Source organism: Rhodococcus sp. NPDC006774 (genome assembly GCF_040636045.1).
Lineage (GTDB): Bacteria > Actinomycetota > Actinomycetes > Mycobacteriales > Mycobacteriaceae > Rhodococcoides.
In genome coordinates, this window is record NZ_JBEYIW010000024.1 from 1 (window position 1) to 54263 (window position 54263).

Sequence of the window (54263 nt, forward strand, 5' to 3'; positions counted from 1 at the left end):
ATCCTCACGGAACTCCTGGGGGTACGGCTTAGGCACAGCTACATCCTTCCCGACCGCCCGAAGGCAAGCCAGATCAGATGTCACCTATCCGTGCAGCAGTCCCGCTCGGCTCAAGAAGTTGGTCGCCAACCAGGCCCTCGATATCGACATGCTCAAGGAGATTTCGTCGGGAAACTTCTGACCCCGAACCGCAAGCGCAGCGCCGTGACGATGCTGCGTGAGCGGTTCGGGGTATCTGAGCGGCGAGCATGTGCTGTGGTGGGCATCCACCGCTCCACGATGCGACTGCACCCAGCGCCGATCACCGCGGAGGAAGCCGAGCTGCGGTCCTGGCTACGTGGGTTTTCCACCGACCGGCCCCGCTGGGGCTGGCGACGCGCCGCGATCGCCGCGCGCAAAGCGGGCTTCACGGTCAACAACAAACGCATCCGCCGCCTGTGGCGCGAGGAGGGGCTGCGAGTTCCCCAGCGCCGCAGGAAGAAACGGCTCACCGGAATCGGGACCGCGGTTGGGGCGATGTGCCCAATCCGGCCGAACGTGATCTGGGCGATGGACTTCCAATTCGACACCACCGCCGACGGCCGAACCATCAAAATGCTCAACGTGATCGACGAGTTCACCCGCGAAGCCCTGGCGATCCACGTCGACCGCGTCATCAACGCCGATGGCGTGGTTGACGTTCTCGACCGCCTGGCCCTGATACATGGTCCACCGTGCTACGTGCGGTTCGACAACGGACCGGAATTCGTCGCTCACGCCGTCAACGACTGGTGCCGATTCAACGGCACCGGATCACTATTCATCGACCCCGGCTCCCCGTGGCAGAACGCCTGGATCGAATCGTTCAACGGCCGCCTGCGCGACGAGCTGCTCAACTCCTGGCGCTTTGACTCCCTGCGCGAAGCCCGGGTCATCATCGAAGACTGGAGGATCGACTACAACGCCAACCGACCCCATTCGGCCCACCACGGACTCACCCCCGCCGAGTTCGCCCTACAGTGGACCACGACCCACCAACCCCAAGCCGCATAGCGACTGGACCATCGAATGGGTCCCCCTCAGTGCCATTATGTCAGGAGCGGATCAGATCCGAAGGCGGCACCTGTCTACTCGGCAGCACGAAGCCGAGAATGCCGCGTGCAGGCAATGGCTGGAAATAACTTCGACCGCGTGACGCACTCTTCGTCGCACCCGATGAGTCCGGTCCACGCGTCATCAAGCGCGCCGATCGCGGCCTGTGGTGTGCGAGCGTCGAGAAGTGGTGCGCAGTGCGCCACGGTGAGTAGCACGTGGTGGGTGTCGGTAAGCGCTGTCGTCCAGGTTGCGGGGTGCTCGTCGGGAAACATCCCACGCGCGAGCGGCGTTTCGACGTCGCCGGGATGCACCTGGTACATGATTGACACCGCGCGCCGGTTGCTGAGGTCCAGGGCCAGATGGCTCAACACGGGCACAGGGGCCTTCCGGCCGCGCCGCCGCACACGCGCCAAACCCAGCCCCGCCAGGCTAAACGGCGTGATGGCTGAGAAGTCGACAATGAGTCCGGGCGAAGGCAGCACACCGACGTCGCGAATCCACACCCCGCCCGCGCCAACGACCCCGGGGCGCTGCGTCACCCCATGAAGACCCGGCCATAGGAGGTCAACGCCGGACCGGCTGTTGCGATCCCAGTCCGTCACCAGCACCATAATGCCCGACTTCGATGACACGTGGAACCCCCACTAACGACCGACCACACTGGACACGAGTAGCAGCCACCTAACGCTTGACCCCCCCTCGCCCACATCCCCGACGTACGACAAACCACCTAGAGCTACCGCGGCACCAAGCCCTACCGCGACCTAGCGCAGCTCCCGCACAGCTGGCTCCCAGCGTCGACGAGGGGGAGTCACACGCCAACCCGAAGGCCGGCCACTCTCGCCAGGTGGCCGGCCTTTCTCGTGTCCGCTGCCGCGTCCATGACTGCCCGCTACGCGGTCACCTACTCCGATACGCCTACGGCGCAACTGTATTCCTCCTACGGAGGTCTCATTCCCTCATAGGCCGATTCTTTCCACAGCCGGACCTGCGGACCAAGAGACTCCACCAACAAAGTCCCACGCGCTGCGCTTATTTCGCGGGCCTTTCTTGTCTCCGCTTCTTGGTCCTCCGGCCCGTCTGCGAATGCGGCCAGTTATGAGGAAATGAGGAACTTCTGGTCACCAGGGCCAGAGCCTCATCCCTCACGAAGGGAGCTCTACCGCAATGACTATCAACGACCTCTACACCGAACTCGACGCCCTGACGATCGCCACCCCGAACATGGCCGCTGTCCAATTGTCGGCCACCCTGCGCGGCATCACGTTCGAAGCTGCGATGGTCGAGCAGACCTGTTCCTGGTGCACCGCCCTGGATGACGCGATCGAGCGCAGCGCCCGCGAAGCAGCTATCTACATCGGCAACGCCGAAGACATCGCGACCACCGGCACCCAGCGCGCCGCCTGGTACCACGAAGCCCACGACCACCTCACCGAGGTCAACCGGCTGGCCCAGATCCGCACGATCGCCGCCCAGCTCCTGGCCGACACCGGCACCGACAGAATCGGAAAGTCCGCCACGACAGTGGTTGCGGCCCAGCAGATCACAGCCGGAGCGGTATTCACCGACGGATCAGGCGAAGCCTGGACAGTGACCGGCACCGAGTGGGGCGAGAGCGCCACCGAATACCCCGTCATCACCTTGATCGCCCGCAGCACCGCAGGACGCACCCGCACGTTCGTGGTCTACCCCACCGACCAGATCCGCATCAACCGCTAGGCACTACCCCAGAACCCCGGTAGCCACTCGGTCTATCGGTCACACGAGAAAAAGCAGTCGGGCCGATCGGTAGTCGGCCCGCCTGCTTTCTCAACCCACAGTAGGAGAAAGAGAACACTCATGGCAAACACCACCACCGCAACAACCACTGGCGTAGGCGAATTGCGTCACCTGGACCCGGCCACCCTGGTCATCGACACCAATATTCGCACCACCACGGCGTTGACGAAAGAGTTCATCGCTTCAGTTGGTGACGGTATCCGCCTGCCGGTGCTGGCCGTAGAGACCGGCACTGACATTCTCGTGCGAGATGGGCAGCGCCGAACACTTGCCGCGATTGAAGCAGGTTTGGCGACGATCCCGGTGTACATCGTCCCCGCCGACGACACCAACGATGATAAGGCGGCGACAGCGGCGCGGATCATCGATCAGATGGTCGCCAACACCCACCGCACCAACCTGACACGGCGTGATGAGGTCACCGCCATCGAGCAGCTCGCGTTGGCGGGGTTGTCGGCCACGAAGATCTCGAAAAGCGTGCGCACGAGTAAAAAGCAGGTCGACCACGCGCTGGCGACGGCCAGCTCCGCGTCGGCGTTGGAGGCGTTCGAGACCCATGGTGAGTTGACGTTGGAGCAGGCGGCGACCCTGGCTCAGTATGACGACGACCCCGATGCCACCGCCCGGTTGTTGGCCGGGGCAGCGCAGGGACGGTTCGAGCACGTCGCTCAGCATTTGGCCGACACCGCCGCCGAACGTGCCCTGGTCCGTACCGCCATCGCGGAGTACGCCGAGCAGGGTATTGCCGCGACCGGCAACCGGCCCGCTTACAACGGGCAGGCTCAGCCGCTGACGCGCCTCGCTGACGCCGAGGGCAACGCGGTCGAGGACATCGAGCAGGTCAAGGCCCCTTACCGGTTGGCGTACGTCAGTGTCGAGTTCGAGGACTACTACACCGACGCGCAGGGCAACCGGGTCGATGAAGACCTCATCGACTGGTCCCTGGACGAAGACGACCCCGACGCCACCCCGCAGGACGGGTTGCTCGATATGCGGTCGCTCACTCGCACCGAAGACACCGCCGTGGCCACGCAGTGGTACGTCACCGATCCCGACGCGGCCGGACTACAGGCCCGGACCTACGGCCACGGGTCCGCCGGAGCCGATCCGATGCCCACCGACGCCGAGATCGACGCGAAGAAGGAAGCCGACCGCGCCGCGCGGCGGCAGACCATCGCGCTCAACAAAAAAGCCGAGGCAGCCCTACAGGTCCGGCGGGAGAAGATCGCCGAATACCTGTCCCGTAAGACGCTGCCGAAGGGTGCGATCGGGCAGGTGGCCGAGTTCCTCGCGGCCACGATGTGGAACAACCACGATCTGTTCGGCTACAGCCGCCAAGACGGCAACGCCCAAGCGCTCACCCGGCAGTTCCTGGGCGGCGGCGAGCCGGGGGAGGCGATGGCCGGGGCCAGCGCCGAACGCCGCCACATCGTGAACCTGGCCATCGCGATCGGCGCGCACGAGGCCGACATGCCCAAAAGCGCGTGGCGCGAGACCGATCGCAGCTACACCGCCCACCGAGCCACCTACCTCAAGATGTTGGTCGCGGTGTTCGGGTACACCCTCTCCGACGTCGAAGAGGTGATCTGCGGCGACAGCACCGCCGATGAGGTACCGCTGGACTAACCACCCTCAGCGAAGCCGGGGCAGGAACTACACCGGTTCCTGCCCCGGCAGCGTGCGTGCCGCAGAGGCCGCACGCTGCTAACGTCGCGAACGAGCCTGGTCAGCCGGGACAATCCCGTCCCAAGCGTGTTCTCAGAGTGCGGCTGGCCAGGCTCCCTACTTCTCTCACCCGCCCCCAGTGTTTGTGTCGTGCCTTCGGCCCGAGCTTCGCTCCGGTGGTCACCACCGGGGGCGCGCGCCTTCTCAGTGTCGCTGACCGGGGACCCCGACCTGTCAACCCACGCCCCTGCGCTCTCGCCCGTTCTCCGCTGCGCTGCGCCCTTGCGCTCCAACGATTTTCATCCCACACTCGCTGCGCTCGCATGAAATTCATTTCCGGCCGCCGGGACTCTTCGGGGTTGACTGCCCACCCCGCCCAGCGCGAACGCAAGGCGTCAATCGCCACCCACAACGAAAGGGCCAACCATCATGTCCACCTCCAGCATCTCCCGGCTTCTCGAAGACACTCGGCAAGCCATCCACGAGGCCGTCGCCGCCGAGAACGGCACCGACCGGCAACGATCAGCTGCCCACCATGCCCAGAGCCTGGCGAACACGGTTCTGACCGACCCGACCGCCGGGCACCGGGATATGGAGAGGGCCGGCTACTACCTCGATGAAGCCCTCGGCATCGCGGCCATCGAGAGCGCCTAACAGTAAGGGACCCACCTTCACAGATGGAGGTGGGTCCCTTCTGGCGTGTCAGAGACGATCGGTGTGAGGACACTGATCCCCGGTCAGTGGTGCGGTTACCAGGCTTGTGCGACCCAGAGCGGCATGTCCGGGTTGTCGGGGAACACCCCAAGCACTACGTATCCGCCCCGGTGGGCGGCGGCTTCGGAAATGACTTGCTGGCCGGTGACGTTGCTCCACATGCGGGCTTTGTCGGGGCGGTAGTAGCTGCCGCCCTTGTACCTGGAATCCTCATCCAGGGTGACGCGCCAGTGATCGTTGCCCAGCACGGCATTGATGACATGGCCCGCCCCGACCTGCGAGGCGGCCACTGTCTCCTCATGGGTCAGGGTGATGACCCACACCCCCTGTGTTTCTCGAACGTCGGCAGCGGTCGCGGGTGCAGTACCGACCGCCAGCCCGCCACCCACGGCGATCGCTGACGCGGCGGCAACACCGGCAACCAGACGCTTGAATCGATTCCTCATAACATTCCCTCCCTAAAGTTGACCGTCACGATAACAAACCTCGTAACGCTTGGATGTCCTACCTTTCTGTTAGTGTCAGGAACGAGCCTGACCCGTGCGGGTCGTTGTTCCCTCCCCCGGGGAACCGTCCGACCACTCCAAGGCGCGCGGGTCAGGCTCTTCCACACCGCTCGTGCTATACCCACGGGCATCGCACATGTGCCCGCTGCGCGGTCATCTGATCGGATACGCCTGCGGCGCAACAGAACTGTCCTCCCAACAGCGGGGAGGTTCTCATTCCCTGATAGGCCGATTCTTTCCACAGCCGGACCTGCGGACCAAGAGACTCCCCCAAACAAACCGGCACGCGCTGCGCTTATTTCGCGCCGGTTTCTTTGTGCTCCCTTCTTGGTCCTGCGGCCCGTCTGCGAATGCGGCCAGGTATCAGGAAATGAGGGGCCTCCGGTCACGGAGGTTCCGGCCGAATGGGTAAGGGAGAGAACCAGAGATGACCAGCTACAGCACGAAAGAGACCGCCGCCGAACTGCGTAAGCACCTGCGTGCGGTGTGGCCGGACGTGAAGTTTTCGGTGCGCTGCAACCGGGGCACCGCCAGCGCGTGGATTGGGGTCGCCTGGACTGACGGACCGACCTACACCCAGGCCCAAGCTCAGTGGTCGCAGTTTCAGGGTGCGCAGTTCAACGGCATGACTGACAGCTACGACCTGATCGACGCCAAGCTGGTCTGCACCGACCCGGCCGAGCTGCCCGAGGTCCGCGACTATCACTGCGACGGCATCAACGGCGCACGCGGATTCTCCGACGAAGCCGTGCAAGCCGCCGCCCGCCAGATGCTTAGCGAGAACCGTGAGATGGCCGCAGCGTTCGCCGTCGAGAACATCGACCCGGACACGTTGACCTACAACACGTTGCATCGGTCGGTGGCCATGCTGACCATCGATCCGGACCGGTGGCTGTCCTATCTCGGCGAACCCCTGCCCGGTCAGCCCTACGACATGGGCGCCGCTATTGGGTCGGCGCTGAACATCACCGACCTCGCCGCCCCCACCCCCGCACGCACGCGCTACTGAAATCCCCCAGCGGGGGTCGGCCCCAGCAATGCGGCCAGGCTCACGCCGGGACTGGTGGAGCCGGGCATCGAGCCCGGCCCCACCACGCTTCGCGCAGATGGCCAGGCGCACGCCGAAACTTTCACCTGATTCGGTGGCATTGCCTGACCCGCTGGAGTATCTCGAACAGCCCCACCGCCGGAGTCAAGTGGCTCTGGGCACCAAAGCCCCACGCGCTGCGCTTATTTCGCGGGACTTTCCTCCCCGTCACCACTGGACTCTGACACCGGGGCCACGAGAGCGGCGGATATCAGGAAATGACACCCTTCCCACTGCCGCACGCTGTTCAACAAGTGACCCACTGGTTACCCAAAACGGTTGCAGCACAACGCATAAACCGATACAATGGACCTATTGATACCGACACCAGTCGCACGAAACCAGCGGAGGCTCTCTACCATGACTGACACCACGATCACCGTCTACACCAAGCCAGCGTGCGTGCAGTGCAACGCCACCTACAAAGCCCTGGACAAGGCTGGACTGCCCTATGTCGTCGTCGACATCACCGAAGACGATCAGGCGCGGGATTACGTGATGAGCCTGGGATATTTGCAAGCCCCCGTTGTTGTTGCCGGAGAGGCACATTGGAGCGGTTTCCGGCCCGATGCAATCAAGGCGATTGCCGCGCAGGCCGCGTGAAAAGACAGGAGCACATCATGACTGCGAGCACCACCCGGACACCGAGTAGCTACGCCGACCGTGCCGTCCACTACCGGCGTGAAGCTGCTGCCTCGAGGCGTGCGGGCGACCTGGAGGTGGCAGCGCGCCTGGAGGAACTGGCCCAGCGAGCCGAGCACACCCACACCACCCGGTCATGGCAGGCCGCCGATGACCTTCGCTACGGGCCTGATGACTGCTGCACCGAATGCGAACAGCACCTGTCAGACCCGCACGATCCGGGATGTGTGTACGCGGACCTGGCTTATGCCCACGTCGCCGAGTGACCGAGACGAGGGGGACGAGACGATGACCATCACCACCAGCGACCTACACGAACCCGCCGTCGTTGAGACGGGAGCAGTCGACGAATCCGCGTTGTCTGCCAGCGAGTTCCCCGGTGGGATGGGAGCCGACCTCGATACCGAAACCGCTGTCACCTCTGGTGTCGAGGCTGCTTTTCTCACCGCGCTGATGTGGGCGCCGGCCGACATGGCCCGCCAGGTCCGGCAGATCATGGCGGTCACCGAGCGGTGGGATCCGTTCTGGAGCCCCGCGCACCGGGAGATTTTCGAGGCGATCTGTGTGGTCCTTGATAGTGGAGCACCGCCGAATCCGGCGCTGGTGCAGGCGCAGTTGTTCGAGACTGGCCGTCTGCCGGCGGTGGCGGGGCAGTTGTTGGCGATCACCTCCCCCACCCGGGGGCCGGTGGTCGGCGGGGTGGATTTGCCGCACCTGGCCGCCAAGGTCATCGACCAGTGGTACCGGCGCGGGTACGCCGGGCTGCTGGCCCGGATGGCTCAGGTCCGCGAGACGGTGAGTGTTGAGGAGCTGGCCGGGCATTGGGCGAACCTGACTGGTCATCAGCAGCGGGCCGAAGAGTTGTGGCTGACCAAACGCGACCAGTTGGCCAAGCTGTGAGCGTCCCGCAGCGGCCGTTGACGACGACCAGTGGCCCGGTGGGTGGTCCGGTGTTGCGGGCGCAAGACGTGCACGCGATGGCCTGGCACATGCACTACGACGAACACCTGAGTTGGGAACAGATCGCCGTCGAGCTGGAAGAACCCTTGGCGGCAGTGGCACGGATGGCCGCCGCTTATGAGCGGTTCACTGACGAGAAGGCGGCGCAGGTTCAGGGGACCTTGTTTTGACCGCGCGAAGGGACGCAGCGATGGAGCCGGTGCCACCTGCTGATCGGCCGGTGACCGCCAGGGAGCACCGCATCCTGGCGGGAGTGAACGCCGGTGAAGTGATGGAAGGCTCCGGGCTGACTGACGGTGACATTGCTGCGGCGTTGCGGGTTCTGCGTGGGCAGAGCACTGCGGAGGAGGAAGTTGCTCGGATGCTCGCTGAGCTCGTGGCGGCCCGATCTGGCCGCGAACCCGGTGCCCCGAGCTCGCAGCCGTTGGGCTTGGAAACACCCGGACCGATGGAGAGGGATCTACCATGACTGTTATGACGACGTCTCAGGAACCGGGGTGGGCGCTGCGGTACCCGGAGCTGTTCGCTGGCTTGAGCATCGAGCAGCGGTGGTCGGTGCACAACACCATTGCCAACGGTGTGCTGGAGGGCTGGACGCCGGAGCCGGCGGATATTGCGGATCTGACCGCCCTGGTCCGCGGCGACATCGACGGCGACGAAGCTGTCCGCCGCAGTGACGCGCGGATGGCGGCCCGGTTCGGCGCACGCGCGCAGTAACGCCCGCCGGGTGATGCGGGGTTGCCGGTGAGGGGATGGAACGACTACTTCTGGCCCGGTACCACCGTGTTGATCAACAAGCGGGGCTTGGCCGATCAAACTCAGCTCGATCAGTTTGAGTACTTCCGGGCGGCGGTGCGCGAACAAGAAATCCGTAGCGGCACAGTGCCGATCGACCGGACGTTCGACGCACGGCATCTGCAAGCGTTGCACGCGCATCTATTTGTCGATGTGTATGAGTGGGCGGGTCAGTACCGCGAGGTGGAGATGTCCAAGGGGCGGCTTGCGTTCGCCACACCCGATCGGATCGGGTCCTACCTTGCCGACACCGCCCACATCATCGCCACCACGGCGTGGCCGGAGCTGGACCGGGCAGCGTTCGTGGAACAGTCCGCGAAGGTCTATGCCTACATCAATACGGCCCATTGTTTTCGCGAAGGCAACGGTCGTGCGGGCAAGCTGTTTATCTCTCAGATGGCCGAGATGACGCGGTACGACATCGATTACGCCAAGATCGATCGGGCGTTGTGGAATCAGCAATCGGAGTTCAGCCGCCCCGATCTGGGGCAGTACACACCGCATCACCACGAGCTGGTCCCGGTGTTCGACCGGATCACGATCGCCCGCCCCGGCCTGCCGCCGGCGGACCCGCGGTTCGAGTCCGCACGCCAAGCCGCGAAGTTCGCGCGGCGTGATCACCCCACCCATCCCCGCGACGCGACGAGATCACGGGGCACCACCTCGCCGGGTGCGAGCGATCCCCCCGCCGCGGGCCGGCCGCCGGGTTCGCGGCCGGGCCGCGACACCGACGACTACGGCCGCTAACACCGGAGTGCGCGACTACAGTCGGTGCTCTATCCCCAGCCCGCGATGAGCTGGGTGAGCAGTCCCGCCAGGCCGACGACGACGGCGACCGCGCCGCACACGACCGTCGGCCACGGGTTCGTACCGCTGTCCCTGGACGCCTGCGTGCGCGACGGATCGGGCTCAGGCGCCATCGCCAACGCAAGGCCACCGATGAACGCACCCACAATCACACCGGCCGCACACAGGACGGTGAACAGCATCGCCCTCAGCCGCCCACCGGCGCAGCATCGGCGGCCGTCGACGTGGTGGGTGTGGTGCCCGCTGAACTGTCTGTGTCGTCGGCTGGTGCCGGGGTGGTGCGTGCACGCGGCGCGGCGGTTCGCTTGCGGGTGGCGGGGCGTTTGGCACCCAGTGGTTCGGCGTGGAACGGTGCCAAAGTTTTGCGGTCGAACCCGGCCGCGCTGGCTTCGGCCAGCAGCGCGGTCAGTCGCCGTACACGGTCGGCGTCGGCGGACAAAAGCTCCTCGCGTTCGCGGGTGAGTTCGGTGTGGGTGTCGACGATCTCGCGCAGGACGGTGACTTTGCGTTCGGCGTCGGCGCGGACCTGAGCTTCGATGGTGTCGAAATCGATCGCAGCAGTAGATGACATGCGGTGTTCTCTTCTCTCGTTGACGGCAAAACGGAGACGAAAGGGAAACCCTCTCGCTTACAGCAGCGCGTGAACACAGACGGCAAATATGCATCCACACACCTGACGAACCAGGTGGTCCCTCATTCTCATCGTAACGCCGGATCGAACCTGTTTGTTGCCTCGCTGCCTGGCGAGGGGGCGGCGTGTCCATTGCGTTGCGACGTACGGCAATACAATGAGACTGGTGCTGCTGACGGCGAAGTCACCATCGCCAACGCGGCGCACACCTGAGGGCCGACCGCGCAAGCCGCGGCAGAGGCATGGCCGCTGGGTTCTCATTTATCGTCTGGTTTCTCGATTCGGCCAGCGGCCAGTATTCGTCGGCCTGTCCAGTTGTTGGCGTCGACGGTGAACGGGTGCTCGGGCTGCGCGTACCACTTGTAGTCTTCGCGGGGAGCGATGATGTCGAAGTCATTTTGGTTTCGAGAAAATTGGTTGGCGAGATCTGTGGTGATGAAACGAGACGCGAGGTGCTCAATGCCGAACTCTCCGGCTGCGATCGCGCTTGCGATGCCGTCGCGTAGCGGGTCGAGGTCAACGCCGACGGCGTAGGCAAGGCGGAAAAACTCGATCAGATCGTCACGAATTTCGGGTGCGTGGTCCTGTTCCCGTAAGTGGTTCAGAAACTCTTCCTGTGCGTCGGGTAGCGCTGCGTCGAGCGTTGATGCCCACCACTGCGGCGTGCCCTGCATTTGCGGGGACGATTTTGCGTGATGCAGGACTGCGATACGTGTTCGAGGTACGTGTATCAGTGTCAAAGCGGCCGCGACCTTCGCCGGGTCGCTGTCGTTGGAGATGGCTGCCAGCACTTCTCGGGCCACCCATCGGCTGACCAAGTCTTGAAGCGTGAACAGAAACGCTCCAGGCTCGCCGAGGTCGTCGAGCGCGGGTGCCAGCAGAGTTAGCAGCGCAAGGCACTTTTGGTCTCTGCCGGCGGTCGTTGTCTCTTTTTGAAGTTCCGCCGAGAACGCTTCTTGCGCTTTGTCGAGGGCGAGGAATGCGAGAGTTTGTTTATCGGTGTGTAGCAGTTTGAGGAGTTCGGTGCCGTCGCCGCCGCCGACGGCTGCCTGTATGGCTTCGCCGACCACACTGTCTGGGAGGTCGAAGTCAGCGAGGATCGCCATCGTGAAGTAGCGGCCGAAGTAACTTTGCGTCGCGACTCCCCGCCGAGGGTTGAAGTTGTGATCGCTTTTTAACTTGGGGAACAGCATGTGCAGCATCGTGCGTGCGTGTTCTTTGACGGCGGGAGTGAGCTCGGTGAGCAGATCGTCGGGGTTGAACGGCTCGTACTCACCGGTCCCTATACTGCCTGTCGCAGCTTCGTAAGTGGGGCTTGTCACGAGCTGGTGTTGGTATTGCGGGAGTTTGGTATGAAGCTCCGGGAAGACTACGCGTAGGAGGGTAAGGCCCATGACGTCCTCGATGTCGGTCTCGCCGGGCGGATGCATGCTGAGGTCGTAGTCCAACTGCGAGATGTAGCGACCGATTGACCGAGGTGTGATCAATGTGGCGCGCATGGTCGGTACGAGATCTCGAAGTCTGTGCATATCCGTCAAGTCACTATCGGGACGTCGACGCTGCATCACATCGGCTATGCCGGCGTTGAGCAAACTGACGATCTGCGCGCCGATGAGAGCTGGGACCGGGACTGGGTACTGCACCATTTTCTCGATGTAGCGCCGGGCCTCGCTGGCCGACCCCGCTGTGCGCGCGGTTTCGAGTGTGCGCATCAGCGAGTTGTGGTCGTATGCGAGGAGGTACTGCACACCGGGGAACCGGCCGAGGAGTCGGACCACCTTGAGCACGGTCAACAACTCGTCGCCCTGAAGCCGGTCTATGTCGTCGACCACAACCAATATTTTTTTGGAACCGGTGGCTATTTGATCCGCAGCGGTCTGAAATGCTTTGTTCCACGCCGGATGCTCTGTAAGAGAGTCCGCAGCGGCTGTCGCTGCGGCGCTCGCTGACGGGCCGGCGATCGGAATGGCGATCGCCATAGGTGCCGCGATACGCAGGAGACTGCCGAACGCCCGTCGGGCTGTGTCGAGCTTGCTTTCCGGCAGTGCGCTCAATAGTGCTGCATAGAACTCGCCGAGAAGACTACTGACGTCCTGCGCGGCCCACGGCGTGAACCGGACCACTGAATACTCGCCACCCTTGAGAGCAAGCGCGTTCTCGATAAGATTGATTAGAGACGTTTTGCCGCTGCCCCACGGCCCAGTGAGTCCGAACACTACGCTCGCCTTGTTTGAGTGCGTGGCGGCGATCTGTTCGGCGACGCGCGTGGCATAGCCGTCTCGGCCGAAGAGATCTTCTTCCTTCGTGGTGATCGGTTCGTCATCATTCCGGATCTGGGAATTCACGGTGCAACCGTAGCGACATCGGACCCGTCGGAGCTGCCTTTTCCCGGTCGCCTTCTTTCGCGCCCCAGCGCATGTCGTCCCTGTTGACGCTTACTCGCGGTCCCGTTCTCTTATAACGGCCAGCCGGGAGGCACGTCGTTCCCGTCCGCGAATCCCCCGCTGTCCTAAGCCGACGTTTCTGAGCGCTTTGCTCGGCGTCGGCCGCGCCGTGATGCGCACCCGGCAGGCCGTGCTGTGCGTGGCCCGAAGGGCGAACGGAATCGCCCGGAGGGCGATGCAGTTTTGTTGTCGCGCCGAAGGCGCGCGGGATTCCGCTCGGAACCCGCTGACGCGGCTACTCGCGGAGCAAGCTGTCATTTAGGTGCCCTAAATGCTTGAAAACCGTACCTGGTCGCGGTACGGTTGGCCATCAACGGTGTTGGTGGCAGTCCCCACGGGGTGGGTTCGCTGCGCTGGGCCGGACGAGAGTTCCCGCGCTGGGCAGCGGGGTTCGCGCAACGGTGGGCGGCGATGACGGAAGGGGCGTGGTGATGACCGAGGCGGGTGGGGATGGGCGGCCGTCGCGGTCGATTATGCGTCGTCGTCGGGCGAATGTGCCTGGTGGGCGGGATGGCCGTTTTGTGGTGAAGGTCAGCGCTGATGAGGCGGCGTTATTGCGGGCGCGGGCGCAGGTGGCGAATGTGTCGGTGCAGCGGTTGATGGTGTCGCGGGCGTTGTCGGAGCAGCAGGGTCCGTCGGTGGATTATGAGACGCGGCGTGCAGCGTTCACGCAGGCGTGTGAGATGCAGAATCTGATTGCGGCGTTGGGTACCAACATGAATCAGATCGCCCGCCAGGCGAACTCCGAGCAGCGCATTCCGGCTGACTTTGAACCCACCATGGAGGCGGTGCGGCGTGCGCTGAGCCGGGTGATGGGGGCGTTCGAAGCAGCGTTTGGGTTTGAGGGTAAACGCGAGTGATTCCGAACATCAGCAACGGCGGGAAGATGACGGGTCTGGTCATGTATTTGGCCGGTCCGGGGCGGGCTAATGAGCACGCCCACCCGCATGTGGTTGCGGCCAGTAGCGGCCCGGTGAGCATCGCTGGTGGCGCGGGAATGGTGATGACACGCGAGCAGGCGGCGGCGGTGGCCGAGCATCTGGATATGCCGCGGTTGGTGTTCGGTACCGAAGTGGCCCGCCGCGATAAGGGCGCGTTGGCAGCGGCGATGGAGCGCGGTGTGAAGGGTGAGGCGGCGATCGCGCTGGCGACTCGTGATGAGAATGTGTGGCACTGCTCGCTGTCGTTGTCGCCGGAGGAAACCGACGCCTTGACTCCGGATGGTGCGACCGCACAGGGGCTATCGGATGAGCGGTGGCAGCGCATCGCTGAGGAGTTCATGGTGGGCATGGGGTTTGACTCCGAGGGTGATGCTCCGGCGCGGTGGGTGGCGATCCGTCACGGTCTGTCCAAGGCGGGCGGCGATCACATCCACATCGCTGCCTCACGCGTGCGTGATGACGGCAGTGTCGTCAAGTTGTGGTTCCCCGAACCCGGTGAGCAACGCCCCAAGGGCGACAAGTGGCGGGCCCAGAACGTGTGCGCGCGTCTGGAAGAGTCGCACGGGCTGAAAGTCACGACCGGGCGAGCACAGAACTTTCCGGCCAAGGGCACCTCCCCCGCCCAGGAGAACATCGCCGCCCGCACCGGACGGGCCGAGCCGGCGAAGACGACGCTCGCGCGCCGGGTCCGCGGCGTCGCCGCTGCGGCCGAGTCCGAAGCAGAGTTCGTACGGATGGCCCGCGCCCACGGCTTGCTGGTGCGACCGCGTTACGCGCCAGGCAGCACCGAGACCGTCGTTGGGTATTCAGTGGCGCTGCCCACCGAGGCGTACGCCACCACCGATGGGCGGCCGGTGTGGCACGGCGGCGGCAAGCTCGGCAACGATCTGTCCTTGCCGCGCCTGCGGGAGCATTGGGCCGCACCCGATGAGGGGGCACGCGCTGATGCGGTGAGCGCGTGGGCACACAGCCGCGAGAGCCTGCCCGCCGGCGGGCATTCGCCTGCGACCTCTGAGGGGCAGAGCCGGGCGTGGGCGGGTGTGACGGCCGATCAAGCCAAAGACCGGCTCCGCGCGATCGTCGCCGCTGCGGCGAAGGGAGTGACGACCGAGGATGGCTTTGTCAGCAATCTGTACACCCATCGGGAGGTGTTGATCCGGCCGCGTTTCGCCGCGGGCAGCACCGAGCAGGTGGTCGGGTATTCGGTGGCGTTGCGGCCATCAATCTATGCCGACGGCTACGGGAAGCCGGTGTGGCACGGCGGCGGGAAACTCGACAATGCTCTGTCTCTCCCGGCGCTGCGGTCGCGGTGGCTACGCACCCCTGGCACCGAGAAGGCCACGGCCTATGCGTGGGGTCGGGCGGCAGGGCTTGCGGACAAAGGCAGCGCCCCGAAAGCCGGACCGCAGTACTTCTCTGCGTACGAGGACGCGAAGAAATGGCGAGGCGCGCTCACCGGTGCTGACGCGCCGTGGACACGTGCGGCGGGCGAAGCTGCGGGGGTTGTGTCGGCGTGGGCGAGCACCGCTGAGCGCCAGCAGCCCGCGGAGTTGTCTCGAATAGCTGATGCGCTGGCGGCGACCACCGGCGAGCGCCGTCCGCCGCGCCCGCAGGGGGCGCACGCGGGAAGCATCATGCGCCGCGCGGCGGCGATGATCATCGCCGCCGGCACCGACGATCCCCGCTTCGCGTGGGTAGCGATGTTCGGGCAGGTCGCCGCGACGTGCCGGGCCATCAGTGACGCCGCCGAGGCACGCGGCGAACTCGACCGCGCCAGGGAGCTGCGGGCCGCTATCGATGCGGCCACAGGCCGCTACAGCGAGATCACAGACAGTGCCCGCGCCGACGGGCTGCGTCTGGCCCGTCCCGCCGCCACAGCCGCGGCGACACCAGCGGCCCGCACCACGTCGGCGCCTGCCGCGGTGCGCTCACCGTCACCGACCCAGACGCGCCGCGACCGAGACGACTACGGCCGGTGACGGCCACCAGCGGCGCGGCGCTCGCGCTGCCGACAGGCCGCCTGGTGCTCGATGCCGAGCGGTGTTCGATCACGGCGTGCGCAGCGGCACACGCGATTGTGGGTGCGGCATTTCTCGAAGCGGTGACCAGATTTTTGAACCAGCCGAGGCGCGGCGCACGGGATCTGACGATCCCGACTCGCGACGCGCTGCGGTCGAATCTGCCGACCCATACCGTGCTGGGGCCTGAGGACGCGATCAGCGCCGCTCGCGCGGTGCTGGTGGTCGATCCGCTGTCGCTGCCGGGGCAGCAGGTGGAATGTTTCGTCGTCGACTACTCCCCCGGGCCGGGGCGCGTCGATCGGCTCAGTGATCATCTGGTGTCGGTCCTGCTGTTTGAGCCGAACAGCCCCACTGCCCGCGCCATCGAACATGTCGCGGACCTGTACCTCATCGATGACTTGTCGGCGTTCTCCATCCACCAGTACCAGCAGAACCACTGACCCTGATAGGTGTGGGAGTGCAATGAGTGCGGTGGAGATTTTTGTTGATGAGTCGCGGCGCCGGGACTATCTGCTGTGTGCGGCCGTCGTTACCTCCGGCGACATTGCGTCAGCACGCAAGATGATGCGCGAGCTCAAGCCGAGCAACCGGGACCGGTTGCACATGAAGGATGAAACCCGCAACCGCGAGCGCATCATCACCGAGTTCGTCCGGCTGCGGCCGATCGCCGAAGCCCACATTTTCGTCGGAGCGCTGACGGGGCGCAGCTCCGATCGCGCCGTGCGCACTCGGTGTCTAGAGCCGTTGGCGCGGTTGGCCGCCGGTGCCGGCGCGACCCGCATCCTGGTCGAGTCGTGCTCCCAGGACAAACAAGACCATGCGGTACTCACGGGAGAGCTGGCCCGGATCGGGGCGCTGAGTCGGGTGCGGGTGGCCATCGATCGGCCGACCGCTCACGAGCTGCTGTGGGCGGCGGATCTGGTGGCGTGGGCGTACGGGGCCGGAGGCAGTGCCCGCGCCGCGGTGGCCCCGCTGGTCACCGTTCACGAGGTGTCGTGAGAGCCGTGCACGCCCCTGGATAGCGCAAAGGCCGGGCGACCACGCAAAACGTGCGGGCTCCCGGCCTTACTTTCCTGGCTCTTCACCAGGACACTATCCAGTTTAGCAGTGCGGCATCAGTCCGGGTCGTGACTGTGGCCCAGGTCCTCGGTGAGGGTGGCGCGGGCCAGGCCGTACTGGGTGGGTGCGGCGGTGATCGCGCCCGCGACCCGGTGGGCGTCGGAGCCGCCGATCAGGATCAGGACCTCCCCACTCGTGTAGGCGATGGGAATTATCTCGAGGCTGACATCGAGACCCCCGGCGAGCCCGCTGGTGATGACGGCGCCCATATCGGCGGCTGTCGGGAGCGGATGAGCGGCGCTGCGGCCGTGCACGATCGCCGCCGCCGGATGAGGGCGGCAGCGATCGTGGGTGGACATGGTGATGGTCACCGGCCGTGGCTGCGGTCTCGCGCAGCGCTCTTTCGTGGTGCCGGTCGCCGGGGTGCACGCGATTTGGCGGTGACGGCATCGCGGGGATGTGTGGGATGGTCGATCGCGGCCACGGCCGCGGCTTGTCCGGCGCTGGTGTCCCCGCGGTGGGCGGTGATCTGCTCGGACCTGCTCGCTGTCTTGTCGAGCCCTACCGATGCCGTCGCGGGCCGTCCGGTATCGGCGGCCAGGCGGTCCCCCGTGGCCCGCACGTCCTCGCTGTAGCCGGCATACCGGTCGCCCTGGCGTTCGATGTGACCGGCTTGGGTGAGGAGCTGCTCGACGTGCTCGCCGTCTTTGGCGGCGTCGGCCTGCTCGGCGGCGGTGCCGTCGGGGTCGTATCCGCGCTGGGCCCAGTATTCGGCGCGGGCGGTGTGGATCTGTTCGGCAGCGCCGCCGCGTGGTTGCCCTTGCAGCTCATCAATATTGAGGCCGTAGTTGGACAGTTCAGTAGCGATGTTCTCGCGGACTGAGGCCGCGGCCTCGGACAGCTCGGCCCACCGGTCAGCAGCGGCATAGACCGACAGGACTTCGGGGCCGGGTGCCTGGGTGATCCATTGCTGGTCGGTCCCGAACTCCCCGACCCGGCGCGGGTCGATGCCGTGTTCAGCGATGATCTTCTCGTGGAGCAGTTCGGTCGGTGCGGTGCGCCAGAACTCTGAATCCTCGCGCCCGGCAGCCAGTGCGGCCCGCGCGGCGGTTTGGATGCCCGCTTGCTCGGTGATGCTCTTGGCGGTGTCGCTGGCGCCACCGCCGGTGCGGTCTGTATCGCCGGTCAGGTGGCGGGCGGCGTCGCGGTCGCGGCGGGCGCGGCGACGCGCGAAGGACTCGATCAGTGCCGCCGCCGCGGCGATCGAGGCGGCCAGCGATCGTTCCATACCGCTGGTCAGTTCGCGTTCTTCGTTCTCGTGCTCTTCCATCATCGGTTCCCTTCGGAGTAGTTGCCGCTCATCAGTTCACGCAGAAAGTCGTCTGTCATCGGTTCGACGGGTAGGTAGTCGGCGGCCGGTTCGTGGCGGTCGAACTCGGCCGAGCACCCATCGAACGGGCCATCAGGATCGAGCAGGACCGCCATCTGCCGGTCGGCGTGGTCGAGCCACCAGCTCGACATGGCACTGCCCGGGTCGGTGCGCATCTGCTCATACGCCCGCCACAGCGCCTCGAACCGGCTCATCGCCTCTTTGTGGTCCCACCACTGCTTGCACCAGCGGCGGCCGGGTTTGTTGACGTTGCGGGCATAGATCAGCACCAGGTGCTGCTCCACGAAGTCGTACACCGACGCGAACTGCGGCTCCGGCGGCGGCTCTTCGTCCGGGACGGCCTGCGCCCTGCTCTGGACGCCACTGCTCAACTCAGCGTCGAGATCGTCGGCGAACTCGCCGGCCAGATCACTGTCCAGATCCGAGGTGGTCCCATTGGTGCTGCTCATCGCGATATTTCTCCTGTTCTTTTCGTTGCGCCGCCGGAAAGCGCGGTCGATGCGCCTGCCGGTGTTGTGTCGGTAGTGGTTTCGGGGTCGTAGCGGCGTAGCGACTCCCTGATGAGCTCGGCGTAGGGCTTGGCCATCCACGGCACCGTTTTGATCAAGGTGGCGGGGTTGCCGGCTGAAAACACCAGCGCCCGGCCGCGGGGGAAGGCTTGCAGGTCGGCGACGGTGAAGATCCGTTCGCGGGTGATGTGGCGCGAGACGGAATCGCTGCCCTTCGAGCGCGACACGGTCGCGGTCTGGCGGTCATAATCCCCCACCAGTTTGGACAGGAACTCTAGGAAGTTCTCTTCAGAGACGTTGCCGCCGTACACCTTCACGTTCGCCGCACTCCACAACTGGTTCATGCCCTTCTCGCCCCAGACCTCCACACCCTGGGACCAGCCCTGCAACACGGTCATGATGTTGATGCCGCGCGAGCCGTAGTGGCTGTAGAGCGCCGGAAGACGTCGCCACCGCACGACGTTGGCCGCTTCATCAAGCGCACACAGCATCGGCGTCGGTAGCCGCCCGCCCGGTGAGGCGGTCGCGATGTCCTCGGCGGCCTCACAGGTCGCCACCGTCAGCGCAGCGATCAGCGGGCCGGCCGACCCGACACCTTCGCGGGAGAGGCAGTACAATGTTTCCCCTTCGCGCACCAGCTGGTGCAGGTCCAGGTGCGGGCGCACATCGCCGTGGCCGGTGGTGATCCACGCAGCGATCTGCCGAGACCGCAAGCAGTGGACCATCTTCAACGCCGTACCGAAGATGCCGTCCTGCTGTTTGGGAGCCAACGACAGGCGCGCCTCCAGGGTGGCGGCGATCAGGTCGTAGCGGTGCTGGTGCAGGATCCGAACTGCCTCGGCGCACCGGTCGCGGCGCGTCAGACGCTCGTAGACGGTGGTGATCGGTTCGCCCGCCAGCGCGGAGGCCAGCAGCAGGTTCGCGACCAGATCCTGGCCCTCGGGGTCGAAGTACGGGTCTTTCTTCGCGGCCGCCCCATCGTCGCCGTCGGCGAACTGCTCGGCCAACGATTGCGCTTTGTCCTCGGTGGTCACATACGACAGCGGGTTCCAATAGAACACCGGCTCAGAGTTGGCCACCCGCTGCGGGTCGAACACCCACACCGCGCGGCCCATCTGCTCACGGACATACCGGGTGTGATCGAGATTGCCTCGCTTGTTCTCCGTGGCCAGCACGGCACCGGGCGCTTCGCAGATCGCGGGAATGACCTGGGAGGTGGACTTGCCCTGGCGCGGACCCCAGATGGCGATGAACATGTCCTCAAACGACCCGAGCAGCTCCGTGCGGCCGGTCAGGGTGGCCCCGATCGGCACCCCGGGACTGCAATACGGGCAGTCCTTCTGATCAGGCATCACCACGCCCAGTGATCGTGCCTTCGCGGTCACCGCCGAACGGGTCAGGGAGGCAATGTCTTTGCCCCGGCCCATATGCGCGGCCGCGGAATCGACCCGCAGGCGCTGCCCCCGCCGGCGAGACCACCACACCGCCACCAGCGTGGCCACGGCAACAACTGCCACTAGCATCACCACCGCCCAGACGGTCGCGGCCGTGGTCCATACGATCTGCCCGCGGGCGAGCTGCCCAGCGGCGGTGATCGGGTTGCCCGGCACCTGCTGCCCACCGGCCAACTGCAATGCCGCCCATCCCCCACCCACGATCACCGCCAGGACGCCCAGGCCACCGAAGATCAGTGGCGCCTCCGACGATTTCGGGTCCCGGATCTGACCTGGAGTCGTAGGCATCTCACGCCCCCCAGATTCGGTGACCGGCGGGCCGGGCTGCCACTGGTGATGGGGATGTGCTACGCCGCAGCGGACCCACGTGGATCACGCTGCGCCGCAGGGCACGCCGCCGCGTTGTGGCTAGCAGCAACCAGTCCTCAGGTGTGGTCATGGTGTCTGTCTCCTTCTGGTTGTCGTCTGAAATACTGTGGAAGCCTTTGGTGTAGAGGCACTGTCGGAGCTTTAGCCGCAACGCTGTCCGCATCCGCCCTGTCCGAGCCGCAACATTCGAATCCCCCAGATCACGAAGCCGACCGGTGGGGCTAGATAGGCCGTGCTGATCAGCAGTGCCGGGTCGTTGAACCGCACATACAGCGGCAGTACTGCCGCCACCGCCAGCACTGCGGACGACACACTCAGTTTTACGCAGCTCGCGATGGTGAAGGTCAACACCTCTGCGGTGTCGCGCCAGGTCCATCGGTACCGTTCGATCCCGATGCGGTCGTTGTCGTTACTCATGTGAAGTGTTCCTATCGTTGTGACCAAGAAGTGGTGTCGCAGAAACACTCTGCGTCTCAGGATCTTCGGCCGAGGGCGTGCCGCCCGATGCGGCGAGGAGGTCTCCCACACCGCGAGTGAGGGTCGGAGCGATCCATCGCCTGCTGACGAGCAGGACGGCATCGGTGACAAGACCAACCACGGCCATCGCGGCCAGGACGTGGACCGCATGCACTGCCCGCGGTGTTGCGGGGCCGCTGCGATCAACGGTCGGCCGACACATGCCGAGCTCGTCGGTCCCTACACAGATCGTGGGCCGGTCAGGGCCGCCGATCATCTCGGTACCCAGCATCATGAAGATCACGGCGGTGATAGCTGCGCTAACGGTGAGGATCCCGAGCGCGATCAGCGCGGCCAGCGGCCACAGGGCCTGGGGGCGTCGGCGGCACATCCCCATCGCCGCCTCACCCAGCATCCACACTGCCGGCCCCCACGTCGCCATGACGGCTATCCACGCGCAGCCGGTCAGGATGAACGCGCTATTGGCGCTCACGTGTGCCCACCTGATGTCGTGTCCTGGTAAGGTCCGGCCGCTAACGCTTGATGCAGGTAGCGGGTGGCGTGATCGCGCTGGGTGGCAGTGGATTCGGGCCGGAGCAGGACGTCGCTGGCTTGGGTGGCGGCGTGGTGGAAGGAGCAGCGCGCCCGGATGCTGTGTGCGGGGTGGGAGGCTGCTTCGAGGAGGGATGCGTGGGCGTCGTCGAGTAGTGCTTCGGGGTCATCGGGAATGCCCATAGTGGGTTTCCTTGGTCGTGGGGTGTGGTCGGGTGGGTGGAGCCGCTGACGCACGCCGAGGGGTGCGTCAGCGGCTCGGGGTGGTCAGGCTCCGATGCCGCCGACGAAGTACCAGCCAGCCGGGGACACGGAGTAGAAGCAGCCGGTTTTCGGGAGCATGGGTTTGCCGAATGCGGCGCGGCATTGATCCACTGATCCGTAAGGACCCATCAGCTGCCCGGGCGGCAGTGGGTTGGGTGCGCCGGCCGAGGCAGTCCCGGTACCCGCGAGGCCTGCGAGCGTGGCGGTAGCGGCCACGGCCAGGGCGGCGGAAGCGATTTTCCTGCGAAGGGTTGTTGTCATTGCTGTGTCCTTTGTTGTGAGCGGAAATGTCAGAGTGAGCGGGTGTGAAACAGGTTGAGGAGAACCTCCTTTCGGTCACCGTTCAGCTCGCCCGGGGTGGGCGCGGGTGGTGTGGGGGTCATGTCATGACCAGGCCGTTGACGATGACCCCGGTGGTGGTGATCGAGGACACCGCCCACAGCGCGCCGAGGATCAGTGCCCACCCGGCGGCGGCCGGGATGCGCCGCCACTGAGCTGGTGGGGTGCGGAGCTGGCTGAGCAGACGGGCTGCGACGATCCCGATGGTGACCGCGGCGCCGAGCGCCGCACCGACCGTCGCGGTCCACAAGGCCCACGAGAGAACGTGGTCGATGTTCGGTGGCAGCTCGCGCACCTGCTCACCGCCGCCGGCGGTCCACTGGTAGCCGCCGAACTGGAGGTACAGCGGCACCGCTGCGGCTACGGCAGAGAGCACCAGAGCCTCGACGATGATCACCGTCCGCCCATGGCGGCCGCGCACCTGCTCCCACCGGGGCTGCCACGGCACCGGTCCACCAGCGGACTCGGCGGCCGGGTCGGAGGCAGTCATGAGGCGGCCGGGGTGAACAGGGCATCAAGGCGGATTTCGCGCCAGGTGCGGTAGCCCGGTGCCCGGCACAACGCGATCGCCGGGTTCTGCTCGGACAGTTCCACGCTGACCGCTACCCGGTGCCGCGACGCGGTTCCGGCGAGGTCCTCGGCGGTCAGGTCGTGGTGGCTGGTGTGCACGATGAGCCGCACGGTGTCCAGGCCGGCTTTTTCGCGGGCTTTGCCGGCGAGGTAGATCGCCTTATCGGCCGCCGAGCGCTCAGCCGAGAGTTCGTCGCCTGCCCGGTAGATGACGTCTTTGGAGTGGAACTCGCCGTACCACGATTCGTGATCGTCAGCGACCGCGCAGACCGCATAGGAGGAGACTTCATCGTCACCGGCGCAATACAATTCGATGACCGGTGCGTCCTGGGAGGCTGCTTCGATGTCGGCGGCTTCGGCGGCGAGGGTGTCGGCGCGGAGCTGGTCATAGTCGATATCGAGCTGTTTGCGGAGCTCGGTTTTGACCTTCGGCCACAGATTCTTCGTGGCCACCCCCACCTCCATGGCCCACGCCCGGATCTGGCGGTGATCAGCGGCGGCCTTGAGCTGCTCGGCGCCGTCGGTGACGGCGTGCTCAGCGGTGTCCCAATCCTGGGTTTGTGTCATGGTCATTCATTTCCTTCATCAGTTGTGCGGTTCTGTTTTTCTGTATTTCTGTGCTTGCGGTGGTGGTCAGCGGGCGGGCTCACCGCCCGAGGAGGTGGTGTGGGACCGGTGGTGTATCAGCGCGCACCCGGCGGCGATAGCGCCGCACACTTCCGCGCCCGCAGCGGCCGGGATGGATGGTGCTGTCATCGTGGAGACGATTGCGGTGTAGAGGAATCCGGCCGTGAAGACGCTGGCGGCGCCGACGGCGCAGGCGACGATGATCGCTGCCCGGCCGGGCCGTTCGGCCGGTGCGGGCCAGGCGCCGAAGATGAGGCGGGCGGAGAGGAAGGGGCCGGCTCCGGCTACCGCCGCGCCTACTACTGCCAGCAGTGTCATGACCGCTGGCCCGGTGAGCGCATTCGCGACGGTGGTAAACCATTCGTGGGACCTGCTCAGCGTGAGAGCGACCGCACCGTCACTGGTGCGAGCGACGTGGTCGGTGCAGCGCACCAGCACCGCGACGACGATGCCCATAGCGGCGACGGTCATCGTTCCTTCCCACGGCAGCGGTAGCGGGGAGTGGGTCTGCTCAGATCCGGCGGCGGTGGGTGCGGTGCTCATGTCCGGTGATCTCTCTTTCGGGGCGATGGTGGCGGCGGGTTTTATCCGGCGGTGACGGTGAATGCGGTTAGGCGCCATCCGTCGTCGGTGTGCGAGATGGTGGCTTCGATGCGCATTGGGGTCAGCGGTGTCGTTGTCCCGTCGGCGTGCAGGGTCTGTTGGCGGACGGTGACCAGCCGCACGGCGGTGGTGGGGGTGTCGGGGATGTGTCCGGCGTCGACGTCGGCGGTCGCGGTCACCACATCGCCGGAGCGCCGCCACGATGCCCACCGCGGATCAGGCCGCTGCGGTCCGGCGGTCTGGGTCGAGGTCGCGGCGGTGGCGAGATCCCCACCGAGCCACGGAGCGGCTCGCCGCAGTGCTGCCCCGCTACTGGGGTCGGTGACCGGCTGCCAGGTGAACATCATCGACAGCGCTTGGGCGGCGACCACATCGGGTCCGGCGGTGGCTGGGTCGGGGGCGCCGGGCAGCTCGTGGTCGTGATCGTGTCCGGCCGACGGACTCGGTTCAGGGGCGCCGGGGCTGGTGTCGCCGCCGCACCCGGTGAGAATCAGCGTCAGCGCGGCGAGAGCCGCGAGGACCGCCGCCACCGGCCGCCGCACTGCCTGTCGCTCAGACATCGCCGTCGCCTGCCGGGTCGACGGTGATGTGCAGGTGATCGAGATGATTGGCGGCCGGGCTGCCGCGGTCCTCCATCATCGCGGCCTGATACTTGCCTGCCGGGAACGGTTGGTAGTGCTGGCGCCACAGGGTGTAGCTGACCCGGTAGTCCCCCGCACGCTCGAAGACCCAGCCCGCGATCTCATCGCCCAGCTGCTGTCCGGCGGGGGTGTCCCACCCGGGGACCATCACATCCAGGGCCAGACCCCGGGCGTGCTCAGGGAGCGGATCACCCGCCCGGACGCTGCTGAACTGCAATGGCCCGAATCTGTCGGTGAGATCCTGGGCGAGCTCGACCACGGCACGGTCGCCCGCAATGATCTGCTCAGCGCTCGTCGAGACGGGTGGTTCGCTGACCGGTTCGCTGCTCGCGCAGCCACCGAGCAACACCCCGGCCGCGACCGCTGCTGAGGCAACGGCACTGGCGAGCGGTCGGCCAGTGAGGTTATGAGACATGCGGGTGTTCTCCTTTATCGGGCCGGAGCCGGGGTCGGTGCGCTCGTCGAGGAACTCGGCGCGGGTGCGGCGGCGAGCTGAGCTTCGTATGTCGGTTTGTTCGCCAGGATGATGTCGGCGTAGGGGCGGGTCTGGGTGATGTAATCGGCTCCGTCAGTGGGGAATCCGTGATTGCGCTGTACCGCGCCTTCCCCGGCGTTGTACGCGGCGAGATAGAGCGCTTCGCGGCCGCCGGGGGTGTCGTCGCTGACCGACCCGTCGGCGATCCAGCCATCGATGGTGGCCGCGATCGCGCACATGTACCGGCCCTGGGCCATCACCCCGTCACCGATGTCGTACGGGTCGACCTTGCCGTTGCCGTCGTCGTCTTTGCCGTAGGCCGGCCAGGTGCCGGGCATGAACTGCCCCGGCCCCATCGCCCCGTCAGGCGACGTCGCCTGCGGGTTGAACCCCGACTCCTGATGTCCCTGGGAGGCCAGGAACGCCGACGAAATCGGACGGCACAACGTGCCCGCCTTGCGGTACCAGGGCTCGAACTCCGGCGGCACAGTCCCGGCGGCCAGGTTGTCTTCCCCGCCGTGGGTGTCTTCGGGCTGCGTGCAGTCATCGCTACTGCTGCCTGCACTGCTGCCACCGTCGGGGGCTTTACCGAAATCAGTTCCCGGAGCCGGGAATCCGTGACCGATGGTGGTCACGTGGACATGATCGAAATGGTTTTGCGTCGGTGAGCCGCGGTCCTCCATCTGGTTGCCCTCACCATCGGCGGGGTGGTAGTGCTGGCGCCAGATGGTGTACTCGACGGCGAAGAAATCTTTGTTGTCCAGGACGTACTTGTTGATCGCGTCCCCGAGAGCTTTTCCTTCGGCGCTCTCGTAATTGGGGATCATGATGTCGGCGGCCCGGCCCGACGGGTGATCGGGATAGGAGTCGACCGGTCGCCAGCCGCCGATGGTCTGGACCTGCGGGAACTTCAGTGCGACAGCGCGGGCCAGGCGGATGGTGTCGGTCTGCCAGTGCTCCTCGGAGCCCTTGGCCGCGTCCATAGGTTTGTTGAGGTCGCCGCCTGCGGTGTCGGGGGCACCGGCGACAGGCGGTGCACGCGGCTGCGCCGGTGCGGGGGCCGCCATCTGCTTCGGCGCGCCCGGATCAGCGGCGGCGGCGAATGTGCCTGCGGGAGCGGGTTTTTTGTCGCGCACACCCGCTTGTACGGAGGTGGTGGGCCAGGCGTCCCAGCCTTGGCCGGCGAGCACGGAGTTCGCGACTTCCATTTGCTGGTCTTTGGTGGCCTTGTCGGCGGTCGGTGCGTATGTGCCGCCGCCGAACCCGTTCCAGGTCTGCTCGGTGAACTGCAAGCCGCCGTAGAACCCGTTGCCGGTGTCGATGGCCCAGTTCCCGCCGGATTCGTGTTGGGCGATCTTGTCCCAGTCCGCGACCGACACCACACCCGGCGCTGCCGGGGCTCCCCCGCCGTTCGCGGGTGGAGGGGGCTGGCCCGGTTGCACAGCGCCCGCGAGCCACGGCATCGGATCGATGGCTGAGCCGCCGAACCGGCCGCCGTCCCAGACTTCGAAGTGCAGGTGCGCCCCGCCGGGGCCGGCCGGGTCGACTTCACCGTTGTAGCCGACATTGGCGATGTGCTGGCCCGCGGTGACGGTGTCACCTTCCTTGACCAGCACGCCGTCGGGGAACATATGCCCGTACACCGTGGAGAAGACTTTCCCGCCGATGTTGTGGTCAAGGACGATCCACTGCCCGAACCCCGATGCTTCGCCCGCTTTGGCGACGGTGCCGTCTGCGGCGGCGTAGATCGGCTGATCAGGGGTCGATCCGTAGTCCTGCCCCTGATGCATCGTGCCGCCGCGCGGCCCGAACGGTGAGGTGAGCTGGTAGGTACCCGGTTTCATGGGCTGCACCTTGGAACCGGGCGACAACGTGCTGGCGCCGGGCGCCGGAGTGGGGACGGCGCAGTCCGAGCCGCTGCCGCTAAAGGCCAGCGCGATCATCATCGGGACCGCCACCACCAGCGCCACCGCGGCCATCAGCAGCTTGCCGCCGGCCCCGCCCCCCTGCTCATCCATCGGCTACTCGACCCCCGCGGTGGGTGGGCGACCTGCGGTCAGGGCGGCGTTAAGTTCGGTCAGCCGTGCGATCTGCGCCTGCGCCTGGGCGAGGCGCTGCTCAGCCAAGCTCTGGGCCGGGTCGACGCCAGCGTTGGCCATCCAGTTGCGGATCGAGTTCGGTGACACCGAAAAACGCTGCGCCACAATACGGACCGCCTGCGCCACCGAGGTCGAGTGCGGCAACAACGCCTGCACCTGCGCGACCGCCTGGGCGCGGGTGTCGTCGGTGATGGTGCGGTAACGCTGCGTGCCCACGATGCTCACCGCCCCTGTCCCTGGCCGGCTTGGGCTCCGCTGCTCCAGCGGGAGTTGGTGTTGTGCACACCCCGGCGGCTCTCGGTGGGAGTGAACGTGGTCTGAAACGGCATCCCGATCTGCTCATCGGAGGTGCCGTACTTGAGCAGGAAACAACCCAGCCCGGTGGGCTTTTGCCGGTGCCCCTGCTTGATCTTGCGGATCGTCGCCGGGCTGGGCGGCGGCGTCGAGGCCAGCGACGTCAGCCACCGCTCTTCGGTCGCGGTGAACTTGGTGACCGCCTTGAGACGGCGGATCTCATCGGGCCCGACCGGTCCGATGATCTTGGCCGGGGCGCGTTCGATGAACCCCTGTGCGTTGTTGACGTCGGCGGCCGAATCGAACGCCCCGAGGTCTTTCATGGTGTGCGTGATCATGATCAGCGCGGTACCGATGGTCCGGTTCAACCGGGTCAGGGCATTGACCCGGTCGACCATCCCGGCCCCGGCCCCCAGCACCCGCCACAGCTCGTCCATCACAATCAAAAAGTTGCGTTTGGGAGCCAGATCAGCGTCGGCGAGAGTGTGCGCGGCCTCCACCGCCCCGAACCCATCGGACCAGCACACCATCAACACCGCCGCCAGCAGCTTGCCATCGGACTCGTCGATACCCGAGACATCGACACAGATCGCCGGAGCGTCGATATCGATCGGGTGCGAGGTGTGCGCGTTAAACACCCGCCCAAAGTTGCCGTCGATCAACGAATTCAACGACTGACGCAGCTTGCGGGTGATCAGCCGGTATTGCTCGCGGTCATCGGCACCGACCTTCGGCCACAGCCGCTCGTCGCTGCCATCGATCGCGGCATACAAGTCCGACAGAATCGGCGGTCGGTCGTAGGTGAACCCGCCGCCGGCCGGGTCGTAGAGCTGGTCCAGGGCCACTCGGATCAAGGTTTCCTCGAAGTCCTCGATTGGACTGGAGCGCACCAGCTGCAACAGTCCGTGGACCATCTGCACCTGCCGGGCGCGGACCTGCTCCCCGACCCCCACGATCTTCGCCTCGAGGCCAGCGCGCCGGTCTGGGTCCCACGCCCACGGCGCCGCGACATCATCAGCGATGTCGGCCGCCGCGCGCAGGCGGCCGATGACCGCACCCAACCCGCCGGCGGCCAGCGGGTTGACCGTGCCCCCGCTGTAGGACAGGCCGATGTGCTGGCCACCGACGAACCCGGTCAGGTCGGCGTATTCGCTTTTGGTGTCGCCCATGAACAGGCAGGTGTGATTTTGGGCCATGATCCCGGTCGCCATCCGCCGCACCAGCGAGGACTTGCCGAACCCGTTGAGCGCCAACACAAAGGTGATGGGAGCGTTGATCAGACCACCGGCATCGAACCAGACAATCGGGTCGAACCCCACGTCAGCGCCGGTGATGGCATGCGACCCCAACGGGGTACCGAGCATCGGCGCCGACGCTCCGATGGAGAACGGCCAGAACCCGCCGCCCGCCTGAGTGGTGGTGGCCCGCCACTCCGGCAGCCGGGCCACGGACCGCATCCGTCCACCGCCCCGGCCGGAAAACCCCCGCCCGCCCGACATCGGGATCGGGCGGTCGAACCCGCCGACGTCGACGACCCGCTCAATCGAGGCTTTGCGCAGTCGTTGCTCGCGGCGCAGCGCCCGCCGCGCCCGCCGGCCCCGCCACCCCGGCATCTGCGCCGCGGCGTTGAGCTCACGCCAGGCACGGGCGGTGCGGATCTTGATCCCACCGATCCGCACAAACTCCACCCCGTCATCGCCGCCGTCGTCGAGGAGGTCGGCCACGTCGGTGTCGGTGAGAACGTCGGGGTCGGGGTCGTGTTCGGTGGCCGAGGTGATCCCCGGCCCGGCTTGCGCCGGTGGGGTGTCGGCGGCGGCGTGGCGGCCCAGAATGGTCACAGCACAGGTCCTTTCATCGTCGTATGAACGTTGTGCGCACGTAGCGCGAGGAGGCCGGATGCGTCAGACCGAGAGCGGCCCTGAACGCGCTGGCTTGCTGGGCGTACCAGCACCGCAGCGCCCGCCCGTCTATGTCGGGCAGGGGGTCATCGGCTCGGACCGTCACCGTCAGGAACGTGCGGACCTGGGCCACGGCCGCTCCAGCGGCCACCGCCGACCGGGCCTGGGCGGCGGCGTCGATACGCCCGCGTCGGCGGCGGATCAAGGCGGTGCGGTAGTCCTGGTCAACGATCGTCTGCGCGGGACGGTCGAAGCGGTAGAGCAGCGCCACGCGCGCCTGCTCCCACCCGCTGCGCAGGTGCGGCAGTACGTCGGGGAACTGTCCGACCCCGCGGGCCACCGATTCACAGGTGATCGAGCGGTGAGCGTTGTGCACCAGGTGATCCCACGTGAGCTGGGACTCGTGGGCCAGCCCCGGGCAGTCCTCGCCTCGCGCGTGCGGCGGTACCCGATAGGCGTCGTCGAGGATGGCCGTGTGCTGTTCTGCGGTCAGGGCTGTGAGCTCCAGCCCGGCGTGCGCGGCACCAGCGATGATCGTCGGCAGGCGGCGGCCGATCTCCCTGGCCTGTGTCTGCCGGTTCCCCCCGGTCGCGCCGCCGCGTGGGGCGAAGGCGTAGGTCACCCGAACCGGATCAGTACAGGAGGACGAGCCGTCGGGCTCGATGACGACGCTCGCGTGCGATGCCCCGCACATCACGCCCGCATGCGCCAGCTCGTCGCAGTGCTGCCGGGTCAGCCACCGCGTGCCCGGTCGCGCCCCGGGCAGGCGCACGCTTAGAGCGACCGTGGGACGGCCTCCCCCGGTGGTGATTACCCCGTAGGGCGCGCCGTCGCGCCGCTCACAGTCAGTGGCCAGGAACCAGCCACTATCGACCGAGCCTCGCTCGCGCCACGACCAGTACCGCAGCTCGGCCCATTCCCACAGCGTCCGGCCATGGACCGGAATGAGAATCACCCCGGCCAGCACCGCGGCCGCGATCACGGTGATCACCACCGCGAGAAGAAGCGGGCACAGCATGAACGAGATCAGCGCGGCGTAGACGACGGCGAACAGTGCGCCGGTCTGGGCGAAGGTCAGGCCACGGTCGAGACCGGATCGCTGCGGCCGGTGCACGATCGGGGTCGTCGGCCCGTCGGTATGGATGGTCATCACACGCCTCCTAAGGCAGTCGATGCGGTGCTCACGCGGACAGTTTCGAGCTGGTGGAGGCGTATTCGGGCAGGATGATCCCGATCCCTAGGGCGCCGGCGAATGCGGCGTCTTGGTAGCCGTAGCAGCGGCGAAGGCCGATGTGAGCGCCGTCGGCCATGCCTTCGATTTCCGCGCGGATCGACGGCAGGTCTTCGCCCGGTGCGACGGTGGCGGTCACGAGCATCCCGAACCGGGTCAGCCCGGCGCCGGTGGCTTGTTCGCGGCGGGCGGCGTTGGTGTTCTCCACACGCACCGTCGCCGCCGCGGAGACGACACCCTTTTTGGACTGTTCGGCGGCGAGGGCCTCGCGGTAATCGGAGTCGACGAGCTTGACCGCTTCGGCGGTGTTGTGGACCCGGTAGATGATGGCGACCCGCTTGCGGCGGACGTCCGCACGCGGAATCAACAACGGCCGCAGCACATGAGCTGGGACCTGCCCCGCCGGAGCGGACGCCATCTCCCAGGTAATCGACCGGTATCCGTTGTGCACCAGATGGTCCCACTTGTTCTCGGCAGTCACCGGCCCGGCACCATCCCAGTGCAACTGATCTTCTGAGCCGGTGCCGGAGATCGCTTCGAGGTCCTCGGTCAGCTGTGGGTTGTAGGCGCGGGTGGGACCTACGCACCACTCCCCCGCACTCATCGGGGTGGCTTCCACTCCGGCCTGGGCGGCCGCGCCCATCAGGGTGGACATTCGCCGCCCTATCTCAGCGGCCTGATCAGCGACCTCTTTGCCCGCTGCTTCGCGCAACCTGCCGAACGTCAACGTGAGGCGGACCTCTGACCGGACGATCGCCGCCGACGAGGACAGTGCGGTTTCGGCCATCACTTGCCGGGCGTAGGCGGGTGCGTCGGGGTGGGTGATCCGCTTGACTTCCGCGGAGATGCGGGTGCGGTTGTCGGGGACCGATTCGATGACCACGGCTGCGCCGACCGCCCCGCGAGCACTGCCGAGTTGGGCCAGGAAGTCGCCCCAGCCGCGGACCCAGTCGTTGATCTGCCACTGATCGACACGCTCTTGACCGCGTGGCTGGATCGAAAAGGAGACGGCGAAATGGTTTTTGGCCCGCAGGTGCACCAGCCCGAACCGTTCTCCATTGCGGAGTTCGTATTCGTAGAGGCGGGTGTCTCCGGCGATGCCGGGCATCCGCCCGATGCCGGGGACGGTCCCGAACGCTCCGCCGCGAAAGAGGGTTTCCCCCCGCCACTTGGACCATTGGAACTGGGTACGCAAGATCATCAACTCCCACCCTGTGCGGCCACCGAAGGTGATGACCATCGGACCGACCAGCAGCGCTGAGACGGCTAAGAGAATCCCGGTGGCTGGTAGCGACCGGGTGAACCAGAACACCCCGATATTGAGAATGACGAGGATTCCAGCGAAAACGGTGACACCCCAGGTCATTCCGTACAGGCCGGTGGTGCGGGGTTTTTCCCACCGCCCGTAGAGGATCAGGGCATTGTCGTGGCCGCTCTCGCTCATCGCTGCCCGCCGTCCTGCTCGTCGCGGCGCTGGCGCGCTGAGATGATCAGGGCAACGGCTCCGGCGGCCATGGCCGCGCCGTAGATCACCAGCACCCACAGCGGTGGCAGTGGTGCGAACGCGGCCACCAGCATCAACGCGCTACCGATCGCCAGGGCTGCGGCGACCGGAGGTAGCCCTAGCCGGGTCGTACCGCACGTACGGACACTGCTCATCGGGGTTCTCCACTCATCGCGGGGGCGTCATCGTTGAAAAAGTCTTCGGCTGCTTGCGACATCTGCATCGAGGACGAGACGTTGTTCATCGCCTCCGACACCGTCGACCCGCCGCCACCGGACCCGCCGCTGCCCGAGGACGATCCCGCGCCGCTGGTCTGCGCGCTGCCCGACCCCGAGGCCGGGGACGCCTCCGCGCCGCCACCCGAAGACGCCGGTGGTGGTGGGGTACTGCGCCCACCTGAACTGGGGCCGCCGCCGGGACCGCCACTGCCGCCGCTGTTACCGCCGCCCCCGCCGCCTCCGCCGCCGGAATCGCCGCCGCCGCGCATCACACCGCCGCCCGCGCCGCCTCCACCGCCGCCGGGCATACCGCCTCCGGCTCCGGCTTGCCCGGCGGTCGAGCCACCAGCTCCGGCTCCTGCACCTGCCCCGGCTCCCGCGCCGGCGCTGGCGCCGCCTGTTGCGGCCATGCCGCCGACGGCCGCGACGACGCCCATCGTCATCGCCGCGGCCTGCAGTCCGGAGCCACCGGACATCGCCATGCCGCCGGAGACCAGTTTGGTCATCATCGGCAGCACCGCGGCGGCGAGCGAGAGCAGTAGCACGCCGTACAAGATCTGGGTGCCGTCCTCGGAGTCGGTGCCGGCGAGCATGAACGCGACCGCATAGGTCAGCGCCGCGACTGGTTTCCACAGCAGCAGGGAGATGGTCCAGGCGATGGTCTTGGAGAAGGCCTGTTTGCCCATCTTTGTGCCCGACGCGGCGCCGATGATCGGCAGAATCGACACCACGACGATCAGCATCGATTGGCGGGCAACGAGAATGATCGCCTGCAGCACCGCACCCAAAATGCCGATGATGGCGATGACGAACATCAAACCGACGCCGAGCTGCCCGAGCATCGGGCCGACTTGGAACATATTTTTGGCCATGTTCACGGGCGTGTCTCCGGCCGCTCCGAGTTCGAGGAGTTTGGTCGAGATCCGGTCAGACCCGGCGGTCAGGCCGATCATCATCGCCCCAAACATCCACGCCCCGAACACCGCTCGCATCAGCGAATGGAACAGCTCTTCACCTTCGGACTGGAGCTGTTGTTTGCGGGCTAGCTGCAACCGGATACCGCCGGCGATGATGGAGACCACCAACCCCAGGATCTGGATCTGCAACGTCCATTCCTGGATCTTCTGCACCGGACCCCACTGCTGAGCTTTCGGGGTCGGCAACTCGATGAACCACGTCAACGACTTCTGCACCATCGTGGAAAACCCGGTCAGCAACGATTCGGTCATCGACTTGAAGCCGTCGTTGGCGGCGTCTTTGATCGTCTCGCCCGGATTGGTGACCGCACCACCGATATCGCTCGCGGCGTCGCATACCTGCCCGATCGGCACGACTGCACCGATCACGTCGCACGTATCCACCGCGTGTGCCACGGGCGTACCGGTCAGAGGTGAGTTCAGCGCAGGTAGAACCATCGTTGCCGCCAGTACTGCAAGAACGACCGCGATCAGGCGCAGGCGCCACCGCAGCAGCGGTCGGTCTCGCGCAGGTGCAGGTGCGCTGATCGCGGGGGCGGTGCTCACCATTGTGTCCACCCGGTCACGGACTCGACGGGGCTGGACCCGGTCGCCGCAGTCAGTCCGTCGGCGGGGATGCGCCATTTCCACTGGCCGCCGTCCCAGACCATCGTCATGGTGCTGACGCTGTAGTACTGCCCGGAGGGGTAGTCGGCACTGGAGATAGGCCCGACCGCCAGCGAGACCCGTGAGAATGTGTCGACATATTGTGGGTCGATCCGGATGGTCGTCGTTGCGGGCAATTGCTGTGTCCGGCCGCTGAACCCGGCAAGAGATTCCTTGGCGGAGTCAGGACCAAGGACCTGATCAGCGAGGACCTTCTGCTGCACCTGCGGGGGACCGAAGTACAGGCGGTTCACAATCTGGCTGGCGGCGATTGCCGATCCTTGCGGCGTCTGGGCGATCCCCTGAGCCAGACCGGCGGCGTCGATGGAGCTCGGGCCGTCGGAGGTGGAGAACACGGCCGCCCCACGGCCGTAGATCTGTTGCCATTGCACCCCCTCGGCGGGGGCGTTCAGGTCGGTCTCGCCGCGTCGTTTCTGTTGCGGGAGCGCCAGCCCGGCCGGGTTGTTCGGTACCCGTAGCCGTTGCCCGTACCCGTCGACGGTGTCGGGGAGATAGCCGTCTAGCCCGGTGCTCGGCGGTGGGGTGAAGGACGGGGTGGACACCGGTGGCGGCGCAGCATCGTCGCTGCCGCCGGTGGTCTGGGCGACGGCAAAGACCAGGGCGGTGATCACCACGACCGCAGCGGCGATCAGCCACCAGGGCCGCCGGTACCAGCGCTTGCGCTGCTGGTCGTCCTGCGGTGGCATAGCCGCCAGCGGTGTTCCCATCATCATGGGTGTCTCCTCGTCTCGACGTGGGTGTGCAGTGGGTCAGGGTTGCGGTAGCGGAATCATCTGCGCGGGAACCGCATCGAGCACCCGCACGGGATTGACCGGGTTGGGCGCGGCCGGGTCGGGCAGTACCCGTCGCCAGTCCCCCGGCGGTGACCACGCCATCGTCGTGGTCGTCGCCGTCAGTGATCGGTCCGGTTCGGAGGTGATGATCGAGATGACCGCGCGGGCGGGGGTGTAGTCGTCGACGAGGTAACCCAACACCCGCGGAGCCTGCCCATCGGGCACCGCCGAGGTGATGGAGATCTGGGTCCGCTCCAGAGACCAGGCGTCGCGGCCCGGTCCGGGAGCCGCCAACGCCCCGGCGATCTGCGCCCAGTCACTATCGGGTGCGACCGACATCCGGATGGTCGACGAGATCGCGGCCAGCGCCGCGCCGGGGCCGTTGTGCTGATAACCCGCTGGTGACACGGACTGCTGCCCGGTAGTCGGGCCCTGGTCCGCCTGGGCAATAGCCATGCCCGCGTACGTGACCCAGGTGAGGTTCGTCGGTGGTGCGGTCGGCGGCATATCGGCGGCCGACGACGGGGAGGCATCGTTGTCGGTACTGGTGCCGCAACCAGCGGTCAGCATCAGCATGGCCGCCAGTAGCGTCATCAGGACAGTAACGCGGTGGCGATGCCGGACGCGCCGAGGATGATGCACAGCCCGATCAACTGCGCGACGATCCCCTCGATGCCATCGGAATTGCCGCTTTTGCGGGCCTCGTAGAGCATCCCGCCCAGCCACACGATCCGCAAGATCGCGATCAGGCACGCGAACCACACCAGCCACGACGCGGCGGTCCAGAACTCGGCCAAATCCCCGACTGTGATCCCCTCGGCCACAACTCTTGTCGCGTGCATTCATCAGCCCTTCCTCTCAGCGCGTCGCGGATTCTGAGTCATCCGACAAGCGCACCGACGAGAGACCCGGCGATGGCGATGAGCACGCAGCCGACCAGGGTCCAGCCGACCTTGCCGGCCTCCTCGTTAGAGGCCGTGCCGTTCGAGCGCTGATAGCCGAACTTGGCTCCGGCGATCACCAGTGCCACGATCGCGGCGAGCATCGCGCCCCACCCTGCCCACGAGACGATCGTGAGGAACTTGTCCGACCCCGGAGGCGGCGCAGGCTTCGGCTGGTCAGGCCCCTCAGCGAGGACGATCATCAGATGGTTATTGGCCTGGGCAACAAGGGTGTTCATTTCATATCTCCTTTTTGTGGGGTGAAACAGTCAGGGCAGTGGGGTTAGTCGGGGACGAGGGTGGCCACGAGACATGCAACGAGCGCGACGACTCCCGCACCGGCCATCACCGCGACAAACCCGTCATCGCCGCCACAGGTCGTGCGGCGCAGGCCAAACCGCGCGCCAGCGACGACCATGACGACGATGGCGGCGAGCATGACGCCCCACCCGGTCCAGGACACGATGTCCCAGAACGCACCGGGATTGGGCGCCGGCGGGCACAGGCAGTGCATCCGGCCCGCACGCAGGTCGATGGTGTTCATGACGGGCTCGGTGCGGGGTGGTGGTCGGTGCGCAGGTCGTTGCAGATCTGCTGCCCGAGCGCGGCGATCTGGTCGGGGACGACCTGGGGCCATCCGGTCTTTTTGCCCGGTGGCCGGTCGCCGGGAGTCCATTGCGGTAGCCGTGCCGGGTCGGCGTGGGTCATCAGGGGTTCGATCCAGTCGATGTCGTAGCGGTGCGGGACGAGCTCGGCGACGGTCCCGGCGTAGCGGGCCACCTCTTTTGGTGTCTTTCCCTGGCGGGCGGCGATCAGGATCAGCCCGCATACCTGCACTCCCGGTGGTGCCTGATCAGCGGTGCGCAGGACCGCGGCTGCGCGCCGCAATCCGGTCATCGAGGCTCGCGCGCAGACCAGCACCAGTTGGGTGGTGCCGGGGTGGGCTGGCCAGCACAGTCCGGTGTCGGCGGCCGGTGCCCACATCTGGGCGATCGTGCTGGTGCCGGCGAACCCGTGCGCGCCCATCAGCGCGAACAGTGGTGGGTACGGTCCGGTCACTGGCAGCGGTGCGCGGCGCCACTGGGTGCTTGGCTGCGAGGTGGGGTGGTCGGGGGCATGGTCGTAGGCGGCGCTCATGACTGCCGCTCCCACGCCGTGGTGGCGGCGGGCTGGGTGATGCGCGAGAGCAGCAGTGTTGTGGCCGCGCTGAGGTGGGCCGGGTCGATTGGTCCGCCCGCGCCCAGGTGAGGGTCGTAGTCCCACAGCACCACCCGCTGCGTGCGGGTGGACAGTGCGTCGGTGAGGCGATGTCCGACCAGGTGCGCGGCCCACGGGTCCAGACACGCGACCACGACGGTGGTGTGCTCGAGTAGATCGGCGTCGGCGAGGGCGGCCAGTGCGGTGCGGGACCGGTTGGCGGTGTCGGGGCGGGCGGCGATGACCAGCACCACCGACACCCCGGCTGGCCATGATTGCGGGTCGTCGAGCACTCCGGCGTCGATAACGATGGACGATCCTGCTGGGGCGGTGGCGATCATCTGCGCCAGGGGCTGATGTGTACCGGTGAGCAGCTGCGCCCCGGAGACGCTGCACCCCAGACGGTCTGAACCGTCGCTGGCGGTGATGCGTGCGGCGGCGTCCCCGGCCGGGGACGCATCGATCCACACCGCATCACCGCCGCTGGCTGCGCGGGCGTCAGCGAGCAGGACCGCGAGTACACTGGCCCCGGCCCCGCCCGCAGCCCCGGCTACCAGCAGTGTGGGGGCCGGGCGCGGGCGCGGTGGCAGTGCCACCACCGGCGCCGCCGGCCGATCGCTCTCGGATGCGGCCAGCCAGTCCCATCCGCTTGCTGCTGGTGTACTCATCAGATCCTCCCCTTGGCCCTCTCACTCACTCAGTTGCTTTAGTTATCAACGGATTTACGGTGCGGGTACGGTCTGTGGATAGGAGATGTGCAGACCGTCGACCACAGCGGTGAGGCCGTCGCTGGCCTGCTTGGTCACCGATGCCACGGCCTCCTTGGCAGGCTCTGCCCACTGGCCCAACACCTCGTACGGTGCTGCGGCTTGCTCAGCGGTCCAGCCACCCGAGATCGGCGGCACGCCTGCGATATTCGTGGAGAAGTTCACGTCCCCATCGGTGGTGACGGTGTAGTCCACGGCGGGGAGCCCGGCGTCAGAGGCCGTGGGTGCATCGAGCACCAATTCGTACTGGTTCGCTTCGGGGTTGGGCAGCGGCGCGGGGGCCGGGGCGGGCGCTGGTGGCTTGGCCCAGGGCGCGGCGGGGTTGGCGTTGGGGTCACCGGCTCCCAGGGCGTAGCCCAGGGCGGCGCCGATGATTGCGCCGGTGGTGCCGCCGACGACGGCCGCGACGGCTCCGGCTCCTCCGGCGACGGCTGCGCCTGCGCCCAGGCCGATCAGTGCGCCGGTGCCGATGTTGAACGGCTGCGGCGGTACGGCCGAGCCGATGGCGGCTCCGATCGCCGCCCCGGCGGGCAGCGTGAACAGCCCGACGGCGAGGGTGACCGGGACCCCGGCCGCGGTTGCGCCGGCGACACCACCGATCACACCACCGAGTACGGCGGCGGCCGCCCGGCGGTCGGCTTCCTCGTCGGAGAACCCGACCGACCGGAACGCTTGGGCGATCTTGGCTTCAGCGTAGGCCGAGTATTCGTTGATCGAGATGGCGTAGTCGCGCGGAATCTCGTTCGGGCGGTCGAAGACGCGGTTGCCGATCCGGATCTTCGCGGCCGGATCCTCGACGATCTTCGGAGCGACCGGTGCGGTCGGGCGTGGGGCGTGAATGGGGCCGGTCGGTGCCGGGTCATAGGTGGTCGCCGGAGGACCGGACGGCTCCTCCCAGAGCACCGGTGCCGTTTCCTGCGGCGGCGACGGCAGGACGCCTTGCGGATACTCCGGAACCGGTGCGGGCTCAGGTGCCGGTTCTGGAGCGGGTACGGGGGCCGGTGCGACGTCGGTGACGCCGGGCTGCTCGGGGGTGGTGGGGTTGACGTCGGTGACGCCCGGTTGCTCGGGGTCAGCCAGCGCCGGTGCAGCCAGGGCCGTGCCCAGCGACACCGAGGCCACCAGTGCGACGGCGACAGCGTGGACGCGGAGTGGGAGGTGATGGTGGCGCGCGGTGACCGGCGCGCATGGGATGCGATGAGATACGGGGGTGGTTCGTGGTGATTGCATGTGAGGCAGTACCTTTCAGATAGGAGAAACAGGTGGAGCTAGGAAACTGTGGGTAGGCAGGCCGCGCGGCGGGTGGCTTCCTCCTCGCACAGCCCGACCGACCGGAACGCTTGGGCGATCACCGCTTCGGACCAGGCGGCGTAGGCGTTGAACGAACGCGCGTCGTCGATGTCCTGGACGCGTGCGGTGGCCGGGACGGGCGACATCATCGGTACTGGTCTGCGGAGGGCATGTGGCGGGTTGGGCATGGTCGGCCTTTCCGTACGAATAGTTCTGGGGTGGCTGGCTATTGGGTGGTGTCTTTGGTGATGGCGGTGATGAGGGTGCGGCCGTCGATGACGGCGGTGGAGATGAGCAGGGGCAGCACTTCTGGCTCGGCACCGGCTGGGGGAACTACTGTCAGCTCGACGCCCCACAGTCCGCCGGTGCGGTCGGTGATTTTCAGGCAGTGCCCCGTGCCTTGAGCAAGCTGAGAATCAATGCCGCCCTGGATCTCTTCGGCCGTGGGGACCCGTGCCAGCGGCGCGACGACCTCGCGGGCCTTGGCCCCGGACCGCTGCACGTAATAGGCGTATTCGAACGCCTTGATCGCGTCCGGCCCTGAGGTGGTACCTCCCGCATCACGGCCGGTGGTCACCGGACCGTCGGTGCGGTTGGGGCAGTCCGCATCCTGCTCGGCGGCGGTCAGTGGGGGTGCGATCGCAGACGGGGTCGACTGGTCGCTCACTGCGCGGTTCTCAGTGCTGTCGCCCGATAGTGCGACGAACGCCCCGGCCCCGGCCAGCGCGATCACCAGGACCAGTAGTGCGCCCGCGATGATGTAGCCGCGCAACGCTCGTCGACGCCGGGGTGGGCGCACCGGCGGCCCGCCGGCCGAGAGCGGGAAGACATCGGTGGGCATCGGGTCGATGTGGTGCGGCGCGCTGCTCTCGTCGGCGCCGGGCCACAGACCGGGTTCTTGGTTGCTGGTCGAGACTGGCTGCTCAGGAGCGATCCACTCCCACCCCGACACCTGCGGTGCGATCGCGGGAAAGGTGTCGGTATCGGCCTCCCCCGGCGTCGGTGCCGAGATGGTTGGGGCACTGGAGGAGACCGCGGAGAGGGGGTCGGTCTCCTCCAGTTCATCGCCCGATGCCGATGAGGGGGTACCGGCATCGTCTGTGGACTCCTCGCCGGCGTGATCGCCGCTGACCGTTTCGGGAGTGCTCTGGTCGGTCAGGGGTGCGAAGTCGTCGAACCACCCTCCCCCGTCACTACTGGTGGGGCCGGTGGGGTTGTTGGTGTTCACCAAGAGCTGGTCCCTCCTTCCGGAGAACAACAGTGAGAAATGTGGGGGCGGGCAGAAATGCTGGCGGACAGATGTTTAGGAGTCGCCGTTGGTGTTCAGCGGCGGCCGACTCCACGTCGTCACCGGTGCATCGGTAGCCGACGGCTCGCCCGAGTCCGCGCCGGATGGACCGGGCTCGCCCGACGTCGGCGTGGTGGTGTTCGTGTCGGTGGAGCTGGTGGACGTGTCCGACACGGTGGGAATCGGCGCGCCCGAGACGGCCGACCCGGAGTCGTATCGCAGCAGACCGTCGTCGGTGTACGGGGCCACGGTCTCGCCGGCCAGGTCATGGGCGAGTGCGGCGAACCACTGCGCCACAAACAGAGTGGAGCTCGCACCCGATGAGGTGGAGGCGTCGTTGGTGTACGAGCCGTGGGCGGCCGCGGTCTTCCAGTAGTTGACCATCGTGGAGACCTCGAACAGCTCTTTGTTGTCGGTGAGGTTCTGCTCCACGGCGGTGAATGCCTCATTCGCCCATCGGTTGACGGTGACTGGAGGAACCAGATCGACGACTGCTGCGCCGAGTTTCGCGCCGAGGATGCCCAAAGCTGCCGGTGGATTGGCCAGGCCGACCGTTGCCAGCGCGCCGATGGTGTCGGGGGTGAATGTCTTGCGCAGGACCGTGGTGACGGCGTTGAAGCCGATCGTGCCGACCTTCACGACTGCGTTGATCGCCTCCGGGATCGTCGGCATGGGTGTGCGGGGATCGGATGCGGTCGCCAGGCGCTGCGAGATCGACTCGGTCGGTGTGTACGACAACTCCTCCAGCGTCTCGCCCTGGACGTCTTCGTTGACGACGTCGACACCTGCTTTGATCGAGGTCACCGCCAGCGCCTGCCCAATGGAGGTCAGCGCGGCAACAGGGTCAGAACTGTCCAGGCTCGACTGCCCGGCGATATTTGCCACCAGATGAGCCACCGGCGCATCAGCCGGGGCAGCGCACGCCAGATCGCCTGGCGCGCAACGATCCATCACCCGGCCCGACAGGGCGCCGTATCCGGACTGCTGATCACCGGTAGGGCCGATCCCGCCACCAGCAACAGCCACCGCCTCCGGAGCGGGCACCTGCTCCAACGACTCCCCCGACGTTCCGGGCGCCGGGTCAGGAGTGGACTTGCCCGGCGCACCTGGAAACATCGGAGAATCGGTCGGGCGTGCCGGGTTGCCGAACAGTGCCACTCCGGCGACACGATCTGCGGCGATCGGTCCCTTGCCGGCACCGATCTGTTTGGCGAGGTTCGCCGTGGCGTGCGCGCCCTGGGAGTACCCGGTCAACGCGAACTCGGTGTCAGCGCACTTGGTGGCGATCTGGGTGATCATCGACGTCAGCCGATTCATTGCTGTGGTGACCGATGCGGCGTAGGGCTCTTTGCCGCCGGCTACTGCTCCGCCGAAACCGGCCGGGTACGGCACATAGGCCCGGGCGACCTTGGATCCCGCCAGTGACAGCAACGGTCGCATGACCGATCCGAGCATCCCCGAATCGGTATCGACCGCGGCGTCCTCGGACGACTCCCCCGTGCCCTGAACACCGAGCACATAGAGCGTCGGACACCCACCCGCCGGTGCGGAGGGGGCGGCACTCGCGGACCCCACACCCACCAGCACACCGGTAACGGTCGCCATCGCGGCAACCACCACGACCAGGCGAAAAAGTGTTGTGCGCCAACAAAAAACGGACATATGAGTGCCTTCCAGGGCAGATGCCACATGAACTGTTACAAGCAACGACCCCAAAGGGTCGGCGTGCAGCACCTACACTGGAAAGCGTTCGGTGCTGCACCTACACGGTCAGAAACTGAACAAACTGGTGCCAAACGAGTGATCAGACGGCAAATCTTGGTTACTCACTCGGCGCTTCTCGCCCTGGGAGAGGTCAGACGGCAAATCAGACCCTCTCCCAGGGCCCCAATCTTCTCAGGGTCCGGTGGGTGCCACTTCTGATGGTCAATCACTTTTCGGTAGTCCTCCCTTTCTCTTAGTAGGGCGGCCTGTGAGGGGGTCTGTGCTGGCAAGGACGGTCCCCGAGGGCGCGAAACCATGTCGGTAGTTCCGTACACACCGACCCTCCTTGCCAGCACAGGCCCCCTCACATCGCTTCGGCGGCCACAATCGGCTACCTTCCATATTTGTACTCTATATCACTTCTCCATCACAGTACACTGTGACAGCAGGCAGAAGGGTGCGGCAGAGTGATTCCTTATGTGCGGGTACCGGGTATGAGCAGGAGAATCCTCCGGGGTTTCAGGCCAGAAAGGCTGATTGAAATCAGGAAGGCGCAGGGCTTTTCGTCGCGAGGGGAACTTGCTCGACAGGTAGGTGTGAGCGCCTCCGCTGTAGCGAAATGGGAGTCCGGGCAGGCGACTCCCGGCGTCGATACCCTTGCGCGCGTTGCAGCCGTCCTGAGCGTCTCTATGGCAACCTTCATTGACATCCCTAGCGACCAGCTGTACTTGGGCGATCTCCGCGCCCTGGCGGGTCTCACTCAGCCCCAATTGGCTGCGCGCATAGGCTTTTCGAGCGCCACCGTGGCTGACTTGGAACGTGGCCACGCTACTCTCAGTGACGATCACGTCGCCCGCCTTATTGATGTCCTTGGGACTGACGAACACACTGTTAGAGCTGCCTACCGCAGAGTCCGTGAGCGTCCACCCAACACGAGGGCTTAATACTGGGATGGCAGGTTTTGGATGATGGATCATTCTGTTTCGGCCCGTGTCAGACATCTACTACGACACTCCTGGGCGAGGAAGCTACGAACAGTGCGACGGTGCTCTGACGCCGTATGACCACCGTCGAAAAATAGCGTTCAAGTAACAACCGCAACTCCGACTCTGTGTCGAGCGTGTTGCCAAATGTTCCAGTTCGATTGCACGCCCACATCAAGGCGCGGCCAAGAAGATTGTGTTCGGCAGATCGACCGATCACTGTCGCACCGAACAGAGTCCCATCTTCATCAGTCAGGCGCGAGAGGTTGCGTATGGCTGGCTCTTTTGCAGCCATTGGCCCTGGAAGGCAGTGTAATAGGTAGTTGGCGGCTACTGACTTGTGCCGTCGGCGGGGTAATCCGCTCTCGCAGAGAATGTTTGCCGCATAGACTGTTGGGGTGCCCCCGACGCGCGCCGATGTATAGGACAGTGCGGCCGGATTTGGGTCAATGAGAGTGAGTGTCTCCCAGTGATCTTTGGGCTGAGCGCTTAGAAAGTGCCCCGAACCCACGCCCACCTCCGCGTGCTGGGTGGTGCCATACGTGGCGTACAGCCTTGCGATCGAATCTTGGTCACACCCCCAGGCGTACGGCGACGTGAAGCGCAGAACGAACAGATCGTAGAGACGCAGCATGATACCGCTGTACGGGAGCGCGCTGAGCGGAAGTTCGGAGCGCTCGCTCCTACCGCGCCGCCGAAAAACGACCATGATTGCCCACTCCCCCAGGATGCTTTTTACACGCGACCAAGAAAACCTGGACCCGCGATTTGCAACAGAAACTGTTGTCAGCACCCACCCGGCGAAGCGACACACCTGTGGTATCTCAGAGTGTTCCCGCAGCCGTGTCTGGCGACGAGAATTCCAAGAGCGCCCACTAAATTACGCGATAACTATCAACGGCGTCAACACTAATCGTGGAGGGTGACTCGGACCGTTGCGGCAGGAGGCCGAGTTCCACTGATGCGCTCTATCCGAAGATCGAATCGGTGCCAAAGTCCGTCCAGGCCCCACAGCCGGAGTTCGGTCGCGAGATGGTCTGAGCGTTCCAAGCTGATGGCCCACTTGTGCGGTAGTCCTCGATCGTCTGGGTGAACTCGTGCTCGCCCGGTGATCGGATCGGTCCAAAGGCCGGGGATGACCTTTCGTCCTTCCCATCGCGCAACTTGGATTGGGAATTTCCCAGGCTCTGTTGACCAGCTCGGGACCCAGTAGACGATGGCGGTCCACCCCCGGGCTTCCATCGCTAGGCGGGCGACCAAAGCCTGTTGCGGGTCCAATTGAGGAACCTCAAAATTGGTTGTTTCCCATGTGACACCCCGCCAGACGCGACCTCCTGGGGTCTGCGCAATCTCCGTCGCTGCCTGGATCGAGATCAGACTCACCTCGTTGTTGCGCGGCGATTTGACCGGTCGGCCTGCAATCCCCTTTAAAGTGTGGCGGTCCCCTTCTTTGCCGCTCTCCAGCAGCTGAGCCACTGCCGTCATGCCGCTGGTCCAGATTGTGTCAGCTGTTGTGTGAAGAGGATAGGGTTGTCCGACTGTCCAGTCACGGCCATAGATCTCGGGAATATTGGGCCCGTAAGTCACGTGAATTGCTTTGGTGTCAGTGAGGTTCCACTCCCATCCCCCCGTCATCGGGTGGTCGTAGCTGATGGGACTGCCGGACGGGCCGATCCACACCCACACTGCATGGACATTGCCTGTCCCTGAGATCACGGGGTCTGTAAAAGAGCTAAGCTGCTTACCACGTACCACCTTTGAGGATGTGGTGGTAGCTTTCGTGCGTATGGTCTGACTAGTCGGGATCTCTATCAGCTTTCTGACTACTTCTGACGAATATTTCAGCCGCTTGAGCTGTTGGAATCCCGTCTCGTTGGGCGGGATTGACGGGTCATTGCCGTACGCGATGAGCGGATAGGTGCGGGCGTCTCCGGCGAATGTAGCGACAAGCAGCCACTCCCCGATGCTATCTCCTTGCAGCTGTTGCGCTTCCCCGACGTGTGGGTGCATCGCCTAGTTACTCCCCGTTGCCTTCTCGTCGAGGCGACATCAGATGATCGTTCACGGCGACTAGCAGCGCATGTTCGCTGTCGAACGGTCCGCCTATTTCGCGCTGGTGCTCCATGGCTTCACTCGTGATCGGAGGAAGCGCCGAATGGTTCTGCTGGGTGGCGAACTCAGCCAATACTTCGGGGACAGCCCAAGGCAGGCATGTTCGGTCGAACACCAAACTGGCAGATTCGCTAGTGAGCGGACGGTGCCAGACTCGGACTTGGATGTTAGAGAACGTTTCATCGTTGACATTCCTGTCGCCCAGTGCTTGGGCGCAAAAGTGAGCGCAGGCCTCTGTGTTCTCTGCTGCCGCTTCGACAACCCACGTTTCGGGCTGAGTCAGCTCTTTCGGTATGTCGATTCGTACGAAGTAGGGCGCGGCGCGCTCGCTAATCGCGCGGCGGGTCTCGGCAGATGTCAAGTCACTCATGCGTTCGTACTTCCCGGTCGTGGACACGGTATGCCCAGGTGTCAGTGTGGAATCTTAAACCTCGCCGTGCTGATTGCGAAACGTCAGTCCTGGCGGCCGTCTTGAAGGATCAAGCGCGTGTTTGAGCGTGTCGGTCCCCCAACTGGAGGTTATATGCAGACAGAATCGCCGCATGGCGCGACCGCTGAAGGACCCGACAGGTGCTGAGCTGGCACGACTGAACCTCAATGTGCAGGCTCGGTTCAAAGCTGCCGCGAAAGCGAAGGCCCAGACACACGGCATGACGCTGACGGATTACCTAGAAGGTTTGATCGCTGCCGATATTTCCGATCTGCAGGCTGCTACTGGAATTCAGGAGGCTCTCATACCTAAGAGTGCTTAAGGCGAAGTGTCACAACTACTTTCACAAGTTCGGAAGCCTGTTTAAACCACGCCTTCAATGACAAAACTCCCCCGGTGTCGGCCGAGGGAGCTTCGTACGAAGTTTGCGGATCGAGTTGGCGCTCGATCCAAGTGGCTGCTTTCGCACCCATTCCCCGAAGGGACCGTCTTCGATGGACAGGTCTCAGGGTACCGCGCACCCTTTGGGCTGTGCAATCCCTGCACATCACGTGTCGGAAACAACCTCCGACCACACACCCCTCCTTCGTCGTTACTGCGGTTCCACGCCGCTGCGGCGGAGACGTGGCCGCGCCACCACCGCTCGCGGCAGGCTATTCGGGATCATCGCTCAATCTGTGCCCCATGCAGACGCAGCAAAGATCGTCGAGAAGATGGGCGTGCGCGACAGCATTGCCCTTGACCTGGGCAAAGATGCCTACGCCGGGGTCCCCTGCTGGAACAAAGATGATCACTGGATCACCTGGGCGGTCCCTATCGCTTACGCCCAGCACTACAACCAGATCAGGCACCTCATTGGTGCGCACAGCACCAAACACCGCAAAGACGACATCTCCCTCAAAACCCTGATCAGAATCGCTGCCGCTCACGCAGTCCACGCGGACTTTCGCACCGGCCGTAACTGCCGGCCCACCCTCGACCGGCTCATCGAACTCACTGGTTACGGCGAACGCACCATCCAACGAGCACGTCACGTCCTCCGACTCATCGGCGTGGCCACTGAAATCATCCGCGGCCGCCAGCGCACCCTGGGCGAACGTCTCGCCTCCCACCGAGTCGGCAGCCGCGCCCGAGGATGGGCCTCGGTCTACGCCCTCCACAGCCCGCAGCTTGTGGATAAAACCGCACGTCATACCGCCGCGGCACCCCACCCCGAAGGGCACCCTTTAGGGTGCCTATCCCCCCTTGGTCACTACTCACTAACCCCCACCGGCACAGCCGGAAAGCTCAAAGGCCGCGCTACGCGCGACCGAGCTACCGACAGAAGGGGGTGGACCGGGCCTGAACCGGATCAGAAAGGCATGCTGCTGGCCTCCAGATGGCGGCAGGACCCACGAACACCGACATGGGCCCGACGATTCACCCCCGCCGCTTGGTCCCACGTCCTAGCCCAACCAGCGGCCTACGGCTGGACCGGCCGCGACCTCAACCAACTCCTGCACGATTACACCCTGCCTGGCAACGGCAACTGGATCGCACACAACCCCCACAAACCGATCAGGCTGCTTGCCGGCATCCTCAATCACCACGGAGACCTACAAAATCGCCCGGCTGCCGTCGATGACGCTCGCGAAGCCGAAATTGCCCAGCAACGCCAAACGCGGCTGGCGTGCGAACGCTGCGATGAGGAGGGCTGGCTGCTTCCCTACACCGACGTGGGTACTCGCTGCACCCACCGGGGCGACTCAGCGATCAGGCCCTCCTAGGCCTGCGGTCCACACCCGCGCGGTCGGGGTTGCCAGGCCTCAACTGGGCCGGATCCAATAGAGCCTGCTGTCCCGGATTACTGGAGTCCAGTCCTGGAGCGCGCTGCCGGAGCTGATCGCTGCAGCGACCTCACTGATGAAGCTTGCCAAGTCGGGCCAGGCCACGGAGACGTCGTCGGCGAGGACTTTGTCGTACCTGAACACACGGCCGTGGTCGTTCCCTCCGCGAGCATCGGCCACGAGAAGGTCGCGCTCCCCCTCGGCGATAGGAACAAACTCCGGAATGAACTGGAAGGCTGGCCATCCTGCGAGCTTTGGGTAGCCGTACCCCGCCGGCATACGTGCACTACGCAGCATAGTTTCGTGGAGACGAACTGAGCTTTGCAAGGATAGTAAGTCCATCCCAGGGAAAACTTCGATCGGGCGGTGGGCTTCTGGCGTTGGCCCGTTTACCTGTGCGAATAGTGCTCCTACTTGACCTGCGTGTTTGATACCCATGCGGTGAAACGCTGCCTCAACTTCGGCCGGTGCGAGACCTGGCTGCATGTCGGACAGGGTGGCGTAAGCGCTTCTGGCCAGCAGGGCTGCACGTAGGGCAGTCCAGCGAAGTTCGAGGTCGCTGTCCAGCGGTTCTGGCGATGTAGGCACGTTGATGAGGTTCTCATTTGTATGGCGAGGTCGCTTGTACGCTGATCGCGAGAGAGCCCCCCTTTCCCACGGGGAATGTACGCGGGGAAGCGATCGCACAGAAACACAGAAACACAGAAACACAGGAATGCAGTCGGCTGGTCTAGCGATGCGCCGTGCTACTGCCAATTCAGCTCCGGCTCCGCAGGGCTGTGTTTCTGTGTTTCTGTGTTTCTGTGTTTCCTGTTTACAACATTTCCTTACTTCCGTGTACACTGAAATAATGATCTACGGATTTCTTAATCAGAAGGGTGGGGTTGGGAAGACGACCCTCGCCGTCAACGTTGCCGTGCAACTGGCCTCTGACGGCCGAAGGGTTCTTGTGATCGACGCAGACCCCCAGGGCAGTGCGCTGGACTGGTCGGCCGCCCGGGCAGAGCCCGGCGCAGTCACGGTCGCTGCGTTTCCTCGGGATACCTTGCATCGAGAGATCGGTAAACTAGGGGAGGGGTACGACGACATAGTTATCGACGGCCCGCCGCGAGTTACCGGACTAGCCCGCTCAGCGATACTCGCGTCCGATGTCGTTGTGATTCCCATGCAACCATCACCTCTAGACGTATGGGCAGCCCAAGAGGTCATCGACCTGGTCAATGAGTCGCAAATTTATGCAGAAAACCTGAAATCTGTATTTGCGATTAATCGCAAAATTACGGGCACAGCGATCGGGCGAGACGTGAAAGCACTCCTAGCGGATCTTGGTCCCCGACTACTCGACTCGACAGTCGCGCAACGAGTCATCTTCGCTGAGGCAACAGCTCGTGGCCTCGCCGTGTCTGAGGCTGACCCGGAATCTGTGGCAGCAGAAGAAATCAGAGACCTCACGAAAGAGTTGGAGCTGATCGCCCATGGCGGGTAAAAAAGTCGCATTCGGGGCGGGTCGACCCTCCCGGCCCCAGCATCGCGACCTTCCTCCAGAGGCTGACAACTGGGTGGGCGGCGGCGACCGCATGGCAGGGGAGGCCTTGGATTCCTCAGCGAAGAACTCATCGTCGACCCCTGAACCACCGGCCGAACCGCTCAAACGACTCACGCTGGACATCCCCGCCAGCCTTCATCGTGAAATCAAGAAACAGACAGCCGACCGTGGAACGAAGATGGTCGAAGAGATCAGGGATCTGCTGGAGCAGAAATACAGACAAACATAATTCTGTAATTCTGTATTTCCTCATTTTAGGCGTCGTGACCGGCGTATGTCGACCCATGACCGGACGTGGGGGAGTGAGACCCGCGCCGACGGCCCTCAAGTCGATTGTCGAACACTGTTTCGATAACATCGCAGGGTGCTGCGGGTCGGCGGGGCAGGAATGCCCGGGAAGCGCCGGCCCGCACCACCCATGCGTTGTGGCTTTATCGCACGATGATCAAGACGCCGCCGGGGCCCAGATTGGCCTGAGCCGCTGCGATAGCTGCGGCTGCGGACACGTAGGTGGTGGGGGAGTCCTGGGGCGGTGCACTGCTGTTCTGTTTGGAGGTCCATCGCCACCGTCCTGCATCGTCGCGGAATACGTCGACGTCGACGGTGTTGGCGGCCAACGGTCAGGATTCGTCGGTCGTGGGCTCAGTGGCCGGGGTGGGTGGCATTTGCAGGATGATCACGTCGTCGCTACTGGGGTAGCGGTAGCCGTAAGCGCCCGTCGCGAGCAGAACCAAGCCTGGTTGGCCTTCATCGGGTTCGGGTGGGTACGCCATTCCCTAAGCGTCCCATGAGGTCCTGACATCTCCTCACGACGATCGCCGGAGGCTCGCTGCTTGACGGAGGTCGGTCGTATGCTCACGACTGCGGAGGGTGAAGGCTCGCGTGAGGAGCAGTGTGTACAACGACCGCAATCCGCCCAGGCGGTGCCCGAACGGGCACCAGCTCGGCCCCAACACGGTGTTGGTGGGCTGGGATAACTTGCGGCGGCCGCCGTGCCGGTCCTGGACCTGCCGGACGTGCTGGGCAGTAGTGCACGAGCTGCCCGAGGAGCAGCCGGCCGCGATTTACCCGCAGGGCCTGTAAACCCCCGAACACACACAGTGCTGCCGCGGCACTCGGAAAATCCCGACTACCTTGCCCTCGACATGGTGCTGGTGACGCCGTGGTGGTGCTCGGCGGTCGTGCACTGCAAGAGGTCTCGGCCGGGCGGCCTGCAAGTCAGTCAGTTGGTGTCGGCGATATCGCCGACGATGGTGTGCCGAAGTTCGGTGTAGGTGGAGATGTGGGCGTGGGCCTCGAGGAGGTCTTCGGGTGCAGCGGCCGCCAGGAGCTCGTCGGTGTGTGCAATCTGCGTCAGCGCAGCGGCGGTGTCACCGGCGTTACGGAATGCGTCCAGGGCCTCGACGGTCTTCGGTAGCCAGACCGTGGGGTTGCGCACGGTGGTCCCGTCGAGGCGGGCGGTGGTCCGGATGCACCACGCCAGCAGGTCGTCGTACCGTTCCTCGGCGGCGACGCGAAGTTCTGCGTCGATAGTGTCGAGCGTGGCGTCGATGCCGAGCGTGTGCTTCAAGTCGGCCAGGGACGCGGTGTTCTGACGCGTCCACAGGAAGCTGGCCGCAAACATCAGCACCGGCGGCCGCCGAGTGCTCTGCAACTGGCGCAGAGTCTTCAAGCTCGATTCCAAGGTCATGGCTGACATAGTGCCGCAGAGTGGTGTGCTGATGGCGTCAGGAAGGTTTCGGCCGCGCCTGGGCCGGGCGGCCCTGAGTGACCGCCCTTGGCAGGGAGTGCTGGGTACCTATCCTCAGGCAACCAACCGCATTGCGGGTCGAACTGCACTGCTTCGCGGCCTGTTTCGTCACTGGTGACTAAACCTGTTGTGTGCCGCACCGATAACTAATATTACGTAAACTTGGATCGTGGGTAGCCGCGATCCTGCAGGCCTGTGATGACCTGGGCATCTATCAGCGCTGTGGTGGGTCCGTTGTCGACTGCGTTGACGACCTCGTTGATGTCGACCGCCACCGTGGTGTTTGTGCACTCAGTGCTCGACCGTGCTGCATCGAGTGCTTCGCTGGCCAGGATCGCGTATTGCTGTAGTGCTGCGGTGTTGAAGCCCTGCGCCGGATGCGGTTCAGTGCCAACACACATAGCGTGGCGGCCGGAAGGCCTCACGGTGGGTAAAGCTAGGGGGTTTAGCCAACGGACTGGTGGTGGGCTTTGACGATATCGGCGGCGACGCGTCCGCGGTCGCCGATCTCATACCCGTGGGCGCGTGCCCAGGCCCGGATCTCGCGTCGGCTGACCTCGCCCCTGCTGCCAGCCGTGGGCGCCGGTGGTGCGGATCGGGGGGTGTGCCGACCGACCCGTCGGGACTTGCTCAGGACCGTGGCCATCGGAACGCGCCCGTTTTCGATCTTGTTTAGGTGTGCGGTCGTGGTGTCGAACTCGTAATCAGTTCCTTGCCAGGACCATTCGACGCTGACCACGTCGTGGGCATCTATAGGGTGACCGTCAAGGTCATCAAAATACTCAATAGCGATCTTTGTTGCCATGATGAGGACGATGCCATATCTCGCGAAGATCACCAGTTCAGCGCGCCCTGCCAGACACAACTGGGGCACGTGTGCGCGCCCGATAGTTGCGATGCAATTGAGCTCGAAGACGGCTGTGGTGCGCGCGCGGGGTGTTGTGTGGGGCTGATATCTGCCTAGCTCATCGCGGGTGGTGAGTTCTAAGCGAACGGATCCTGGTGGATGGCGAAATACTTCAGCGCGCTGACCGATTTTGTGCGCGGCAAGCATTCGATCGGTATTCACCGCCGAGGCTGTCAACGACGCAATAGGCGACGTGGGCAGCGTGATCGGCGCAGTCGTGCTGTACCGCTAGTGCTGGGTGTCTTCGTGTTTCATTCGTTCTCTGATTCCGCCGTCGACGGTAGTCCCGACGTCCATGGGGTGATAGATGGAGCCGGTGGTGTGCGGCACGGGTGCACCCTTGGCGACTTCGCTGCCGGCGATCTTCGCTGACAGGCGCTCGGTGAGGGCCGGGAAGATGTGGTGAGAGGCGTTCGAGGCGCGTGCTTTTGGTCCGACGGGCTGTTGTTCTTTCGGATTGGTGCAGGCGGCGACGATGGCATCGATCACGATCTGCGGATCGTCCATGGCGGCCATGCGTGGAGTGTGGCCGCTGTAGTTGGCGGCGTGAGTCCACCACGGGGTGTCGACCGCCCACGGCAAGATGGTGCCCACCTTGATGCCGTCCTCGCCGGCCAGGCGCAGTTCCTCGTTGAGGGAACGGCTCAGGCTCAGCACTGCGGCTTTGGACGCGGCGTAGGACGCTTGATAGGCCAGCGGGACCTCGCTGTCGATGGATCCGATGTTGAGCAGCGTCCCCGAGCCCTGCGACCGGAACTGCGTCAACGCGGTATGTGCGCCGTAGATCAAACCTTTGAGGTTCACGTCGATGACGCGTGCGTGGTCGTCGATGGGAATGTCCCAGAACAGGCCGAGGGCACCGACACCGACGTTGTCGATCCACACGTCGATGCGCCCGAACCGTTTGACGGTAACCGACGCCAGCCGTGCGACGTCAGCGGGGTCGCTGACGTCGGTGATGACCGGAACGGCTGTCCCGCCGGGGGCGGCGCTGATCTGTTCGGTCAGATCGTCGAGGACGTCGCCGCGGCGCGCGGCGATCACCACGTGCGCACCTTGGGCGGCCAGCGCCAGCGCCGTGCCACGACCCAGCCCGCTGGTAGCGCCGGTGATGACAACAACGGTCCCGGCCGACACTTCATGACTCGCGCTCATGCGACGACGTCCCTCCCCGACAGGCATTTTCCCGCTATATGCCCGGCACCGCGCATATCGAAACCCCGCCGACCTGCCAGACACCGCCGCACCGCAGCAATGCGGTGTCGGCCGCCACGGTGGTGGTCTGCATTTAGTTAGTTGCGGTTGGGCCGGGGGGGGGTGGGTGATGAGCTACGGCGATGGCGGGCAGGTCAGGGTCGGGTGAGTTCGCGGCGCAGTTGTGTGATGCCGCCGCGGATCCGGGATTTGAACGCCGGCAGGTTGATGCCGAGTTCGTCCGCCGCCGACGACGCGGTTCGGTGGTGGTAATACACCATGTCGATGCTGCGTCGTTGCCGGCCGGTCAACGTAGCCAGTGCGCTACGCACCTCGCAGTGCTCACTGCTCACCAGCACACGTTCATCCGCGGCAGGGGCTACCAGGTCGATCAGCGCGGTGTGGGCGGCGAGCTGGCGGCGCGCTACTTCTTCGCCGCGTACCCGGTCGATGGCCCTGCGCCTCGCCAGCATCATCAACCACGACAGCGCCTTGCCCCGCTGCGGGTCGTAGTGACCGGCTTTGAGCCACACCTCGACGAACACCTGCTGCAGTGTGTCTTCGGTCAGATGATGATCGCGCACCGTGGTCATGATCAGCCCACGCAACTGCGTCACCGTCGCCCGGTACAGCGCCGTAAACGCTGCCTCGTCGGCCTCGGCGACCAAGGCGAGCCACGCCGCCAGCTGGTCCTGGTCGACCTGCCGACGTGGTTGCCTCATGCCTACAGATCCGTGACCGGACCCGCAGCGTTACACCGCAGGTGGGCGCGTCCGCGTGGCCACCTCAAGTGTGGCGGTTGCACCTAGGGGGCAGGGTCGGTGGTGGTGCCCGAGGACTCGCGCAGTGCCCGGCCCCGCTCGACGAACTTGCGGTCGGTCTCATCGTTCTTGTCCGAGGCCTTGGTGTCGCGGGGTGGCAGTTGCAGGTGCTCTTCGGCGGGCAGGCCGCCCTGGAGTTGGCGGCCGCGTTCGAGCTCGGAATCGAACTCGGCGCCGAACAGCAGCGAGAGGTTGGTCAGCCACAGCCACAGCAGGAACACGATCACCCCGGCCAGGGCGCCGTAGGTCTTGTTGTAGCTGGCGAAGTTCGCCACATACAACGCGAACAGCACCGACGCGACGATCCAGACGACGATGGCCAGTACGGCGCCGGTGCTGATCCACCGGAACTTGGGTTGGCGCACATTGGGGGTGGCCCAGTACAAGATGGCGACGATGAGGATCACAAAGATCAGGACGACGGGCCAGCGGGCGATGTTCCACACCGTCAAGGCAGTGCTGCCCAGTCCGAT

General features: G+C 65.5%; 65 protein-coding genes and 1 pseudogene (1 of these 66 running past the window's edge). 21 read left to right on the forward strand and 45 right to left on the reverse strand.

Annotation, left to right across the window (positions count from 1 at the left end; translation table 11 throughout):
- Window positions 1–103: 103 nt before the first annotated feature.
- Window positions 104–1032: pseudogene (locus ABZ677_RS24115) on the forward strand (IS3 family transposase); the annotation flags it as partial.
- Window positions 1033–1106: 74 nt separating this feature from the next.
- On the opposite strand, the gene ABZ677_RS24120 reads toward ABZ677_RS24115, so the two are convergent.
- Window positions 1107–1706: a hypothetical protein gene (locus tag ABZ677_RS24120; RefSeq protein WP_358373996.1), complete on the reverse strand. Its 600-nt coding sequence runs from the start codon at window positions 1704–1706 to the stop codon at window positions 1107–1109.
- 535 nt (window positions 1707–2241) lie between these two features.
- Here ABZ677_RS24120 and ABZ677_RS24125 point away from each other — a divergent pair.
- From ABZ677_RS24125 to ABZ677_RS24135, 3 genes are all read left to right on the forward strand, one after another.
- On the forward strand, window positions 2242–2793 hold the full coding sequence (locus tag ABZ677_RS24125; protein WP_110472725.1) for a hypothetical protein: 552 nt from the start codon (window positions 2242–2244) through the stop codon (window positions 2791–2793).
- A 120-nt stretch (window positions 2794–2913) separates the two neighbouring features.
- A complete protein-coding gene (locus ABZ677_RS24130; protein WP_110472726.1) occupies window positions 2914–4479 on the forward strand; it encodes a ParB N-terminal domain-containing protein in 1566 nt (521 codons plus the stop codon).
- Window positions 4480–4947: 468 nt separating this feature from the next.
- Complete coding sequence (locus tag ABZ677_RS24135; RefSeq protein WP_358373999.1) at window positions 4948–5172, forward strand: hypothetical protein; 225 nt, start codon at window positions 4948–4950, stop codon at window positions 5170–5172.
- A gap of 95 nt (window positions 5173–5267) precedes the next feature.
- Here ABZ677_RS24135 and ABZ677_RS24140 read toward each other — a convergent pair whose 3' ends face one another.
- Window positions 5268–5678, reverse strand: coding sequence for a hypothetical protein (locus tag ABZ677_RS24140; RefSeq protein WP_358374002.1), 411 nt, complete (start codon window positions 5676–5678; stop codon window positions 5268–5270).
- Window positions 5679–6165: 487 nt separating this feature from the next.
- Between ABZ677_RS24140 and ABZ677_RS24145 the strand changes: the two genes are divergently transcribed.
- The 8 genes from ABZ677_RS24145 to ABZ677_RS24180 all read left to right on the forward strand — a co-directional run bounded on the left by ABZ677_RS24145 (window position 6166) and on the right by ABZ677_RS24180 (window position 9969).
- Window positions 6166–6747 (forward strand): LPD29 domain-containing protein, encoded by a 582-nt coding sequence (locus tag ABZ677_RS24145; protein WP_110472729.1) that lies wholly within the window; start codon window positions 6166–6168, stop codon window positions 6745–6747.
- A gap of 438 nt (window positions 6748–7185) precedes the next feature.
- On the forward strand, window positions 7186–7428 hold the full coding sequence (nrdH, locus tag ABZ677_RS24150) for a glutaredoxin-like protein NrdH (RefSeq protein WP_110472730.1): 243 nt from the start codon (window positions 7186–7188) through the stop codon (window positions 7426–7428).
- A 17-nt stretch (window positions 7429–7445) separates the two neighbouring features.
- Entirely contained in the window at window positions 7446–7733 is a 288-nt protein-coding gene (locus tag ABZ677_RS24155) for a hypothetical protein (RefSeq protein ID WP_110472788.1), read from the forward strand.
- 22 nt (window positions 7734–7755) lie between these two features.
- A complete protein-coding gene (locus ABZ677_RS24160; protein WP_358374007.1) occupies window positions 7756–8367 on the forward strand; it encodes a DnaB-like helicase N-terminal domain-containing protein in 612 nt (203 codons plus the stop codon).
- Window positions 8364–8597 (forward strand): hypothetical protein, encoded by a 234-nt coding sequence (locus ABZ677_RS24165; protein WP_110472732.1) that lies wholly within the window; start codon window positions 8364–8366, stop codon window positions 8595–8597. Before ABZ677_RS24160 ends, ABZ677_RS24165 begins: the two co-directional genes overlap by 4 nt.
- Entirely contained in the window at window positions 8594–8896 is a 303-nt protein-coding gene (locus ABZ677_RS24170; RefSeq protein ID WP_358374010.1) for a hypothetical protein, read from the forward strand. Before ABZ677_RS24165 ends, ABZ677_RS24170 begins: the two co-directional genes overlap by 4 nt.
- A gap of 5 nt (window positions 8897–8901) precedes the next feature.
- Entirely contained in the window at window positions 8902–9144 is a 243-nt protein-coding gene (locus tag ABZ677_RS24175) for an antitoxin VbhA family protein (RefSeq protein ID WP_110472733.1), read from the forward strand.
- A gap of 66 nt (window positions 9145–9210) precedes the next feature.
- Window positions 9211–9969: a Fic family protein gene (locus ABZ677_RS24180; RefSeq protein WP_358374014.1), complete on the forward strand. Its 759-nt coding sequence runs from the start codon at window positions 9211–9213 to the stop codon at window positions 9967–9969.
- Between the two features lie 29 nt (window positions 9970–9998).
- Here ABZ677_RS24180 and ABZ677_RS24185 read toward each other — a convergent pair whose 3' ends face one another.
- The 3 genes from ABZ677_RS24185 to ABZ677_RS24195 all read right to left on the reverse strand — a co-directional run bounded on the left by ABZ677_RS24185 (window position 9999) and on the right by ABZ677_RS24195 (window position 13005).
- Window positions 9999–10211, reverse strand: a complete 213-nt coding sequence (locus tag ABZ677_RS24185) for a hypothetical protein (protein WP_110472735.1) — start codon at window positions 10209–10211, stop codon at window positions 9999–10001.
- 5 nt (window positions 10212–10216) lie between these two features.
- Window positions 10217–10600, reverse strand: coding sequence for a hypothetical protein (locus ABZ677_RS24190; protein WP_110472736.1), 384 nt, complete (start codon window positions 10598–10600; stop codon window positions 10217–10219).
- A gap of 317 nt (window positions 10601–10917) precedes the next feature.
- Window positions 10918–13005, reverse strand: coding sequence for a KAP family NTPase (locus ABZ677_RS24195; RefSeq protein ID WP_110472737.1), 2088 nt, complete (start codon window positions 13003–13005; stop codon window positions 10918–10920).
- A gap of 530 nt (window positions 13006–13535) precedes the next feature.
- On the opposite strand from ABZ677_RS24195, the gene mobC reads away from it, so the two are divergent.
- From mobC to ABZ677_RS24215, 4 genes are read left to right on the forward strand one after another with little or no spacing between them, the layout of a single operon-like run.
- Window positions 13536–13964 carry a plasmid mobilization relaxosome protein MobC gene (gene mobC / locus ABZ677_RS24200; RefSeq protein ID WP_358374018.1) on the forward strand — a complete coding sequence of 143 codons (429 nt, stop codon included), beginning with the start codon at window positions 13536–13538 and terminating at the stop codon, window positions 13962–13964.
- The gene (locus ABZ677_RS24205; protein WP_358374021.1) at window positions 13961–16024 is read left to right on the forward strand and encodes a relaxase; all 2064 of its coding nucleotides are present in this window, start codon (window positions 13961–13963) and stop codon (window positions 16022–16024) included. The genes mobC and ABZ677_RS24205 overlap by 4 nt, the downstream gene beginning before the upstream one ends.
- The gene (locus tag ABZ677_RS24210; protein ID WP_358374024.1) at window positions 16021–16506 is read left to right on the forward strand and encodes a hypothetical protein; all 486 of its coding nucleotides are present in this window, start codon (window positions 16021–16023) and stop codon (window positions 16504–16506) included. The genes ABZ677_RS24205 and ABZ677_RS24210 overlap by 4 nt, the downstream gene beginning before the upstream one ends.
- A gap of 22 nt (window positions 16507–16528) precedes the next feature.
- Window positions 16529–17065, forward strand: a complete 537-nt coding sequence (locus tag ABZ677_RS24215; RefSeq protein ID WP_358374027.1) for a hypothetical protein — start codon at window positions 16529–16531, stop codon at window positions 17063–17065.
- A gap of 116 nt (window positions 17066–17181) precedes the next feature.
- On the opposite strand, the gene ABZ677_RS24220 is transcribed toward ABZ677_RS24215, so the two are convergent.
- From ABZ677_RS24220 to ABZ677_RS24370, 31 genes are all read right to left on the reverse strand, one after another.
- On the reverse strand, window positions 17182–17496 hold the full coding sequence (locus ABZ677_RS24220) for a hypothetical protein (RefSeq protein ID WP_358374030.1): 315 nt from the start codon (window positions 17494–17496) through the stop codon (window positions 17182–17184).
- Window positions 17493–18458, reverse strand: a complete 966-nt coding sequence (locus ABZ677_RS24225) for a hypothetical protein (RefSeq protein ID WP_358374033.1) — start codon at window positions 18456–18458, stop codon at window positions 17493–17495. Before ABZ677_RS24225 ends, ABZ677_RS24220 begins: the two co-directional genes overlap by 4 nt.
- Complete coding sequence (locus ABZ677_RS24230; RefSeq protein ID WP_358374036.1) at window positions 18455–18964, reverse strand: DUF4913 domain-containing protein; 510 nt, start codon at window positions 18962–18964, stop codon at window positions 18455–18457. Before ABZ677_RS24230 ends, ABZ677_RS24225 begins: the two co-directional genes overlap by 4 nt.
- Entirely contained in the window at window positions 18961–20766 is a 1806-nt protein-coding gene (locus ABZ677_RS24235; protein WP_358374039.1) for a TraM recognition domain-containing protein, read from the reverse strand. Before ABZ677_RS24235 ends, ABZ677_RS24230 begins: the two co-directional genes overlap by 4 nt.
- Before the next feature lie 222 nt (window positions 20767–20988).
- A complete protein-coding gene (locus tag ABZ677_RS24240) occupies window positions 20989–21264 on the reverse strand; it encodes a hypothetical protein (protein ID WP_358374041.1) in 276 nt (91 codons plus the stop codon).
- Window positions 21257–21796 carry a hypothetical protein gene (locus tag ABZ677_RS24245; protein ID WP_358374044.1) on the reverse strand — a complete coding sequence of 180 codons (540 nt, stop codon included), beginning with the start codon at window positions 21794–21796 and terminating at the stop codon, window positions 21257–21259. The genes ABZ677_RS24240 and ABZ677_RS24245 overlap by 8 nt, the downstream gene beginning before the upstream one ends.
- Window positions 21793–22038 (reverse strand): hypothetical protein, encoded by a 246-nt coding sequence (locus ABZ677_RS24250; RefSeq protein WP_358374047.1) that lies wholly within the window; start codon window positions 22036–22038, stop codon window positions 21793–21795. The genes ABZ677_RS24245 and ABZ677_RS24250 overlap by 4 nt, the downstream gene beginning before the upstream one ends.
- An 84-nt stretch (window positions 22039–22122) precedes the next feature.
- Window positions 22123–22380: a hypothetical protein gene (locus ABZ677_RS24255; protein ID WP_358374049.1), complete on the reverse strand. Its 258-nt coding sequence runs from the start codon at window positions 22378–22380 to the stop codon at window positions 22123–22125.
- 118 nt (window positions 22381–22498) lie between these two features.
- Complete coding sequence (locus ABZ677_RS24260) at window positions 22499–22948, reverse strand: hypothetical protein (RefSeq protein ID WP_358374052.1); 450 nt, start codon at window positions 22946–22948, stop codon at window positions 22499–22501.
- Window positions 22945–23601, reverse strand: a complete 657-nt coding sequence (locus tag ABZ677_RS24265) for a hypothetical protein (RefSeq protein ID WP_358374055.1) — start codon at window positions 23599–23601, stop codon at window positions 22945–22947. The genes ABZ677_RS24260 and ABZ677_RS24265 overlap by 4 nt, the downstream gene beginning before the upstream one ends.
- A gap of 60 nt (window positions 23602–23661) precedes the next feature.
- Window positions 23662–24198 (reverse strand): hypothetical protein, encoded by a 537-nt coding sequence (locus ABZ677_RS24270; RefSeq protein WP_358374058.1) that lies wholly within the window; start codon window positions 24196–24198, stop codon window positions 23662–23664.
- Between the two features lie 41 nt (window positions 24199–24239).
- Window positions 24240–24818 carry a hypothetical protein gene (locus tag ABZ677_RS24275; protein WP_358374061.1) on the reverse strand — a complete coding sequence of 193 codons (579 nt, stop codon included), beginning with the start codon at window positions 24816–24818 and terminating at the stop codon, window positions 24240–24242.
- Window positions 24811–25314, reverse strand: a complete 504-nt coding sequence (locus ABZ677_RS24280; protein ID WP_358374064.1) for a hypothetical protein — start codon at window positions 25312–25314, stop codon at window positions 24811–24813. The genes ABZ677_RS24275 and ABZ677_RS24280 overlap by 8 nt, the downstream gene beginning before the upstream one ends.
- A gap of 14 nt (window positions 25315–25328) precedes the next feature.
- Window positions 25329–27392 (reverse strand): transglycosylase family protein, encoded by a 2064-nt coding sequence (locus tag ABZ677_RS24285; RefSeq protein ID WP_358374066.1) that lies wholly within the window; start codon window positions 27390–27392, stop codon window positions 25329–25331.
- Between the two features lie 3 nt (window positions 27393–27395).
- Window positions 27396–27698, reverse strand: a complete 303-nt coding sequence (locus ABZ677_RS24290; RefSeq protein WP_358374068.1) for a transposase — start codon at window positions 27696–27698, stop codon at window positions 27396–27398.
- Window positions 27695–29605: a hypothetical protein gene (locus ABZ677_RS24295; protein ID WP_358374071.1), complete on the reverse strand. Its 1911-nt coding sequence runs from the start codon at window positions 29603–29605 to the stop codon at window positions 27695–27697. The genes ABZ677_RS24290 and ABZ677_RS24295 overlap by 4 nt, the downstream gene beginning before the upstream one ends.
- Window positions 29606–29618: 13 nt before the next feature.
- Entirely contained in the window at window positions 29619–30815 is a 1197-nt protein-coding gene (locus ABZ677_RS24300) for a hypothetical protein (RefSeq protein ID WP_358374074.1), read from the reverse strand.
- Window positions 30816–30846: 31 nt separating this feature from the next.
- Window positions 30847–32340 carry an SCO6880 family protein gene (locus ABZ677_RS24305; RefSeq protein WP_358374077.1) on the reverse strand — a complete coding sequence of 498 codons (1494 nt, stop codon included), beginning with the start codon at window positions 32338–32340 and terminating at the stop codon, window positions 30847–30849.
- The gene (locus ABZ677_RS24310; RefSeq protein ID WP_358374080.1) at window positions 32337–32555 is read right to left on the reverse strand and encodes a hypothetical protein; all 219 of its coding nucleotides are present in this window, start codon (window positions 32553–32555) and stop codon (window positions 32337–32339) included. Before ABZ677_RS24310 ends, ABZ677_RS24305 begins: the two co-directional genes overlap by 4 nt.
- A complete protein-coding gene (locus ABZ677_RS24315) occupies window positions 32552–34141 on the reverse strand; it encodes a hypothetical protein (RefSeq protein ID WP_358374082.1) in 1590 nt (529 codons plus the stop codon). The genes ABZ677_RS24310 and ABZ677_RS24315 overlap by 4 nt, the downstream gene beginning before the upstream one ends.
- Entirely contained in the window at window positions 34138–34974 is an 837-nt protein-coding gene (locus tag ABZ677_RS24320; RefSeq protein WP_358374085.1) for a hypothetical protein, read from the reverse strand. Before ABZ677_RS24320 ends, ABZ677_RS24315 begins: the two co-directional genes overlap by 4 nt.
- Window positions 34975–35010: 36 nt before the next feature.
- Complete coding sequence (locus ABZ677_RS24325) at window positions 35011–35628, reverse strand: hypothetical protein (protein ID WP_358374087.1); 618 nt, start codon at window positions 35626–35628, stop codon at window positions 35011–35013.
- Entirely contained in the window at window positions 35628–35831 is a 204-nt protein-coding gene (locus ABZ677_RS24330; protein WP_358374090.1) for a hypothetical protein, read from the reverse strand. Before ABZ677_RS24330 ends, ABZ677_RS24325 begins: the two co-directional genes overlap by 1 nt.
- An 83-nt stretch (window positions 35832–35914) precedes the next feature.
- On the reverse strand, window positions 35915–36214 hold the full coding sequence (locus ABZ677_RS24335; RefSeq protein ID WP_358374093.1) for a hypothetical protein: 300 nt from the start codon (window positions 36212–36214) through the stop codon (window positions 35915–35917).
- Between the two features lie 44 nt (window positions 36215–36258).
- Window positions 36259–36519, reverse strand: coding sequence for a hypothetical protein (locus ABZ677_RS24340; protein WP_358374096.1), 261 nt, complete (start codon window positions 36517–36519; stop codon window positions 36259–36261).
- Entirely contained in the window at window positions 36516–37112 is a 597-nt protein-coding gene (locus tag ABZ677_RS24345; protein ID WP_358374099.1) for a hypothetical protein, read from the reverse strand. The genes ABZ677_RS24340 and ABZ677_RS24345 overlap by 4 nt, the downstream gene beginning before the upstream one ends.
- The gene (locus tag ABZ677_RS24350; RefSeq protein ID WP_358374102.1) at window positions 37109–37840 is read right to left on the reverse strand and encodes a hypothetical protein; all 732 of its coding nucleotides are present in this window, start codon (window positions 37838–37840) and stop codon (window positions 37109–37111) included. Before ABZ677_RS24350 ends, ABZ677_RS24345 begins: the two co-directional genes overlap by 4 nt.
- Before the next feature lie 54 nt (window positions 37841–37894).
- Window positions 37895–39169, reverse strand: a complete 1275-nt coding sequence (locus tag ABZ677_RS24355; protein ID WP_358374105.1) for a hypothetical protein — start codon at window positions 39167–39169, stop codon at window positions 37895–37897.
- 38 nt (window positions 39170–39207) lie between these two features.
- Complete coding sequence (locus ABZ677_RS24360; RefSeq protein WP_358374108.1) at window positions 39208–39378, reverse strand: hypothetical protein; 171 nt, start codon at window positions 39376–39378, stop codon at window positions 39208–39210.
- A gap of 77 nt (window positions 39379–39455) precedes the next feature.
- On the reverse strand, window positions 39456–40457 hold the full coding sequence (locus ABZ677_RS24365; RefSeq protein ID WP_358374111.1) for a hypothetical protein: 1002 nt from the start codon (window positions 40455–40457) through the stop codon (window positions 39456–39458).
- Window positions 40458–40532: 75 nt separating this feature from the next.
- On the reverse strand, window positions 40533–42122 hold the full coding sequence (locus tag ABZ677_RS24370) for a cutinase family protein (RefSeq protein ID WP_358374114.1): 1590 nt from the start codon (window positions 42120–42122) through the stop codon (window positions 40533–40535).
- Window positions 42123–42715: 593 nt separating this feature from the next.
- Between ABZ677_RS24370 and ABZ677_RS24375 the strand changes: the two genes are divergently transcribed.
- A complete protein-coding gene (locus tag ABZ677_RS24375) occupies window positions 42716–43165 on the forward strand; it encodes a helix-turn-helix transcriptional regulator (protein WP_358374117.1) in 450 nt (149 codons plus the stop codon).
- Window positions 43166–45221: 2056 nt separating this feature from the next.
- On the opposite strand, the gene ABZ677_RS24380 is transcribed toward ABZ677_RS24375, so the two are convergent.
- Window positions 45222–45686, reverse strand: coding sequence for a hypothetical protein (locus tag ABZ677_RS24380; RefSeq protein WP_358374119.1), 465 nt, complete (start codon window positions 45684–45686; stop codon window positions 45222–45224).
- A 172-nt stretch (window positions 45687–45858) separates the two neighbouring features.
- Here ABZ677_RS24380 and ABZ677_RS24385 point away from each other — a divergent pair, with 172 nt between their 5' ends.
- The 4 genes from ABZ677_RS24385 to ABZ677_RS24400 all read left to right on the forward strand — a co-directional run bounded on the left by ABZ677_RS24385 (window position 45859) and on the right by ABZ677_RS24400 (window position 49347).
- The gene (locus ABZ677_RS24385) at window positions 45859–46068 is read left to right on the forward strand and encodes a hypothetical protein (protein ID WP_358374122.1); all 210 of its coding nucleotides are present in this window, start codon (window positions 45859–45861) and stop codon (window positions 46066–46068) included.
- Window positions 46069–46459: 391 nt separating this feature from the next.
- Window positions 46460–47512, forward strand: coding sequence for a hypothetical protein (locus tag ABZ677_RS24390; protein WP_358374125.1), 1053 nt, complete (start codon window positions 46460–46462; stop codon window positions 47510–47512).
- Window positions 47513–48422: 910 nt separating this feature from the next.
- On the forward strand, window positions 48423–49058 hold the full coding sequence (gene parA, locus ABZ677_RS24395; protein WP_358374128.1) for a ParA family partition ATPase: 636 nt from the start codon (window positions 48423–48425) through the stop codon (window positions 49056–49058).
- The gene (locus ABZ677_RS24400; RefSeq protein ID WP_358374131.1) at window positions 49048–49347 is read left to right on the forward strand and encodes a hypothetical protein; all 300 of its coding nucleotides are present in this window, start codon (window positions 49048–49050) and stop codon (window positions 49345–49347) included. The genes parA and ABZ677_RS24400 overlap by 11 nt, the downstream gene beginning before the upstream one ends.
- A gap of 202 nt (window positions 49348–49549) precedes the next feature.
- On the opposite strand, the gene ABZ677_RS24405 is transcribed toward ABZ677_RS24400, so the two are convergent.
- The 8 genes from ABZ677_RS24405 to ABZ677_RS24440 form a co-directional block, all read right to left on the reverse strand.
- Window positions 49550–49735, reverse strand: coding sequence for a hypothetical protein (locus ABZ677_RS24405; protein WP_358374133.1), 186 nt, complete (start codon window positions 49733–49735; stop codon window positions 49550–49552).
- A 3-nt stretch (window positions 49736–49738) separates the two neighbouring features.
- Window positions 49739–49891 carry a hypothetical protein gene (locus tag ABZ677_RS24410; protein ID WP_358374136.1) on the reverse strand — a complete coding sequence of 51 codons (153 nt, stop codon included), beginning with the start codon at window positions 49889–49891 and terminating at the stop codon, window positions 49739–49741.
- 449 nt (window positions 49892–50340) lie between these two features.
- On the reverse strand, window positions 50341–50808 hold the full coding sequence (locus tag ABZ677_RS24415; protein WP_358374139.1) for a hypothetical protein: 468 nt from the start codon (window positions 50806–50808) through the stop codon (window positions 50341–50343).
- Window positions 50809–51020: 212 nt separating this feature from the next.
- Complete coding sequence (locus tag ABZ677_RS24420; RefSeq protein WP_358374142.1) at window positions 51021–51143, reverse strand: hypothetical protein; 123 nt, start codon at window positions 51141–51143, stop codon at window positions 51021–51023.
- Window positions 51144–51313: 170 nt separating this feature from the next.
- Window positions 51314–51673: an Lsr2 family protein gene (locus ABZ677_RS24425; RefSeq protein WP_358374144.1), complete on the reverse strand. Its 360-nt coding sequence runs from the start codon at window positions 51671–51673 to the stop codon at window positions 51314–51316.
- 330 nt (window positions 51674–52003) lie between these two features.
- The gene (locus ABZ677_RS24430; RefSeq protein ID WP_110473015.1) at window positions 52004–52930 is read right to left on the reverse strand and encodes an SDR family NAD(P)-dependent oxidoreductase; all 927 of its coding nucleotides are present in this window, start codon (window positions 52928–52930) and stop codon (window positions 52004–52006) included.
- A 194-nt stretch (window positions 52931–53124) separates the two neighbouring features.
- The gene (locus ABZ677_RS24435) at window positions 53125–53691 is read right to left on the reverse strand and encodes a sigma-70 family RNA polymerase sigma factor (RefSeq protein WP_110473110.1); all 567 of its coding nucleotides are present in this window, start codon (window positions 53689–53691) and stop codon (window positions 53125–53127) included.
- An 83-nt stretch (window positions 53692–53774) separates the two neighbouring features.
- Window positions 53775–54263 carry the end of a YihY/virulence factor BrkB family protein gene (locus ABZ677_RS24440; RefSeq protein ID WP_110473111.1) on the reverse strand. The gene runs 582 nt beyond the window's last position, so only the last 489 of its 1071 coding nucleotides appear in the window; its start codon lies beyond the right edge, outside the window; its stop codon occupies window positions 53775–53777.

Bases quoted from the DNA above. Each gene is read 5' to 3' on its own strand.
- ABZ677_RS24125 (WP_110472725.1), top strand. From the start codon at position 2,242: ATGACTATCAACGACCTCTACACCGAACTCGACGCCCTGACGATCGCC.
- ABZ677_RS24130 (WP_110472726.1), top strand. From the start codon at position 2,914: ATGGCAAACACCACCACCGCAACAACCACTGGCGTAGGCGAATTGCGT.
- ABZ677_RS24135 (WP_358373999.1), top strand. From the start codon at position 4,948: ATGTCCACCTCCAGCATCTCCCGGCTTCTCGAAGACACTCGGCAAGCC.
- ABZ677_RS24140 (WP_358374002.1), bottom strand. From the start codon at position 5,678: ATGAGGAATCGATTCAAGCGTCTGGTTGCCGGTGTTGCCGCCGCGTCA.
- ABZ677_RS24145 (WP_110472729.1), top strand. From the start codon at position 6,166: ATGACCAGCTACAGCACGAAAGAGACCGCCGCCGAACTGCGTAAGCAC.
- nrdH (WP_110472730.1), top strand. From the start codon at position 7,186: ATGACTGACACCACGATCACCGTCTACACCAAGCCAGCGTGCGTGCAG.
- ABZ677_RS24155 (WP_110472788.1), top strand. From the start codon at position 7,446: ATGACTGCGAGCACCACCCGGACACCGAGTAGCTACGCCGACCGTGCC.
- ABZ677_RS24160 (WP_358374007.1), top strand. From the start codon at position 7,756: ATGACCATCACCACCAGCGACCTACACGAACCCGCCGTCGTTGAGACG.
- ABZ677_RS24175 (WP_110472733.1), top strand. From the start codon at position 8,902: ATGACGACGTCTCAGGAACCGGGGTGGGCGCTGCGGTACCCGGAGCTG.
- ABZ677_RS24185 (WP_110472735.1), bottom strand. From the start codon at position 10,211: ATGCTGTTCACCGTCCTGTGTGCGGCCGGTGTGATTGTGGGTGCGTTC.
- ABZ677_RS24190 (WP_110472736.1), bottom strand. From the start codon at position 10,600: ATGTCATCTACTGCTGCGATCGATTTCGACACCATCGAAGCTCAGGTC.
- mobC (WP_358374018.1), top strand. From the start codon at position 13,536: ATGACCGAGGCGGGTGGGGATGGGCGGCCGTCGCGGTCGATTATGCGT.
- ABZ677_RS24215 (WP_358374027.1), top strand. From the start codon at position 16,529: ATGAGTGCGGTGGAGATTTTTGTTGATGAGTCGCGGCGCCGGGACTAT.
- ABZ677_RS24225 (WP_358374033.1), bottom strand. From the start codon at position 18,458: ATGATGGAAGAGCACGAGAACGAAGAACGCGAACTGACCAGCGGTATG.
- ABZ677_RS24230 (WP_358374036.1), bottom strand. From the start codon at position 18,964: ATGAGCAGCACCAATGGGACCACCTCGGATCTGGACAGTGATCTGGCC.
- ABZ677_RS24235 (WP_358374039.1), bottom strand. From the start codon at position 20,766: ATGCCTACGACTCCAGGTCAGATCCGGGACCCGAAATCGTCGGAGGCG.
- ABZ677_RS24240 (WP_358374041.1), bottom strand. From the start codon at position 21,264: ATGAGTAACGACAACGACCGCATCGGGATCGAACGGTACCGATGGACC.
- ABZ677_RS24250 (WP_358374047.1), bottom strand. From the start codon at position 22,038: ATGGGCATTCCCGATGACCCCGAAGCACTACTCGACGACGCCCACGCA.
- ABZ677_RS24255 (WP_358374049.1), bottom strand. From the start codon at position 22,380: ATGACAACAACCCTTCGCAGGAAAATCGCTTCCGCCGCCCTGGCCGTG.
- ABZ677_RS24260 (WP_358374052.1), bottom strand. From the start codon at position 22,948: ATGACTGCCTCCGACCCGGCCGCCGAGTCCGCTGGTGGACCGGTGCCG.
- ABZ677_RS24265 (WP_358374055.1), bottom strand. From the start codon at position 23,601: ATGACCATGACACAAACCCAGGATTGGGACACCGCTGAGCACGCCGTC.
- ABZ677_RS24270 (WP_358374058.1), bottom strand. From the start codon at position 24,198: ATGAGCACCGCACCCACCGCCGCCGGATCTGAGCAGACCCACTCCCCG.
- ABZ677_RS24275 (WP_358374061.1), bottom strand. From the start codon at position 24,818: ATGTCTGAGCGACAGGCAGTGCGGCGGCCGGTGGCGGCGGTCCTCGCG.
- ABZ677_RS24280 (WP_358374064.1), bottom strand. From the start codon at position 25,314: ATGTCTCATAACCTCACTGGCCGACCGCTCGCCAGTGCCGTTGCCTCA.
- ABZ677_RS24285 (WP_358374066.1), bottom strand. From the start codon at position 27,392: ATGGATGAGCAGGGGGGCGGGGCCGGCGGCAAGCTGCTGATGGCCGCG.
- ABZ677_RS24300 (WP_358374074.1), bottom strand. From the start codon at position 30,815: ATGACCATCCATACCGACGGGCCGACGACCCCGATCGTGCACCGGCCG.
- ABZ677_RS24305 (WP_358374077.1), bottom strand. From the start codon at position 32,340: ATGAGCGAGAGCGGCCACGACAATGCCCTGATCCTCTACGGGCGGTGG.
- ABZ677_RS24310 (WP_358374080.1), bottom strand. From the start codon at position 32,555: ATGAGCAGTGTCCGTACGTGCGGTACGACCCGGCTAGGGCTACCTCCG.
- ABZ677_RS24320 (WP_358374085.1), bottom strand. From the start codon at position 34,974: ATGATGATGGGAACACCGCTGGCGGCTATGCCACCGCAGGACGACCAG.
- ABZ677_RS24325 (WP_358374087.1), bottom strand. From the start codon at position 35,628: ATGACGCTACTGGCGGCCATGCTGATGCTGACCGCTGGTTGCGGCACC.
- ABZ677_RS24335 (WP_358374093.1), bottom strand. From the start codon at position 36,214: ATGAACACCCTTGTTGCCCAGGCCAATAACCATCTGATGATCGTCCTC.
- ABZ677_RS24340 (WP_358374096.1), bottom strand. From the start codon at position 36,519: ATGAACACCATCGACCTGCGTGCGGGCCGGATGCACTGCCTGTGCCCG.
- ABZ677_RS24345 (WP_358374099.1), bottom strand. From the start codon at position 37,112: ATGAGCGCCGCCTACGACCATGCCCCCGACCACCCCACCTCGCAGCCA.
- ABZ677_RS24350 (WP_358374102.1), bottom strand. From the start codon at position 37,840: ATGAGTACACCAGCAGCAAGCGGATGGGACTGGCTGGCCGCATCCGAG.
- ABZ677_RS24355 (WP_358374105.1), bottom strand. From the start codon at position 39,169: ATGCAATCACCACGAACCACCCCCGTATCTCATCGCATCCCATGCGCG.
- ABZ677_RS24360 (WP_358374108.1), bottom strand. From the start codon at position 39,378: ATGATGTCGCCCGTCCCGGCCACCGCACGCGTCCAGGACATCGACGAC.
- ABZ677_RS24370 (WP_358374114.1), bottom strand. From the start codon at position 42,122: ATGGCGACCGTTACCGGTGTGCTGGTGGGTGTGGGGTCCGCGAGTGCC.
- ABZ677_RS24375 (WP_358374117.1), top strand. From the start codon at position 42,716: ATGAGCAGGAGAATCCTCCGGGGTTTCAGGCCAGAAAGGCTGATTGAA.
- ABZ677_RS24380 (WP_358374119.1), bottom strand. From the start codon at position 45,686: ATGAGTGACTTGACATCTGCCGAGACCCGCCGCGCGATTAGCGAGCGC.
- ABZ677_RS24385 (WP_358374122.1), top strand. From the start codon at position 45,859: ATGGCGCGACCGCTGAAGGACCCGACAGGTGCTGAGCTGGCACGACTG.
- ABZ677_RS24390 (WP_358374125.1), top strand. From the start codon at position 46,460: ATGGGCGTGCGCGACAGCATTGCCCTTGACCTGGGCAAAGATGCCTAC.
- parA (WP_358374128.1), top strand. From the start codon at position 48,423: ATGATCTACGGATTTCTTAATCAGAAGGGTGGGGTTGGGAAGACGACC.
- ABZ677_RS24400 (WP_358374131.1), top strand. From the start codon at position 49,048: ATGGCGGGTAAAAAAGTCGCATTCGGGGCGGGTCGACCCTCCCGGCCC.
- ABZ677_RS24410 (WP_358374136.1), bottom strand. From the start codon at position 49,891: ATGGCGTACCCACCCGAACCCGATGAAGGCCAACCAGGCTTGGTTCTG.
- ABZ677_RS24415 (WP_358374139.1), bottom strand. From the start codon at position 50,808: ATGACCTTGGAATCGAGCTTGAAGACTCTGCGCCAGTTGCAGAGCACT.
- ABZ677_RS24425 (WP_358374144.1), bottom strand. From the start codon at position 51,673: ATGGCAACAAAGATCGCTATTGAGTATTTTGATGACCTTGACGGTCAC.
- ABZ677_RS24430 (WP_110473015.1), bottom strand. From the start codon at position 52,930: ATGAGCGCGAGTCATGAAGTGTCGGCCGGGACCGTTGTTGTCATCACC.
- ABZ677_RS24435 (WP_110473110.1), bottom strand. From the start codon at position 53,691: ATGAGGCAACCACGTCGGCAGGTCGACCAGGACCAGCTGGCGGCGTGG.